The following is a 55,774-nucleotide window of genomic DNA, read 5'->3' on the forward strand; positions in this document are numbered from 1 at the left end:
GCAACCCCTGCGCAGATGACCCGCTTCCAGGAAAACTTCAAGCGCAGCCTGATGCAGTTCTACGGCAACGCCTTGCTCGAATACAACAATCAGGGCATCACCGTTTCACCGGCCAAGGATGAAAACGGTACCCGTACCAGCGTCGACATGCAGGTCAAGGGTAACAACGGTGCTATCTACCCGGTGTCCTACACGCTCGAACAGTTGAACGGCGAGTGGAAGGTGCGCAACGTGATCATCAACGGCATCAACATCGGCAAATTGTTCCGCGACCAGTTTGCCGATGCCATGCAGCGCAATGGCAATGACCTGGACAAGACCATCGATGGCTGGGCCGGCGAAGTCGCCAAGGCCAAGGAAGTGACCGACGAAGCCAAGGAGAAGCAGGGACAATGAATGAGTCGGCGAGTGAGTCGGCCGTTCGTCTGGGCGAAGCCGACGAGTTGTTGCTCAGCGGTGTGCTGGACTATCGCACTGGTCCGGCCTTGCGCACCCAGGGCCAGGCGCTGATCAAGTCCGTTGGTGCCGCCGAGGTGGTCATTGACTGCTCGGCGGTGCAGAAATCCAGCAGTGTAGGCTTGTCGCTACTGCTGTGTTTCATGCGGGATGCCGAGGCGGCCGGCAAAACGTGGAGCATCCGTGGGATGCCCGAAGACATGCGCGAAATAGCCCAGGTCAGCGAGCTGACCGAGCTGTTGGCGCACCACTGAGCCACATCGCTGGAAAAGTCCCCCCGTCAGAGTCCTGCTTCGCGGGGTTCGCAGGCGCGGGGCTTTTTTGTATGATGTGCGACCCGCGCGCACAGGGCGCCGATTGAGGTTGAGCATGCAGGCTGTAGAAGTGAAGAGCTTCCTTGAAGGAAAGCTGCCTGGTACGCAGGTGGAAGTTGAAGGCGAAGGCTGCAACTTCCAGTTGAACGTGATCAGTGATGAACTGGCGGCGTTGAGCCCAGTGAAGCGTCAGCAGAGCATCTATGCCCATTTGAACCCATGGATTGCCGATGGCAGCATCCACGCGGTCACGATGAAATTTTTCAGCAGCGCGGCCTGGGCCGAGCGCACCTGAGCCCAAGGGCCTCGAGATTCTTATGGATAAACTGATTATTACCGGCGGCGTTCGTCTTGATGGCGAAATCCGTATTTCCGGGGCAAAGAACTCCGCCCTCCCGATCCTGGCCGCGACCCTGCTGTGCGATGGCCCGGTGACCGTGGCCAACCTGCCGCACCTGCATGACATCACCACGATGATCGAGCTGTTCGGTCGCATGGGCATCGAACCGGTGATCGACGAGAAACTCGCCGTCGAGATCGACCCGCGCACCATCAAGACCCTGGTCGCTCCGTACGAGCTGGTGAAAACCATGCGCGCGTCGATCCTGGTACTGGGCCCGATGGTTGCCCGTTTCGGTGAAGCCGAGGTTGCGTTGCCTGGCGGTTGCGCCATTGGCTCGCGTCCGGTGGACCTGCACATCCGTGGCCTGGAAGCCATGGGCGCGGTCATCGACGTCGAAGGCGGCTACATCAAGGCCAAGGCGCCTGAAGGCGGCCTGCGCGGCGCCCATTTCTTCTTCGACACCGTCAGCGTGACCGGTACCGAGAACATCATGATGGCCGCTGCACTGGCCAAGGGCCGCAGCGTGTTGCAAAACGCTGCTCGCGAGCCTGAAGTGGTGGACCTGGCGAACTTCCTGATCGCCATGGGCGCCAAGATCAGTGGTGCCGGTACCGACACCATCACCATCGATGGCGTCGAGCGCTTGCACTCGGCCACTTACAAAGTGATGCCGGACCGGATCGAAACCGGTACCTATCTGGTCGCTGCTGCCGTCACCGGCGGTCGCGTCAAGGTCAAGGACACCGATCCGACGATCCTTGAAGCCGTCCTGGAGAAACTCAAGGAAGCCGGCGCCGAAGTCACCTGCGGCGAAGACTGGATCGAAGTGAACATGCACGGCAAGCGGCCCAAGGCCGTCAATGTGCGGACCGCGCCATACCCGGCGTTCCCGACCGACATGCAGGCACAGTTCATCTCCCTCAACGCCATTGCCGAAGGCACCGGCGCGGTGATCGAGACGATCTTCGAAAACCGTTTCATGCACGTCTATGAACTGCACCGCATGGGCGCCAGGATCCAGGTCGAAGGCAACACCGCCATCGTCACCGGCACCGAGAAGCTCAAGGGCGCGCCAGTGATGGCCACCGACCTGCGGGCCTCGGCCAGCCTGGTGATTTCGGCCCTGGTTGCCGAAGGCGATACCCTGATCGACCGCATCTACCACATTGACCGTGGCTACGAGTGCATCGAAGAAAAACTGCAGATGCTCGGTGCCAAGATCCGCCGCGTACCGGGCTAGTTCCGGCTGCATGGGCACAAGGATGTGCCTGGATTTCGTTTCAAATCGAGGGTGGTGCACCCTCGATGTGTGTCCGGCGCCGCTTGCGACCGGGCATGTGTACCTTGATAAGGACTGACGTTCCCATGTTGACCATCGCACTGTCCAAGGGCCGCATCCTTGACGACACCCTGCCGCTTCTGGCTGAAGCGGGCATCGTGCCGACCGAGAATCCGGACAAGAGCCGCAAGCTGATCATCCCCACGACCCAGGCCGATGTGCGCCTGCTGATTGTGCGTGCCACCGATGTGCCGACTTACGTTGAACATGGCGCCGCCGACCTCGGCGTTGCCGGTAAGGACGTGCTGATGGAATACGGTGGCCAGGGTCTGTATGAGCCCCTGGACCTGCAGATCGCCCGGTGCAAGCTGATGACCGCCGGCAAGGTCGGCGCGCCGGAGCCCAAGGGGCGCCTGCGGGTGGCAACCAAGTTCGTCAACATTGCCAAGCGCTACTATGCCGAGCAGGGTCGCCAGGTCGATATCATCAAGTTGTACGGTTCGATGGAGCTGGCGCCGCTGATCGGCCTGGCGGACAAGATCATCGACGTCGTCGACACCGGCAATACCCTGCGGGCCAATGGCCTGGAACCCCAGGATTTCATCGCGGACATCACCTCCCGGCTGATCGTCAACAAGGCATCGATGAAAATGCAGCATGCTCGTATCCAGGCACTGATCGATACCCTGCGCAAGGCAGTGGAATCGCGACACCGCGGCTGATTTACCTGCGCGACCTCGAGTCGCGCCCGTCTATCCGTGTCATAGCCAATTTTCTCAGGTGCCCACGCGAATGGACTGGTAGCTTAGGGCGCCTGAGCATTTGCCATTAATGAGGCCCTCGCTATGACCGCTCCCACCTCGATTCGCCGACTCAACGCTGCCGATCCGGATTTCGCACATCATCTGGATCATCTGCTGAGCTGGGAAAGTGTGTCTGACGACTCGGTCAATCAGCGGGTGCTGGACATCATCAAAGCCGTGCGCGAGCGGGGCGATGCCGCCGTGGTGGAATTCACCCAGAAATTCGATGGCCTGCAGGCGGCGTCCATGGCCGACCTGATCCTGCCGCGCGAGCGCCTGGAGCTGGCCCTGACGCGGATCACCGTGCCCCAGCGCGAGGCCCTGGAAAAAGCCGCCTCCCGGGTGCGCAGCTATCACGAAAGACAGAAGCAGGACTCCTGGAGCTACACCGAAGCGGACGGTACCGTGCTGGGCCAGAAGGTTACGCCACTGGACCGCGCCGGCCTGTACGTGCCGGGCGGCAAGGCGTCCTATCCCTCCTCGGTGCTGATGAATGCCATTCCGGCCAAGGTTGCCGGCGTGACCGAAGTGGTCATGGTCGTGCCGACCCCACGGGGTGAAATCAACGAACTGGTGCTGGCCGCTGCCTGCATTGCTGGCGTGGACCGGGTGTTCACCATCGGTGGCGCCCAGGCCGTAGCTGCATTGGCCTACGGCACCGAAAGCGTACCGAGGGTCGACAAGGTGGTAGGGCCGGGCAACATCTATGTCGCCACCGCCAAGCGTCACGTGTTCGGCCAGGTCGGTATCGACATGATCGCCGGCCCTTCGGAAATCCTCGTGGTGTGCGACGGCCAGACCGACCCGGATTGGATTGCCATGGACTTGTTCTCCCAGGCCGAGCACGACGAAGACGCCCAGGCGATTCTGGTCAGCCCGGATGCCGAATTCCTCGACAAGGTCGCGGCCAGTATCGACAGGCTGCTGCCAACCATGGATCGCGCCGAAATCATCAACACCTCGATCAATGGTCGTGGCGCGCTGATCAAGGTCGATGACATGGAACAGGCGATCGAGGTCGCCAACCGCATCGCGCCGGAGCACCTGGAATTGTCGGTCGCCGATCCGCAGGCCTGGTTGCCGCAGATCCGTCATGCCGGTGCGATCTTCATGGGCCGCCACACCAGCGAGGCCCTGGGCGATTACTGTGCAGGGCCCAACCATGTGTTGCCGACTTCCGGCACCGCGCGTTTCTCGTCGCCGCTGGGGGTGTATGACTTCCAGAAGCGTTCGTCGATCATCTTCTGCTCCGAGCAGGGTGCATCCGAACTGGGCAAGACCGCTTCGGTACTGGCCCGTGGCGAGTCGTTGAGCGCCCACGCCCGCAGCGCCGAGTATCGAATTCTTGATGAGTGCTCCATTGACGGGCAGGGAAACTGAAATGAGTAAATTCTGGAGCCCGTTCGTCAAGAACCTGGTGCCCTACGTGCCCGGCGAACAACCGAAGCTGACCCGCCTGGTCAAGCTCAATACCAACGAGAACCCCTACGGCCCATCGCCCAAGGCCCTTGCGGCGATGCAGACCGAGCTCAATGACAACCTGCGTCTGTATCCGGACCCCAACAGCGATCTGCTGAAGAACGCCGTGGCCCGCTACTATGGTGTGCAGGCCAACCAGGTGTTTCTCGGTAACGGCTCGGATGAAGTGCTGGCGCACATTTTTCACGGCCTGCTGCAGCACGACCAGCCGATCCTGTTTCCGGACATCAGCTACAGCTTCTATCCAGTGTATTGCGGCTTGTATGGCATCCAGTTCGATGCGGTGCCCCTGGATGAGCAGTTCCGGATCGATCCGGCGGACTATGCCAAGCCGAACGGCGGGATCATTTTCCCCAACCCGAACGCCCCGACCGGCTGCCTGCTGGCGCTGGAAGCGGTGGAGCAAATGCTCAAGGCCAGCCCGGATTCGGTGGTGGTAGTCGATGAAGCCTATATCGACTTCGGTGGCGAGACGGCCATCAGCCTGGTGGACCGTTATCCGAATCTGCTGGTCACCCAGACCTTGTCCAAGTCCCGCTCGCTGGCGGGGTTGCGAGTGGGCTTGGCGGTAGGCCATCCGGATCTGATCGAAGCGCTGGAGCGGATCAAGAACAGCTTCAACTCCTACCCTCTGGATCGCTTGGCGAACGTGGGTGGCGCGGCGGCATTCGACGATCGCGAGTATTTCCAGAAGACCTGCCGGTTGGTCATCGAGCATCGCGAGTGGGTGGTGGCGCAACTGGAGGCCAAGGGGTTTGAAGTCTTGCCTTCGGCGGCCAACTTCATCTTCGCCCGTCACCCCCGGCATGATGCGGCGGGACTGGCGGCGAAGCTGCGAGAACAGGGTGTGATCGTGCGGCACTTCAAACAGGAGCGGATTGCCCAGTTCCTGCGGATCAGCATTGGCACACCGGAGCAGAACCAGGCGCTGATCGACGCCCTGGGCGAACTCTAAAGCTCTGCGCTGAACTGTAGGAAACCCTCTGTGGGAGCAAGGCTTGCCCGCGAAGGCGGTGGGTCAGTGACTCAAATGTCGACTGATTCGGCGCTATCGCGGGCAAGCCTTGCTCCCACAGTGGTTTCCGGCGTTCACGAAATTGGCGTTTCATCGCGGGGCCCCTGTGGGGCTTGCCCGCGAAGGCGGTCTGACATTCAAAATGACTATCGACTGACACTACGCTATCGCGAGCAAGCTCGCTCCCACAGGTGTGTTCTGTGCATTCAGATGCTTTATTCGTGATGCGGCTCGCCAAGGAACGTCAGCGAAGTAAACACACCACGCGTCGCCACGTCCTTGTCATCCTTGAGCGGGATTTCCATCTGCGCGGCGATGACGTTCAAACCTTCATTGCGCACCAGCACCTGGGCCCGACCGTCGGCGTCGGTTTCAGTGGCGACGGTGTTCGGCGCGCTGCGGTAATCGCCCACCAGTTTTACCCCGGCCGCAGGCTTGCCATCCAGCAGGACCCGCACCGGCAATGATTGGCCGGGACCTATGGTCAGCGGATCGACGTCCGGCAGGATCACGAACCTGATCGGCTCCAGCTTCGGCAGCTTCGCTCCGGGCTCGTAGATTGCCAGGCTGTATTTGAAGGTGTGGGTCGACTCGATCGCGCCGGGCACCTTGCTGCGGCCTTCGTTGATCCACTTCTTGTCAGCGGTCTGGGACCACATGCCATTGTCCAGCGCCACCGCGAGCACGGCCGGCGGCTTGAGCGGTTGCAGGCGGGCGTGGTCGGGTAGGCGTTGCACCGTGACCGGGATCATCTTGCCGCCCAGGTCATAGGCCCAGGCCCCGCTGATTTTCTGGGCCTTGAAGGCATTGTCCTCGGCGCCGTGGCCGTAGATCACTTCAATGTTGCCGCGCCGTTGTTCGGTCCACAAACCATGGGCCGAGGCTTGTGTCGCCAGGAACAGGCCGAGAAGGGCGAGTGTCTTGGGGTGTTTCATGCCGATTTTCCTTTTTACAGATCGAGGGTGAGACTGACGGTGAAGTTGCGCGGCTCGCCGGGATTGACCCAGTAGTTGCTGTAGGAGCGCTCGTAGTATTTTTCGTCGAAGACGTTGTTCAGGTTCAGGCCCACGGTGACGTTATCGCTGGCCTTGTAATGAGCCAGCAGATCCACGGTGTGGTAGGCCGGCAGCTCGAAGTCCTTGCCGGCTTCGCCCGAACGATCCCCCACGTAAGTGAACGCCGCGCCGACATCCGAGCCGCGCAGGTGCCCGTCCTGGAATTCATAGACGCCCAGCAGACTGCCGCTACGCTTGGCAACGCCCAGGATCCGGCTGCCGGTGGGGATCTCTTTGTCACCTTCGGTCACTTCTGCATCGATGTAGGCAAAGGCCCCGATCACGCGGATGGCGTCGGTCAACTGACCGCTGACCTGCAGATCGATCCCCTGGCTACGGGCCTTGCCCATGGCGCGGTTGGTGTTGGTATCGGGGGCCAGCGCCAGGACGTTTTCCTTCTCTATATGGAACGCCGCCAGGGTGGTGCTCAGGCGATGGTCGAAGAGCTCGCTCTTGATCCCGGCTTCATAGCCAACGCCTTCCTCTGGATTGAAGGTCTTGCCGTCGGCGTCCAGGCCGTTGTTGGGCTTGAACGAGGTGGACGCGTTAGCGAACAACCCGACTTCAGGCGTCAGTTGGTACAGCAAGCCGGCCCGTTGTGTCAGGGCGTCGTGGCGTTGGTGGCTGATGAGCTGGGTAGTGTGATCATCGATACGCTGCTCGAAATGCTCGTAGCGCACACCGAACATGCCCCGCAGCTTTTCGGTGAAGACGATCTGGTCCTGGAGATTCAATGCACGGCTTTGGACATGCTCGAAGAAATCCGTGCCGGTGCGCAGCCCGTCGGGTTTGGGCTGGCCGTAGATGGGCTGATAGATGTTGATGGGATAGGCGCCGCCGTTGAGGGTGGTTACGCGCTCGTTCTTGCGGTAATCCTCGTACTCGCTGCCGATCAGCAGTTCGTGCTGCCACGGTCCCAGGTCCAGCAGGCCACGCAGTTCCAACTGGGTGATGCTGTCATGCCAATCGTTGTCGCGTTCGCGGTAACGGCGGTTGACGGTGTGACCATCGGCATTCAACGGACGCGCTTCAGAGGCGAAGCCCCAGAGTTCGCCTTGCTTGTAATGACTGGCCAGACGCAGTTGCCAGATGTCATTGAGCTGATGTTCGAGGGCGGCCTGGAGCATGTGGTTGTGGTTGTCGATGTCACCGTCATTGGGTTCGCCCAGGAAGGTCGAGCGGGACACGCCGCTCCAGCGGTTATTTGGCGCGACGATGCCCCGGTCGAGCGTCGAGCTGTGGCGTACGATTTCACTCTCGACCAACAGGCGTGTGTCGGGACTCGGTTGCCAACTGATGGAGGGCGCCACGAATACCCGCCGGCTGTCGACGTGATCGCGAAAGCTGTGCTTGTCCTCCACCGCCAGGTTCACCCTCGACAACAGGGTGCCTTCGGCGTCCAGTGGCGTATTGAGGTCCAGGGCGGTGCGGTAGCGGTCCCAACTGCCGGCGCTGGTTTGCAGGGTGGTGAAGGCTTCGGGCTGGGGTTTCTTGGTGACGATGTTGACCGTACCCCCTGGATCGCCGCGTCCATAGAGGCTGGCCGCCGGCCCCTTCAACACCTCGATGCGTTCGATGTTGGCGGCGTCCGGTGTGCTCGGATAGCCGCGGTTGGCGCTGAAGCCGTCCTTGTAGAACTCTGATGTCGTGAAGCCGCGCACACTGTATTCGTAGAGCGTCAGGCCGCCGAAGTTGTTCTGTTTCGATACGCCGCCGGCAAACTCCAGCGCCCGTTCGACGCTGGTGCTGCCCAGGTCCTTGAGGACGTCAGCCGGGATTACGCTGATCGATTGAGGAATATCCCGCAGGGCTGTGTCGGTTTTGGTCGCGCTGGCGGAGCGGGTGGCGCGATAACCTTTCACCGGTCCAGTGGGGGATTCGTAGTCGGATGTGACGCTGATGGCGTCCAGTTCCAGAGGCTGGGTTTCCTCGGCAAAGGCCGGGTCGCCCAGCAGACCCAAGGCCAGGCTGGCGAGGGAAATCTGTTTTAGAGATGACATGTTATGTTGTTCCAATTTGCGCAATTGAAACAATATAACACTACCGATGAGAATTTATGCTATCTGTGGCTTCTCGTTAAATTTTCAGACAGTCAGGCTTTTGTGGCGAGGGGATTTATCCCCGCTGGGCTGCGGAGCAGCCCCAACCCAGAGCACTCAATCTGTCTGACACGCCGAGTCAGCAGCTTTTAGGGCTGCTCCGCAGCCCAGCGGGGATAAATCCCCTCGCCACAAAGGGGAACTGTGTCGGTTACTGCTCTTCCTTGACCGCTACAGGCGCGGGCGGTGGGCGCAGGCCGATCTCCGCGGTGAGTTTGAGTTCCTTGCCGTTGCGCATCACCTGGATGGTGACTTTGTCGGTGGGCTTGATCCGCGCTACCTGGTTCATCGAGCGCCGGCCATCGCCGGCCGGTTCGCCGTCGATGCTCAGGATCACATCACCCAATTGCAGGCCGGCCTTCTGGGCCGGACCATCGCGGAAAATTCCCGCCACCACGATGCCAGGCCGTCCGGACAAACCGAAGGACTCTGCCAGCTCCTGGGTCAGCGGCTGCACTTCGATGCCCAGCCAGCCACGAATCACTTGGCCATGCTCGATGATGGACTTCATCACTTCCATCGCCAGTTTCACCGGGATGGCGAAACCGATGCCCTGGCTGCCGCCGGACTTGGAGAATATCGCCGTGTTGATCCCGGTGAGGTTGCCGTTCGCATCCACCAGCGCGCCGCCGGAGTTGCCGGGGTTGATCGCGGCATCGGTCTGGATGAAGTCTTCGTAGTTGTTCAAACCCAACTGGTTACGCCCGGTGGCACTGATGATGCCCATGGTCACGGTCTGGCCGACGCCGAAGGGGTTGCCGATGGCGAGGGCGACGTCACCGATGCGGATGCTGTCGGAGCGACCGATGGTAATCGCCGGCAGATTCTTGAGGTCGATCTTCAGTACCGCGAGGTCGGTTTCCGGGTCGCTGCCGATCACTCGGGCAAGGGTTTCGCGGCCATCCTTGAGGGCTACCACGATCTGGTCGGCACCGCTGGTGACGTGGTTGTTGGTCAGCAGATAGCCTTCCGGGCTCATGATCACGCCCGAACCCAGGCTCGATTCCATGCGCTTCTGCTTGGGCGAGTTATCGCCGAAGAAGCGCCGGAACTGCGGGTCCTCGAACAGCGGGTGGCTGGGTTTGTTGATGACTTTGGTGGTGTACAGGTTGACCACGGCCGGTGCGGCGATGGTCACCGCGTCGGCATAGGACACGGGCCCTTGTAGCAGCGCCTTGCTCTGCGGCGCCTGCTGCAGATTGACATCAAGGCTCGGCAGGCCAACCCATTCCGGGTAACGCTGGATAATCAGTAGTGCGACGAGCACGCCGGCCAACAGCGGCCAGCCGGAAAAACGCAGCGCCTTGAGCATCTATCATGTCCTACAAAAGTTGCAGGCGGAATGAGACCGCCCATAATGTCGCGCATTATACGAGGCCGCGCGCGCCTCGGAACCGGATATTTAGGAGTCTTTTCATGGCCGTAGCCCTGAGCACCCTGGTTGAAGAAGCAGACCGTTACCTGGCGAGCAGCCGGATTGCCGATTACTGCCCAAACGGCCTGCAGGTCGAAGGCGCGCCCCAGGTGATGCGCATCGTCAGTGGCGTGACCGCCAGCCAGGCGTTGCTCGACGCCGCCGTGGAAGCCGATGCCGACCTGGTGCTGGTGCATCACGGTTACTTCTGGAAGGGCGAGAACCCTTGCATCACTGGCATGAAGCAGCGTCGCCTGAAAACCCTGCTCAAGCACGATATCAGCCTGCTGGCCTACCATCTGCCGCTGGACCTGCACCCCGAGGTCGGCAACAACGTGCAGTTGGCCCGTCAACTGGACATCACCGTCGAAGGGCCATTGGACCCGGATAACCCCAAAGTCGTCGGCCTGGTCGGCTCCTTGTCCGAACCGATGACGCCTCGGGATTTTGCCCGCAAGGTCCAGGAGGTCATGGGACGCGAGCCGTTGCTGATCGAGGGGGAGCAGATGATCCGCCGGGTCGGCTGGTGCACCGGCGGCGGCCAGGGCTACATCGATCAGGCGGTGATGGCCGGGGTCGATCTGTACCTCAGTGGCGAAGCATCGGAACAGACTTTCCACAGCGCCCGGGAAAACGGCATCAGCTTCATTGCCGCCGGCCATCATGCGACCGAACGCTATGGCGTGCAGGCGCTGGGTGATTACCTGGCGCGACGCTTTGCCCTGGAACACATCTTCATCGATTGTCCGAATCCGATTTGAGTGGTGCTGAACCTTGTGGGAGCGGGCTTGCTCGCTCCCACAAAGGTCTCGCAAGACCCGAACGCCCAGGCATATCCATATGCTGTTTCGATCTAGTTGGCGCCCTGATTAGAAGAGGACGCTGTGCTAGGATTCTTCGCTCGAACACGGCCCGCTGGCCGTTCATAAGAATGTTTTCGTGAGTAGCCATGGTCGACAAACTGACGCATCTGAAACAGCTGGAGGCGGAAAGCATCCACATCATCCGCGAGGTGGCCGCCGAGTTCGACAACCCGGTGATGCTGTACTCCATCGGTAAAGACTCCGCCGTGATGCTGCACCTTGCACGCAAGGCGTTCTTCCCCGGCAAGCTGCCGTTTCCGGTGATGCACGTCGACACCCGCTGGAAATTCCAGGAAATGTACAAGTTCCGCGATCGCATGGTCGAGGAAATGGGCCTGGACCTGATCACTCACGTGAACCCGGACGGCGTGGCGCAAGGCATCAACCCGTTCACCCACGGCAGCGCCAAGCACACCGACATCATGAAGACCGAGGGCCTGAAGCAGGCCCTGGACAAGCATGGTTTCGACGCAGCGTTCGGCGGCGCCCGTCGCGATGAAGAGAAGTCCCGTGCCAAGGAGCGCGTCTATTCGTTCCGCGACAGCAAGCACCGCTGGGACCCGAAGAACCAGCGCCCGGAGCTGTGGAACGTCTACAACGGCAAGGTCAACAAGGGCGAGTCGATCCGCGTCTTCCCGTTGTCGAACTGGACCGAGCTGGACATCTGGCAGTACATCTACCTCGAAGGCATCCCGATTGTGCCGCTGTACTTCGCCGCCGAGCGCGAAGTGATCGAGAAGAACGGCACGCTGATCATGATCGACGACGAGCGCATCCTCGAACACCTGTCCGAGGAAGAGAAGGCCCGCATCGTCAAGAAGAAAGTGCGTTTCCGTACCCTTGGCTGCTACCCGTTGACGGGCGCGGTGGAGTCCGAGGCCGAGAGCCTGACGGACATCATTCAGGAAATGCTCCTGACGCGAACTTCCGAGCGCCAGGGCCGGGTCATCGACCACGATGGCGCAGGCTCGATGGAAGATAAAAAACGTCAAGGTTATTTCTAAGGGGCTGTCATGTCGCATCAATCTGATTTGATCAGCGAGGACATCCTCGCCTACCTGGGCCAGCACGAGCGCAAGGAGCTGTTGCGCTTTCTGACCTGCGGTAACGTCGACGACGGCAAGAGCACCCTGATCGGGCGCCTGCTGCACGACTCCAAGATGATCTACGAAGATCACCTGGAAGCCATCACCCGTGATTCGAAAAAAGTCGGCACCACCGGTGACGACATCGACCTGGCATTGCTGGTCGACGGCCTGCAGGCCGAGCGCGAGCAGGGCATCACCATTGATGTCGCGTATCGCTATTTCTCCACCGCCAAGCGCAAGTTCATCATCGCCGACACCCCCGGCCATGAGCAGTACACCCGTAACATGGCCACCGGTGCCTCCACCTGTGACCTGGCGATCATCCTGGTGGATGCCCGCTACGGCGTGCAGACCCAGACCCGTCGCCATAGCTTCATTGCTTCGTTGTTGGGCATCAAGCACATCGTCGTGGCCATCAACAAGATGGACCTCAAGGATTTCGACCAGGGTGTGTTCGAGTCGATCAAGGCCGACTACCTGAAGTTCGCCGAAGGCTTGAAGATGAAGCCTTCGAGCATGCACTTCGTGCCAATGTCTGCCCTCAAGGGCGACAACGTGGTGAACAAGTCCGAGCGTTCGCCGTGGTACACCGGCCAGTCGCTGATGGAAATCCTCGAAACCGTGGAAGTGGCGGGCGACCGCAACTTCACCGACCTGCGTTTCCCGGTGCAGTACGTCAACCGTCCGAACCTGAACTTCCGCGGTTTCGCCGGCACACTGGCCAGCGGCATCGTGCACAAGGGCGACGAAGTGGTGGTATTGCCATCGGGCAAGAGCAGCCGCGTCAAATCCATCGTCACCTTCGAAGGTGAGCTGGAGCAAGCCGGCCCGGGCCAGGCCGTGACCCTGACCATGGAAGACGAGATTGACATCTCCCGGGGCGACCTGTTGGTGCATGCCGACAACGTGCCTCCGGTCACCGACAGCTTCGAAGCGATGCTGGTGTGGATGGCCGAGGAGCCGATGCTGCCGGGCAAGAAATACGACATCAAGCGTGCGACCAGCTACGTGCCGGGCTCCATTGCCAGCATCGTCAACCGGGTCGATGTGAACACCCTCGAAGAGGGGCCGGCCAGCGCGTTGCAGCTCAACGAAATCGGCAAGGTGAAGATTGCCCTGGATGCGCCGATCGCCCTCGACGGTTACGAGAGCAACCGCACCACCGGCGCGTTCATCGTCATCGATCGCCTGACCAATGGCACCGTCGGCGCCGGCATGATCGTCGCCCAGCCGCTGGCTCACGGCAGCAGCACCCACCACGGCAAGCTCGCCCATGTGTCGGTGGAAGAGCGCACCCAGCGCTTCGGCCAGCAGCCGGCGACGGTGCTGTTCAGCGGTCTCTCGGGCGCCGGCAAGAGCACACTGGCTTACGCCGTGGAGCGCAAGCTGTTCGACATGGGCCGTGCGGTCTTCGTCCTCGACGGCCAGAACCTGCGCCATGACCTGAACAAGGGCTTGCCGCATGACCGTGCCGGGCGCACCGAGAATTGGCGCCGTGCGGCTCACGTTGCCCGTCAGTTCAACGAAGCCGGCCTGCTGACCCTGGCGGCATTCGTTGCACCGAGCGCCGAAGGGCGTGAGCAGGCCAAGGACCTGATCGGCAGGGAGCGTCTGTTGACGGTCTACGTCCAGGCCTCGCCGACGGTGTGTGCCCAGCGTGATCCGCAAGGGCTGTACGCCGCCGCCGGCGACAACATCCCGGGCGAGTCCTTCCCGTATGACGTGCCGCTGGACGCCGATCTGGTGGTCGACACCCAGTCGCTGACACTGGAAGAGAGTGTCAAGCAGGTGCTGGATCTGCTGCGCAGTCGCGGCGCGATCTAAGCACAAGCGGCAAACGAAAAGCCCGCCGATGAGTGATCATCGGCGGGCTTTTTTGTTGTCTGGAAGGACGCTATCGCGAGCAAGCTCGGCTCCCACAGGGATTGATGCGAACTGTTCACCAACAATCCCTGTGGGAGCCGAGCTTGCTCGCGATGAGGCCATTACAGACACCTCAAGTACCGGGATACTCGCAATGCATCTGCCCCAACAGCGCATCCTTGTCCTGCCACAACTGGTTGATCCAGCCCTGGAACTCCAGGCGATAGGCGCCGTCCTGGTCGTAGTTCTTCCCGATAAACTGCGGCGGGATAGGCAGTTCCTGGAAATGCACCACCACTTCGCCAACGTTACCGCAGAGCAGATCCCAATACCCCGGACGACCGCCGGGGTAGTGGATGGTGACGTTGATGATCGATTCCAACTGTTCACCCATTGCATCGAGCACAAACGCGATGCCGCCGGCCTTTGGCTTGAGCAGATAGCGAAACGGCGATTGCTGCTGGGCATGCTTGCCTTCGGTGAAGCGTGTGCCTTCGGCGAAGTTGAAAATGCCCACCGGGTTGTTGCGAAACTTCGCGCAGGTCTTGCGGGTGGTTTCCAGGTCCTTGCCTTTCTTTTCCGGGTGTTTCTCCAGATAGGCCTTGGAGTAGCGCTTCATGAACGGGAACCCCAGCGCCCACCAGGCCAGGCCGATCACCGGCACCCAGATCAACTCCTGCTTGAGAAAGAACTTCAGCGGGCGGACGCGGCGATTGAGCACGTACTGCAACACCATGATATCGACCCAGCTCTGGTGGTTGCTGGTGATCAGGTAGGAGTGTTGGTAATCCAGGCCCTTAAGGCCGCTGAGGTGCCAGCGGGTGCGGCGCAGCAGGTTCATCCAGGCTTTGTTGTTACTGATCCACGCTTCATGGATGTGGCTCATCAACCAGTCGGTGAAACGTTGAGCGGCGGGGAAGGGCAGCACGAGCTTGAAGATCGCCACGAGGAACAGCGGCGTGCAGCAGGCAATGGTATTGAGCGCCAACAGCAACGAGGCGATGACGCCTCGCACCGGGGCAGGCAGGAAATCCAGCATCTAAATGTCCAGGGGTCGGTTGGCGGCTTGGATCGCAGTGAGGGCGATGGTGTACACGATGTCATCGACCTGGGCGCCACGGGGGAGGTCGTTCACCGGTTTGCGCAGGCCCTGGAGCATCGGCCCGAGGCTGACGCAATCGGCACTGCGCTGGACGGCCTTGTGGGTGGTGTTGCCGGTGTTCAGGTCCGGGAAGATGAACACCGTCGCCCGCCCGGCCACCTGGCTGTTGGGCGCCAGTTGTCGTGCCACGGTTTCGTTGGCGGCGGCGTCGTACTGCAGCGGGCCGTCGATCAGCAAGCCATGCTGCGCCTCGTGGGCCAGCAAGGTAGCTTCGCGGACTTTTTCCACTTCCTCTCCGCTGGCCGATTCGCCGCTGGAATAGCTGAGCATGGCCACTCGTGGGGTGATGCCGAACGCGGCGGCAGAGTCGGCGCTTTGCAGGGCGATCTCCGCCAGCTCCGCAGCGCTGGGATGCGGATTCATCACGCAATCGCCATAGACCAGCACCTCTTCGGGAAACAGCATGAAGAACACCGACGACACCAGGGAGCAGCCCGGCGCCGTCTTGATCAGCTGCAGGGCCGGGCGGATGGTATTGGCGGTGGAGTGGACGACGCCGGACACCAGCCCGTCGACTTCGTCCAGCGCCAGCATCATCGTGCCGATCACCACAGTGTCTTCCAGTTGCTGCTCGGCCATCGGTGCATTCAGACTTTTGCTCTTGCGCAGCCGCACCATCGGCTCGACGTAACGCTCGCGGATCGAGTCCGGGTCGAGAATCTCCAGCCCCGGCGGCAGTTCGATGCCCTGGGCGCGGGCCACCGCCTCGACGTCGGCCGGTTTGGCCAGCAACACGCAGCGGGCGATGCCGCGGGCCTGGCAAATGGCGGCGGCCTGGACCGTCAGCGGTTCGCTGCCTTCCGGCAGGACGATGCGCTTGTTGGCGGCCTGGGCGCGCTGGATCAATTGATAGCGGAACACCGCCGGCGACAGGCGCATTTCCCGCGGCGTGCCGCAGCGCTGGTGCAGCCACTGGGCGTCCAGGTGGCTGGCGACGAAATCGGTGATGATCTCAGCGCGTTCGCGGTCGTCGATCGGGATTTCCTTGTTCAGGCTGTTGAGCAGGTTGGCGGTGTCATAGGAGCCCGTGCTCACTGACAACACCGGCAGGCCCGCCTGCAGCGCGCCGCGGCACAGTTCCATGATGCGTGGGTCGGGCAGGGTGTCGCTGGTCAACAATAGACCGGCCAGCGGTACACCGTTGATGGCGGCCAGGCTCACTGCCAGGATGATGTCGTCGCGATCGCCGGGTGTCACCACCAGCACGCCAGGCTTGAGCAGCTCCACGGTGTTGCGCATGGTGCGAGCGCAAATGATGATGTTGCTCATGCGTCGGCTTTCGTAATCGCCGGCATTGAGCACCTGGGCGCCCATCAAATCGGCTACGTCGCGGGTGCGCGGGGCGTTGAGTTCGGGCCGGAAGGGAATGCAGCCCAGCAGGCGGAAGTCGCCGCTGCGCAGCAAGGGCGAATGCTCCTTGAGCCGGGCGGAAAACGCTTCCATGCTTTCGTCGGTACGGACCTTGTTGAGGATCACGCCGAGGACCTTCGGATCTTTCGGCCCACCGAACAATTGCGCCTGCAACTCAACCCGCCCGGACAGCTCGGTCAGCACTTCGTTTTCCGGCGCCGACACCAGGATCACCTCGGCGTCCAGGCTCTTGGCCAGGTGCAGGTTGACCCGGGCGGCATAACTGGCGTTGCGGGTCGGGACCATGCCCTCGACCACCAGTACGTCCTTGCCGATGGCCGCCTGCTGGTAGAGGGTAATGATTTCTTCCAGCAGCTCATCGAGCTGGCCGTCGCCAAGCATGCGCTCGACGTGAGCCAGGCCCAGAGGCTGTGGCGGCTTGAGGCCGTGGGTGCGGGCCACCAGCTCGGTCGAACGTTCCGGGCCGGTGTCGCCGGGGTGGGGCTGGGCGATGGGTTTGAAAAAACCGACCTTCAGCCCGGCCCGCTCAAGGGTGCGCACCAGCCCGAGGCTGATGGAAGTCAGGCCCACACCAAAATCGGTGGGCGCGATAAAAAAAGTTTGCATGCGGATTCTCTAAGGGAGCATGGCAAAGGCGAGGCCTATGTATAGCCGTCTACCATCCATTCAGTCACCAAGATTATCGCTAACCGGCGCCTGAGCACACCAGCCGCAATCAAAGGGCTGGCCTATTTTTTCAATACGTTGCGTTGGATCCAGCACCCACGCCCGGGATTGCCACGGTGGCTGGTGGCGCAGGTGCTGGGTATGCCCACAGGACAGCTCCGCAACCCAGTGACCCTCCTCGTCCTGGTGCAAACCAATGACCGTCGGTCTGGGTGCGCAAGTCCGTTTGTCAGGGTTCCGTTCGCTTTCGGGCAAATCCTTGTTTAGACTTGTCCGTTCTTCATTCTTATGCAAAAGGTCTCGCCCCATGCTGATCGCCGCCAATAAGGCTGTCTCCATCGACTATACCCTGACCAACGACGCTGGTGAGGTCATCGACAGCTCTGCCGGCGGCGCTCCGCTGGTCTACCTGCATGGCGCAGGCAACATCATCCAGGGCCTGGAGAAAGCCCTGGAAGGTAAAACCACCGGTGACGAACTGAACGTGACCGTTGAACCGGAAGACGCCTACGGCGAATACTCCGCCGAACTGGTCAGCACCCTGAGTCGCAGCATGTTCGAAGGCGTGGACGAGCTGGAAGTGGGCATGCAGTTCCATGCGTCGGCGCCGGATGGCCAGATGCAGATCGTCACCATCCGCGACCTGGACGGCGACGACGTCACTGTTGACGGCAACCACCCACTGGCCGGTCAACGCCTGAACTTCAAGGTCAAGGTTGTCGACATCCGCGATGCCAGCCAGGAAGAAGTTGCCCATGGTCACGTCCATGGCGAAGGTGGTCATCACCACTGATTTCTGCGCTACGCTCAAGTGAACCGGAAAGGCGCCATGCGGCGCCTTTTTAGTCGGTTGCTCTCGGCATTACCCATGGCTATTTCGAAAGATCCGCAAACCTGGAGTTCGTCATGAGTGCTTTTCACGACCTTAAACTGAAAGCCCTGGATGGTCAGGAGCTTCCTCTGGCGCCTTTCAAGGGGCAAGTCGTGCTGGTGGTCAACGTCGCCTCCAAATGTGGCCTGACGCCTCAGTACGCTGCGCTGGAAAATCTCTATCAGCAGTACAAGTCCAGGGGCTTCAGCATCCTGGGCCTGCCTTGCAATCAGTTCGCGGGGCAAGAGCCTGGCACCGAGCAGGAAATCCAGGCGTTCTGCAGCAATAATTATGGCGTGACGTTTCCGCTGTCCAGCAAGTTGGAAGTAAACGGTCACGACCGGCATCAACTTTACCGCCTGCTGGCGGGCGAGGGCGCCGAATTCCCCGGAGACATTACCTGGAACTTCGAGAAGTTTCTGCTCGGCAAGGACGGCCGCGTGTTGGCCCGCTTCTCGCCGCGCACAGCGCCGGATGACCCGGCGGTAATCCAGGCAATTGAAAAAGCGCTGGGCTGAACCTTCACCGTTGTGGCGAGGGAGCTTGCTTGCGTACTGTGGGAGCAAGGCTTGCCCGCGATGAAGGTGATGGGACCTTTCAGAAATCGGGGTGCCTGGTTCGCGAGCAAGCGTTGCTCCCACATTCAGGTGCCTTTGCGCACCCTTTTTAACCTTTATCACTCCAATCAATAGTGCTACCCAGCACTCCCCTCGCTGCATATTATCGTCGTCATATCGACCTGCGACCTTGTCCCGTGGAGTGCCCCATGCCTGTAAAAGCCCTGTTCAAACCTTTTCAACTCGGTGCGTTCGAGCTGCCGACCCGGGTCGTGATGGCGCCGATGACCCGTTCCTTTTCACCGGGCGGCGTGCCGAACGCCAAGGTCATCGAATATTACCGTCGCCGCGCAGCGGCCGGGGTTGGCCTGATCATCACCGAAGGCACGACGGTCGGGCACAAGGCTTCCAACGGGTATCCGAACGTGCCGCACTTCTATGGCGATGCAGCGCTCGCCGGTTGGAAGCAAGTGGTCGATGCAGTGCATGCCGAAGGCGGCAAGATCGTTCCACAGTTGTGGCATGTGGGCAGTGTACGCCGCACCGGGACCGAGCCGGATGCCAGCGTGCCGGGTTATGGCCCGACCGAGAAGCTCAAGGACGGCCAGGTGGTGGTCCACGGTATGACCCAGGCAGACATCGACGATGTCATCGCCGCTTTCGCCCAGGCAGCGAAAGACGCCCAGAGTATCGGCATGGATGGCGTGGAGATCCATGGCGCCCATGGTTACCTGGTGGACCAGTTCTTCTGGGAAGGCAGCAACCAACGCACCGACGGTTACGGTGGCAGCCTGGCCAACCGTTCGCGATTTGCCATTGAGTTGATTCGTGCCGTGCGTGCAGCCGTGGGCGACGGGTTCCCGATCATCTTCCGGTTCTCCCAATGGAAACAACAGGATTACACCGCGCGTCTGGTGCAGACCCCGGAAGCCTTGGGCGAATTCCTCAAGCCACTGTCCGATGCTGGCGTGGATATCTTCCACTGCTCGACCCGTCGCTTCTGGGAGCCGGAGTTCGACGGTTCTGAACTGAACCTGGCCGGCTGGACTCGCAAGCTGACCGGTAAACCGACCATCACCGTCGGCAGCGTCGGTCTGGATGGCGAGTTCCTGCAGTTCATGGTCAATACCGACAAGGTCGCGCAGCCGGCGAGCCTGGAGAAACTCCTGGAACGCCTGAACAATGATGAATTCGACCTGGTGGCGGTCGGGCGTGCGCTGCTGGTGGATCCGGACTGGGCGCAGAAAGTGCGTGAAGGTCGGGAGCAGGAGATCCTGCCATTCAGCCGCGAAGCGCTGATGACGCTGGTCTGAGTCGCCTGCACCGACGCCATCGCGGGCAAGCCTTGCTCCCACATTGGATCTTCAGCGGACAGCTCATTTGTGAACTGCTGATAACCCGGTGGGAGCAAGGCTTGCCCGCGATGCTTTCAGCGATGCGGCACTGCCTGCGGCAGTGTCGATAGGGCCTGGCAAGCCCCCCGTAATTGCGCCTCGAACTGCTCGATCACTGACGCCCAACCCTGGCGACTGGCATGCTGGCGGGCATTGAGCCTCACGCAACGTAACGCTTCGGGCTCCTCCAGCAGCCAACGGGCCGCATCGCAGAATGCGTCCTCATCCCCCGGCATTGCCAGCACGCCGTTGTAGCCATGGCGGATGTGTTGTGCTGCGGCGGCCTGGTCGTAGGCCACCACACCCAGCCCGGACGCGAGGGCCTCCAGCACGACGTTGCCGAAGGTTTCGGTCAGGCTTGGAAAGACGAACACATCCCCACTGGCATAGTGGCTGGCCAGCGTCTCGCCTCGCTGGCTACCGCAAAAAATCGCGTCGGGCAGTTCCTGCTCCAGGGCGGACCGTTGCGGGCCGTCGCCGATCACCACCAGCTTCATCCGTCGCTGCGGGAACGCATTGCATATCCTGTCGAAACAACGCTTGAGCAAGCCGAGGTTCTTCTCCGGTGCCAGGCGCCCAACGTGGATCACGGCAATATCGTCATCGCCCAGGCCCCAGCTTTCGCGCAGGGTGGTCGAGCGCTTGACCGGATGGAATAACTGGCTGTCCACGCCGCGGGACAACAGCATGACGCGCTCGAAATGCCGCCGTTCCAATTCCAGTTGCTGGCTTGGGCTGGGCACCAGTGTCAGGTTGGAGCGGTTGTGAAACCAGCGCAGGTAATGGGTGAGTGCGCGACTGAGCAACCCAAGGCCGTACTGCCGTGTGTATTGCTGGAAATTGGTGTGAAAGCCACTGACTACCGAGATACCCAGGCGCCGCGCCGCCCGCAACGCCGATAAACCCAGCGGCCCTTCGGTAGCGATGTACAGCACATCGGGCCGCTGACGCATCCAGCGCCGCAGCAGCTTGTGCATTGAGACCTGCCCCCACTGCAACCCCGGATATCCCGGCAGAGGCCAGCCCCGGCACAGCAACAGCTCGTCGCTGGCCTGGCGTTGATCCGGTGCCTGTCGCGGACGCACCAGCTCAACCCTGTGGCCTCGGGCACGCAGGCCTTCGTGCAAGCGGCCCAGGGTGTTGGCCACGCCATTGATTTCCGGCGGGAAGGTTTCAGTGACAAGGGTGATATGCAGGTGTGTGCTCATGACCCCAGTGTCGACCGGGGCCATTTCGCCAGTGTGACGCCTGAATGATGGATTTGTGACCGGTTCAGCCCTGGCGGGCCAGCGCCGTCTCGGCCCCTTGCTCGCGCACCCAGAACAGGGTCGCCCCGGCCACCGCCGCCGGCATCATCAGGATGTTGACCACCGGGATCAGCAGCACCAGGTAGACGCTGCCGCCAAAGCCGAGGCTCTGCCAGCGTTTCTGACGCAACCAGGCGAGCATTTCGTTCCAGCCCAGCTTGTGGTTGTCCGCCGGGTAGTCGATGTACTGGATCGCCATCATCCATATGCCGAACAGCAGCCACAGCGGTGCGGCCACCAGATTGATCACGGGAATGAACGACAGCACGAACAACCCCAGGGCGCGGGGCAGGAAGTAGCCGAGCTTGCGTGCCTCCCGGGCCAAGGTGCGCGGGATCATGGCGACCAACTCACCCCAACTGAAGGCCGGGAAGTCATCGGTGCCACGGACCACCACCTCGACCTTCTCCGCCAGAAAACCGTTGAACGGCGCAGCGATGACATTGGCGAGCATCGTGAAGGTAAAGAACACCATCAGCACCACCAGCACCACGAACAATGGCCAGAGGATGTAGCTGAGGAAACTCAGCCAGTCCGGCAGCGATGGCATCAACGTGTCGACCCACAGGCTGAACTGATGGCCGGCCAGGTAGATCAGACCGATGAACAATACGAGGTTGATCGCCAGCGGCAATAATACAAATAGACGCAGGCCCGGACTCAGGACCAGCTTGAGGCCTTCTTGCAGGTATTGCGGGCCGGACAGTACGGGGGCGGGCATGGGCAGCTCCGAGAGAAGTTGAACGCGCCGACCTTACCGGCTTTGCCCGGCGCGGGAAAGCGTCTACACGGCGTGTAACAGGTTTGTTGAACAGGCCGCTCTATTGAAAGCTCCACCCGATATAGAACTCACCTATGAGCTGGATTGTTAAACCGTATTTCCTTAATCTTCGCTCCCTCGATACGCTGCACCCATTCTTTTTCAGGGCCGTCGGACCAAAGCCTTCCCCAAGTGCATCAACGGCCCTTTTTTTATTCCCGCCGCTCACCCGGCGCTCCGGCTCGCAAGGGCTGGTCAATTGGAGCAGGTCATGTCTGAAGTTCGTCATTCGCGAGTCATTATTCTCGGTTCCGGCCCTGCCGGTTACAGCGCCGCAGTTTATGCGGCCCGTGCCAACCTCAAGCCACTGCTGATCACCGGCATGCAGGCCGGCGGTCAACTGACCACCACCACCGAAGTCGACAACTGGCCGGGCGATGTCCACGGCCTGACCGGCCCGGCGTTGATGGAGCGCATGAAAGAACACGCCGAGCGCTTCGAGACCGAAATCGTCTTCGACCATATCAATGCCGTGGATTTCGCCGCCAAGCCGTACACCCTGACCGGTGACAGCGCGACCTACACCTGCGACGCCCTGATCATCGCCACCGGTGCCAGCGCCCGTTACCTGGGCCTGCCATCGGAAGAGGCGTTCATGGGCAAGGGCGTTTCCGCCTGCGCCACCTGCGACGGTTTCTTCTACCGTAACAAGCCGGTGGCCGTGGTCGGTGGCGGCAACACCGCTGTCGAGGAGGCCCTGTACCTGGCCAACATCGCCAGCACTGTCACCCTGATCCACCGTCGCGAAACCTTCCGCGCCGAGAAGATCCTGATCGACAAGCTCAATGCTCGAGTGGCCGAAGGCAAGATCATCCTCAAGCTCAATGCCACCCTGGACGAGGTGCTGGGTGACAACATGGGCGTGACTGGTGCCCGCCTGAAAAACAACGACGGCAGCTTTGACGAGATCAAGGTCGACGGCGTTTTCATCGCCATCGGCCACACGCCGAACACCTCTTTGTTCGAAGGCCAACTGGAACTCAAGGACGGTTACCTGGTGGTCAAGGGCGGCCGCGACGGCAACGCCACCGCCACCAGCGTCGAAGGCATCTTCGCTGCCGGTGACGTGGCCGACCACGTCTACCGCCAGGCCATCACCTCGGCCGGCGCCGGTTGCATGGCCGCCCTGGACACCGAGCGTTACCTGGACGGCTTGCAGAACGCTTCGTTCTGATTCATCAGGCATAAAAAAACCGGCTTCGGCCGGTTTTTTTATGTGGGTGGACTCCCTGAAAACCCTGTGGGAGCGGGCTTGCTCGCGAATGCGGTGGGTCAACCAGCACAATTTTTGACTGACATACCGCATTCGCGAGCAAGCCCGCTTCCACAAGTTTGATGCGCGCAGAAGTCTTTTGTCTTCAGCTCAGCTTCGCCAGGCACGTTTCGAGAATATCCAGACCTTCCTCCAACACTGCCGGCTCGGTCGTCAACGGCGCCAGCAAGCGGATGATGTGGCGCGACTTGCCACTGGGCATCAGCAGCAGACCCGCGTCCCGTGCCAGGGCCAGCAATTGGGTCAACTGCGCCGCTGCCGGGGTACCGTCGGCGCGGGCCAGTTCGATGCCGCGCATTGCGCCGACCCCCGTCAGGCGGCCCAGGAATGGGGTCAGCTCACGGCGGCGCCAAGATTCGTAGCGGCTGACAATCGCTTCTTCTTGTTGCGCGCCCCAGGCTTGGAGGTGCGCATCGGTCATTTCTTCCAGGGTCGCCAGTGCGGCGGCGCAGGCGATGGGGTTGCCGGAATAAGTGCCACCCAAGCCACCCTTGGGCAGGTTGTCCAGCAAAACCTTGCGCCCCACCACCGCCCCCAGCGGGACCCCGCCGGCAATGCTCTTGCCCAGCAGGATCAGGTCGGGCTCGATGCCCAGTCGCGAGAAGGCGAAACGTTGGCCGGTGCGGCCGAAGCCGGACTGAATTTCATCGATGATCAGCACGATACCCTTATCGTCGCAGAACTGCCGCAGGGCCTGGGCGAAAGGGATGTCCAGTGCCAGGAAACCCGCCTCGCCCTGTACCGGTTCGACGATGAAGCAGGCCACGTCGTTGACGTCGATCTCCACGCTGAACAACCGCTCCATGGCCTGCAAGGCTTCCGCGCAGGTCACACCGTTGTCCTTGCTGGGGTAGGGCAGATGATAGACCGGCCCCGGCAACACGCCGATTTTCTGTTTGTAGGGCGCGACCTTGCCGTTGAGGTTCAGGGTGGCCAGGGTGCGGCCATGGAAGCCGCCGTCGAAGGCGATGACGGCGGTGCGCCCCGTCGTGGCCCCGCGCACGATCTTCAAAGCGTTTTCCGCAGCCTCCGCGCCGCTGTTGGTGAGCATGCCACTGATGGGGTAGTCCACCGGGACAAACGCTGCAAGACGCCCCATCAATTCGATATAGGGCGCATGAGGGGCGGCGTTGAAGGCGTAGTGAGTCAACCGGGTGGCCTGCTCGCCAATAGCCTCGACGACGCGGGGATGGCAATGGCCGAGGTTCAACACGCCGATGCCTCCCACGAAGTCGATGTAGCGCTTGCCGTCGGTATCCCATACCTCGGCGTTTCTGCCGTGACTGAGGCTGACGGGGTGCACGATGGAAATCGATTGGCTGATGGTTTCGCTGCTCATGGGTGACGGCTCGAAGGAAGAAAGGATTTCCTTTATCTAAGCCGTGAGCAGTGGGAGCCGGCAAACGAAATAAAGTTGCCGGGTCAATCTTAAAAGTCGGGATGTGGGTAAGTACCACACAATCAGGGTTGGACTGTTCTTGTGGCGAGCGGATTCATCCCCGCTGGACTGCGAAGCAGTCCGAAACCAGCCTTGCTGCATTGACACATCGCGAAGCTGTTGGGGTCGCTAAGCGACCCAGCGGGGATGAATCCCCTCGCCACAAGCGGGGATCAGCGGCGTTGCAGTGGCTGGGCCGCGAACTTCACGCCCGCCAGTCCATGGACCATCAGCGCGCGGATGTTGCCATGGTCGTTGCCGTCGGGAGTGTTCAGCACCGAGCGGTAATGCTCGCCGAACGCCAGCAGCGCTTCTTCATCGCTCAAGCCTTCGAGCAAGGCCAGGCCGAGGGTCTTGCAGGAGCCTTCGTTTTGTCCGGCAGCGTTTTCCACGTCGCCGTTGGTGAACGGCTGGGGCTGATAGTCGTAGCCATCGTTGATGAAGGCCAGGGTATCGGCGAAAGCGTGTTCGCCGCTCTGGAGGCGGGTGCGCAGGGTTTTCAGATCAGGCATCGGGTTTTCCTTTGGCGAACGCCGCTTGCTGCTCGGCGCTGGCTTCTTGCTGGTATTGGGCTTTCCATTCGGCGTACGGCATGCCGTAGACCCTTTCACGGGCGTCATCGAGGCTGACGTCGATCTGACGTTCATCGGCAGCGGCCTTGTACCACTTGGACAGGCAGTTGCGGCAGAAGCCGGCGAGATTCATCAGGTCGATGTTCTGTACGTCCTTGCGGCTGTCCAGGTGGGCAACGAGCCGACGGAAAGCGGCGGCTTCGAGTTCGAGGCGTTGTTGGTCGTTCATGAGGGTCTCTTCGAGACAGCTGCAAGCTGCAAAATGGGTTGCGGTGATCAAGCTTACAGTGAATGGCTTGCAGCTTGTAGCGGCTACGGAGTCGCCCGGCTTGCCGCCAAGGTAATCGACACCGATTCGGCGAAACGCAAGGCGTGGGGTTTGTCGACTTCGACTTCGGCGTAGTGCACCGATTCGTTGGTCATGACCAGGTCCAGCAGCTCTTGGGTCAGGCGTTCCAACAGAGCGAAGCGATTGCCTTCCACGTGGGCGATGATCGCTTTGGTGATGGTGCGGTAGTTCAGCGCGTGATCGATGTCGTTGTCGCGTACCGCTTCCTGTGCCGGGTAGAGGATGGTCAGGTTGATCAGGACATCCTGTTTGTTGAGGATTTCATCCTCGTTGATCCCGATGAAAGTGCGCAGGCGCAGGTCCTTGACCCGGATACGCGCCATGGCTGGCTGAAGTTGTGGCATTTACTTGCTCCGTCGAATCAATTGCAGGAACTCCTGGCGAGTGGTGCTGGATTCGCGAAAAGCCCCGAGCATCACTGAAGTGTTCATGGTCGAGTTCTGTTTTTCGACACCGCGCATCATCATGCACATGTGCTGGGCCTCGATGACCACCGCGACACCGGCGGCCTGGGTAACCTGTTGCACCGCGGCGGCGATTTGCCGGGTGAGGTTTTCCTGGATCTGCAGACGGCGGGCGAACATGTCCACCAGCCGGGCGATCTTCGACAGTCCCAGGACCTTGCCCGTAGGAATATAAGCCACATGGGCCTTGCCGATGAAGGGCAGTAAATGATGTTCGCACAGGGAATAGAGTTCGATGTCGGCGACGATCACCATCTCGTCGCTGTCCGAATCGAACAGGGCGCCATTGACGATCTGTTCGACGCTTTGCTCGTATCCGTGGCAAAGGTACTGCATGGCCTTGGCGGCGCGAGCCGGTGTGTCCAGCAGGCCTTCGCGCTCCGGATCTTCACCCAGGCCGATGAGGATCTCGCGGTAATTCTGGGGCAGGGATAGCGCCATGATGGATCCTCGAAGCTAGGCTATTTGATGTGCCGTCCGCCGTTGACGGTCAGGGTCGTGCCGGTGACATAGGGGTTGTCCAGCAAATACCGCAGGCTCTGGTAGATGACTTCGCTACCGGGTTCGAAGCGCAGCGCCGACTTGGCCAGGGTCCTGGCGCGATAAGCGGCGTCGTCTTCGGCCTTGAACAGTAGCAGGGCCGGCGCAATACCGTTGACCTTGATCGCCGGAGCGAACTTCGCCGCGAACGACAGGGTCAGGCTGTCGAGCCCAGCCTTGGTGGCGCAATAAGCGATGTGTTTGCTGCTACCCTTACGGGTTACATCATCGCTGATATGCACGATATCTGCTGGGGCTGAACGCTGTAGCAACTCGGCACAATGCAAGTTGATCAGATACGGCGCAAGCATGTGCACGTTGCACATGGCGCTGAAGGCCGCCGTCTCATCGCCCGGCACTTCGACCAGCCACGCCGAGGCGTTATGTACAATGGCCCGCAACCGGTCTGTGTGCTGCTTGAGCTGTTCGATAAAAGCCAGGATCCCGCCTTCGCTGGAAAAATCGGCAAACAGCGCGGTCGCCCCCAGATCCCGGAGCACCTGTACGCCTGGACGCTCGGTGCGATAAGTGACGATGACCGGATGACCGTCTTCAAGCAATCGGCGGGCACAGTGCAAGCCGACACGCTGGGCTGCGCCGGTGAGCAGAATAGGGGCGTCGGTACTGGGCATGGACTGGCTCGGTTCACGGCAGAGGCGAAACTATATCAGTGACTGCGCAGTGTACCTATTTGAACCAATGGGCTGGATCATTCGTTCAGGAATTTGTCATGCCGGTTTGCCGGCGGGTATTTTTTTGTTATGAAAAACGACAAATTTGAATATCGGAACGGTTTGTTCTTGTCATCTTATGACTAGGAGGGGGTAAACTGGGATCCAATTTACCAACCGGGCCTGTTGGATAAAGATGAGCGTAATCACCGACGATCAGTTCGTTTTCCAAGCAGCAGCGGGCCTGGAGCGTGAAGACCTGTTTCCCATCCGCGAAGTTTCGCGACTCACGGGGGTGAACCCAGTGACCTTGCGTGCATGGGAGCGTCGCTACGGTCTTATCCAGCCGACACGTACCGAAAGCGGTCATCGCCTGTATTCCTTGGGTGATATCGAAAAGGTACGCAGCATCCTTGCCTGGATCGAACGCGGGGTCGCCGTCAGTAAAATCAGCAAGATCCTGAGCAAGACCGAAGCGTTGCAACCTGTTTCCGCGTTGATTCCATCGGATCTGGTGAGGGTCGACTATGCACAATGGCAGCACCAGGTCGCGGTCGCAGTCTCCAACTTTGACGATGTAGAGCTGGATCGCATCTACGGGCAGATTTTTTCCAGCTACGCGGTGCCGATCGTTTTTCAACGCATCCTGATGCCGCTCTGGCAGCAACTGCTGCAACGGCGGCAGGATTTCGGACAGACCAGCGAATGGCTGTTTTTCGATGGATTCCTGCGATCGCGTGTCGCGCAACGGCTCTTGCTCAAGCGCGAGGATCAGTCGCGACGCGTTCTGGTCAGCGCCATTGCCGGCCAGTGCCGTGAGCTGGAACTGCTGGTGACGGCACTGTATGTGTCGAAGGCGGAAGTGGGGATCAGGTTGATGACCGTCGGCCAGCCATTCGACGAACTGACCCTGGTATGCCAGAAGACTCAACCCTTGGCGCTGGTACTGGTGTCCAACCATGCACCGGTCGCCGAATTGCCCAAGCGCCTGAACAGGTTGGCCATGAGCCTGGATTGCCCGTTGATGTTGGCCGGTGATGCATCCGACCTGATGCAGGAAAGCCTGGCAGGATCGTCGATCGGTTGCCTGGGCAATGACGGAACGGTGATTCACCAGCGCTTGCGTCAGTTGCTGGCAGGTAACCTGGATACCTGAGTGGCCCGTGTAGCCAGGCTCTGTAGGAAAAGCCTTGATACTCGTTCATGCAGCGTTGAGAACAGCCTCGCCTGACCTTCGTCTCAAGACTTTCCGTACAGAGCCTAATTCAAGCACTCGAATTAGCCGTACAGGCCCCTAGAGGTGCATGGCCGGATGGGACAGGCGATGCTGCTGGAGAATGTATTGACGCAGGCGCTCGGTCTCGTCCTGGTCGTTCTGGTTCAAATGATAGGCATACAGGCCTTGATCGGTTTCCCGTTCGAAGGTGCCGCGCAACGAAATCCTTTCGTAACCTGAGGGGCTGAACCAGAGAACGAATTGCTTTGGTGGTTTGGTACGGTTGCGGTTTTCCAGCAGCACACCCTTGCAAGACACCTCGTGGACCCACAAAGGCCCTGGTTGACCCTTGGCATTTTCCAGTGCTACCGGCTCCTGGAGGGTCAGTCGCCATGGGCGTACCTTCGGTCCGTCCTCGTAGATACTCGGAACGCCCAGGCGCAAGTGCATCGCGTGGAATTCATCTTCCACAAGGTGCAACGGGAAGGTCATTTGCTGGTTTTCGAAGTTGGCTTGCAGCGTCACCTGCTCGTTGGCCGCAAGACGCGTCAGCAGGTCACGGATCTGCGACCCGCTATTGACCAGCAGGCTGGATGTCACATCCCGCTCATTCAATTGCGGAATGTGTTGCATGGTCCGGATGAAGTCCAGCTCATCCTGGGTCAGGAGGGCGTCACGCTGCATGGTGTGCTCGAAATGATTTTGCGTTTTCACTGGTGATTGTAGTGACTGACCGTTAATTCGTCGTTTTGTTTATGCCGTTCGTCGCATTGAGATGAGCAATCGTTGCCCGGGCTTCGGCCAATTCCTTTTCCAACTGGGCAACGCGTTGTTGCGCCTTGACCTGGGCCGTCACGTCTTTTTGCACGCCCACGAAATAGGTGTGCCCATCCGCCTCGTTTTTTACCGTGGACAGCGACAACTCATTCCAGAACGGCGTGCCGTCCTTGCGATAGTTGCGAAGCACCTCTCGACAGGTACCGCCTTGCTTCAGGGTCTTGCGAATTCGCTCCAGGGACGGTTGATCACGATCCCCCGATTGCAGAAAGCGGCAATCCTGATAAAGGATCTCGTCTCGGCTATAACCGGTCAGCCGTTCGAAGGCCGGGTTCACGTAGATCAGAATGTTGTCTTCGTCGCCTTCCTTTTCGGCGATGACGATTCCGTCATTGGAAGCATTGATCACCAATTGCATCAGTTGCGCATTGATCATGGAGCAGGTCCTTTTTCATAGCCCATGTAGATACGGCATTATTGGAAGAAGCCGGTGCGATGTCTACGGGCCATCAGTGCTTATTGAGGGTGATCGTAGCGGCGCGGGTCAGGCTGTTACTATCGCGTTTCTCTTTTATTCAGGCTCAGGACCAGATTGATGAAAGTCGCCATCCTTTCCGGCTCGGTGTACGGCACCGCTGAAGAAGTCGCTCGACATGCTGCCAGGCTGCTCGGCGAAGCAGGCTTTGAAATCCTGCACAATCCGCGGGTAACCCTGGCCGATATTCAGGCATTCAGCCCGCATGCCTTACTGGCTGTGACATCCACCACCGGCATGGGCGAACTGCCGGACAATCTGATGCCGCTGTATTCGATAGTCCGCGATCAACTGCCAGCGTCCTTTCGCGGCCTGCCCGGTGCGGTTATCGGCCTGGGGGATGCCAGTTATGGCGATACCTTCTGCGGCGGTGGCGAACAGATGCGAGAGCTGTTCGCCGAGTTGGGCGTGCGCGAGGTGCTGCCGATGCTGCGCCTGGATGCCAGCGAAAGCGTCACTCCGGAAACCGATGCTGAACCTTGGTTGGGCGAGTTGGTTGACGCGTTGCGTGGTTGAGGGCAGCGGCGGGTTCCTATGGGTGACCCGCTCGGTCATTAAGCTGGCTGCCAAGGCAACTACCGTCCCGGTAAGGGCTGACTAGACTGGTTCTCCTGTGCAAGTACTATAACGATAAGCCAGAGGTCAGAGCCGTGAGCGTAGCGCCCATCCAATCGACACTCAGCATCAAGGACCAGGTCAGTGCCGCTGAATGGCAAACCCGTATCGATCTTGCCGCCTGCTACCGGCTGGTCGCGCTGTATGGCTGGGATGACCTGATTTTCACCCATATCTCCGCGAAGGTTCCCGGCACCGAGGATTTTCTGATCAACCCTTTCGGGTTGATGTTTCATGAGATCACCGCCTCGAACCTGGTCAAGGTCGATCTGGCCGGCCACAAGCTGATGGATAGCCCCTACGAAATCAATCCGGCCGGCTACACCATCCACAGTGCGGTGCACGAGGCACGAGACGATGTTGCCTGCGTGCTGCACACCCATACCGCTGCCGGCGTGGCGGTATCGGCCCAGAAACAAGGCGTATTGCCGATCAGCCAACAGTCTTTGTTCGTGTTATCGAGCCTTGCCTATCACGCTTATGAAGGCGTCGCCCTGAATCATGAAGAGAAGGCCCGCCTGCAGGTCGACCTGGGGGATCGCAACTTCCTGATGCTGTATAACCATGGGCTGCTGACGTGCGCTGGCACCATCGCCGATACATTCCTGATGATGTTTACCTTCCAGCGTGCCTGCGACATACAAGTTCTGGCGCAGAACGGCGGGGCCGAGCTGATACCCATTGAGCCGAAGATACTGGCCGGTGCCCGGGCGATGATTGCCGGGGTCACCAAAAGCGCCCAGGGCATGGGCGGTGCGCTGGCCTGGCCAGCGTTGCTGCGCAAGCTCGATCAGCAAGACCAGGGCTACAGAAACTGATGCCTATGGTCCAGATTCCGCTGCGTGTCTGGCGTCAACACGGCCAGACCTTCTTGTTCCGGGGCCACACCATTCGTTATTGGGTGGCGGGACATGGTGAGCCGCTGCTACTGATCCACGGTTTCCCCACGGCCAGTTGGGACTGGCATTACCTGTGGCAGCCGCTGGCACAGCGTTATCGCGTGATCGCCTGCGACATGCTCGGTTTTGGCGACTCCGCCAAGCCGACGGACCACGTCTACAGCCTGCTTGAGCAGGCGGATCTGCAGCAGGCATTGCTGGCGCATCTGGATGAGCGGCAAGCGGTACATATTCTGGCCCACGATTATGGTGACAGTGTGGCCCAGGAGCTGATCGCCCGGCATTGCGAGGCACGCATCGAGGTCGCCAGTTGTGTGTTTCTCAATGGTGGCCTGTTTCCGGAAACCCATCGTCCGGTGCTGGTGCAGAAATTGTTGCTCAGCCCGCTGGGCTGGCTGATAGGTCGCGCTTTTTCACGCGAGGGCCTGGCCAGGAATTTTCGGCAGATCTTTGGCCCCTGGCGCGGTCCCAGCGAAAGCGAACTGGATGATTACTGGAGCCTGGTAAAAAAACACGACGGGCCACGGATCATGCACAGACTCATCCGCTACATTCCCGAACGCCGCGTGCAGCGTGATCGCTGGGTACAGGCGATGCAGCGCGGCGAGGTGCCGCTGCGGGTGATCGACGGCGCTTTCGATCCGATTTCCGGTGCACACATGGTGGCACGTTATGAGGCCCTGATCCCGAATGCAGATACGGTGCTGCTGCCCGACATCGGACATTACCCACAGACCGAAGCCCCGGTGCAGGTGCTCAAGCATTACCTGGCGTTCCGTGAAAACCTCGCGGCGCCAATGCAGCTGCGGGCCTCGGTGAAGTGTCTGTGACTGGCAGCTCCCTATCGCGAGCAGGCTCGCTCCCACCCTGTCCGGGTTGAACCCGAGACCAGCGTCCACCGCCAACCCCCTGTGGGAGCGGGCTTGTTCGCGAAAGCGCTGGGCCGGCTTGCATCGATATTGGAAGTGAAGCCGGTATACGCATCATCCCCCTGTCTTATCGCCTACCATTCACTCTAAACCGTGTTGATTGTGACCGTCAGCCCCGTGCCTGACACTCAGGTTTTAAATCCTCGGCCTGCTGGAGTTCTGCCCATGAGTGAGTCTGTGCGCTTCGAAGATAAAGTGGTAATCGTCACGGGAGCCGGCGGTGGGCTGGGGCGGGCCCATGCGCTGCTGTTCGCCAGGCAAGGCGCCAAGGTGCTGGTCAACGACCTCGGCGGCTCGGCCCAGGGGGAAGGGGCCAATGCTTCGGCGGCGGATCGGGTGGTCGCTGAAATCCGCGAGGCCGGGGGGATTGCCGAGGCGAACCACGATTCCGTTACCGATGGCGACAAGCTTGTGCAAAACGCCCTCGATGCGTTTGGCCGGGTCGATGTCGTGGTGAACAACGCCGGTATCCTGCGGGACAAGACCTTCCACAAAATGGACGACGCCGATTGGGACCTGGTCTATCGCGTTCACGTCGAGGGCGCGTACAAAGTCACCCGTGCCGCCTGGCCGCACCTGCGTGAGCAAAATTATGGCCGGGTAATCTTCACCGCTTCCACGTCCGGCATCTACGGCAACTTCGGCCAATCCAACTACGGTATGGCCAAGCTCGGCCTTTATGGCCTGACTCGCACCCTGGCTATCGAGGGGCGCAAGAACAATATCCTGGTCAACGCCATCGCTCCCACCGGCGGCACGCGCATGACCGAAGGCCTGATGCCGCCGCAAGTGTTCGAACAGCTTAAGCCCGAATTCGTCAGCCCGTTGGTGGTGTACCTGGCCAGCGAAGCCTGCCAGGAAACCTCCGGGTTGTTCGAAGTGGGCGGCGGCTGGATGGGCAAGGTACGCTGGGAGCGCAGCCTCGGCGTCGGGTTCGATCCAAGCAAAGGCTTCTCGCCCGAAGATGTTGCTGCCCATTGGCAACAGATCTGCGATTTCGACAACGCGGTGCATCCCAATGACAACCTGGAAGCGTTGAAGGAAATGATGGCGAACATGCAGCGTTACGCCGTGTAACCTTTATTGTCTGGGCCGGTTGTCGTTGCCGACGATAACCGTGCTCAGGGAAAGTACTTCTTTACCAAGGCCGCCAGGTTCGCCGCTGTCTCGATATCCATCACCCCGTCATGTTTCGCCGGCCGAAAGTGCAACTGGAAGGCCCTCACCAAACGCTGGAAACCCATGCCCGTCGTGGCCGCCGTCGTGTCATACCCATACTTCCTGAACAGCCCCAGCAGATGTTCCCGCGCCGGCACACCCACGCATCGGTAGGCCTGCAGGAAAGACTGTTGCGTGCAGTCATCGAACCACGCGCCGATGCCTTTCAGATACAAAGCATGCCAGGGAAACATCGGGCCCGGGTCACTCTTGCGCCCGGCGGCGATGTCCGAATGCGCCACGACATTGACCGGGCTGATATCGGGATAACGCCCGAGTATGTCGAGGGCCAACTGCTCCACTGCTTCGATTTGCTGCGGTGAGTAAGGCGGGAAGGTGAATGTTCCCTGGTGATCAGCGGCCAGATTGACGATTTCGACTCCAATGGACGTGTCGTTCAAATTGTTGCGATTGCCCCAACTGCTCACCCCTGCGTGCCAGGCACGCTTGTTTTCGTCCACCAGATTGAAAATCTGCGGCTCGTTGAAACCTGCTTGCGCATAACTCGGGTCAGTGAAGTCCGGAACCAGGTAATGGGCGCTGACGGAGGCGCCGGTCAGTGCGCTGATGGAAGATGAGAAATTGGCGGCCGTGTAGTGGAAGATCAGAAAGCGAATGCGGTTGTTGTGGCCTTTGTTTGAACGGTAACGGGTGGAATTTATCGGGTACATAAATGTGCTCATTGATAATTGAAGGGGTCGAAGCTGCGCGCTTCGATTAACTTCAGACTAACAATGATCTTCAAATTGGCTTGTAGTGAGGGTCTTGGTCTTTTGTAGGAATTGGCGTTTGGTTTGTGGGGTTCTATAACCTGGAAGGAAGAAGCCGCTGCACAGGCAGCGGCTAATGGTTAGGTGTATCTTTTTTCAAGGAAGAATTTTGGTGCTTTCCAGTTAGGCCCTTTAATGCAGAGCCCTTTTTGGCCGATTGCCAGTATCCCGGCTTCGAAAAGTTTGGTGTAAGTCCTTTCAAGTTCCCCGTGCTGTACAAGCTCAGGATTATGACGTCGGATCATCATGTCTAGATGTGGGAGGGGCTTTAGTAGCGCAAATACTGTAACGATTTCTTCTAGTGGCTCGTTCTTTACTATTTGTTCAATAATGTTCATTGCCCCATCTCCTTCAGCATTTTTTTGTAATCTCTTTCGTCCTGTAGGTCTGCTTTGGCTAGGGCATCCGTTGTATAAAGTAATGATGCTCGATCTTGAATTTTATAATCTTCAAGCGTCGCTGTGTGGGCATTGTTCCAATAGGATGAGTCATCTGTAGGCACAAAATCATCCCTAAGTCCAAGATTTCGAAATCTTTCGAGTTCTCTGATTTCATGAGTGTAGTACCGTAGGTCTGTATCGGTGATATCAATGTCGCCGCTCAGAATATTTTCAAGCCGTTTTATCATGACGCCATTCGCATCTGACGGGCTCAGTCTTGCTATATGCAGCTTAATGGTATCTATCCCCTCCCGGGTAACCGTCGCCGTTCTCCAGTCCAGATCAATAATAGGCCCACCTGCCTTATCTGGATTGAAGTCCCGTCCACTGTGCTCTCCTTTTGTCGTTGCTCCCTCATAGGGATTGCTGAACACGGTATAGAGCGGCGCGATGCCTGACTCAACCGGAAATACCGTGACGAACCCGCCAAAGCTATAACGATCCAGCTCTGGATGTGTATCGAGTCGCCCTGCCTTAATTTCCAGGATGGCGCCGCTGTAATGAATAACATCAGGGATGCTTGCAGGCAGGGAGGTAGAGACATTGTCCGTCGTTACGACAGGCGTCCAGGTTATGCCAATGGATTCGGCGTCCTGGCTATGGGACTTGTAGATATTTTCCTGTGGGTCAAAGGTAGCCAGCCTGACCGGTACTTTGGCGAGCGTTGAGTCGGCCGGGGTGGCAGCAACGATGAACTCCGTTTTGTTGGCGATGGTCCTGGAACCCAGAGCAACCGGGAGATGGGTTTCACCTCTTGATGTGGCGATGGCATGCAGGTCATCGGTGTTGTCCGGCGCGAGTTCCGACAGAGGAACACTCAGTACATAGAGATCGCCGTTACCTAATTCCGAGGTATAAACCAGGGCTGTAATCCCAGCGGCAGCGGGCCCAGCAAGGGTGATAAGGGTATCGATGACTGCCGCGGCTGCGGCGCGTAACGCATTAGTGATTGCCAAGGCGATCACCTGATCGGCGGCGAAGCTTCCTCCGATAACGCTTAATGCGGGAGCAATTGCAGCGGAGGCTAATACTGGACGTGTGGTGGCAGCCAAGACTGGTTTACGTGCTTCAGGGATTTCTGCCTGACGTTGGGCTGCTTTCGCTGCAATCCGTCTTCTTTTGGCATTACGTTTGGCCTCGGCTTTGGCGGCCTTGCGTGCTTTTATAGCGGCTGTACGCTGTCTGTCAGCCTGGGCTTTTGCCTGAGCTGCTGCCGCTGTTCTTGCGCTGGCTTCGGCGACGACTTTGTTTTGTATGACTAAGCGCGCTTCCAATAGCTTTATCTGTTCAGCCAGAAACTTTGCTTCGTAAGCAGCAGCGTAAGAGATATTCCATTTTCCTACTGCTTTGTAATACTCCCCTTGCGAGATGCGGTCCGGGGCATCGAATCCCTTGTAAAAGGGATCGCGACCTTTGTGGGTCAGTGGGTCATGTCCGTAATAACGATTGGCTATTGTTACTTGTTCTTGGTGGTCTGCCCTTGCTTTTGACAAGTGTAGGGTGAGTGTTCTTGCTTCAATGTTGTTAGCATCAACCCCAAGGGGGAGCATCTTACGAGCAGTCTCTCTGGTTTGTGAAAGTTCGGCATCGGTTATATGTTTGAGATTTTTAATGTTTTCCCTGTAAATCTTCTCGGTATCGGTGTTGCTTTCAATCAGCCATTCATTGGCGTAATCGATTGTGTCGGGACCGAGGTCGGAGTAGGCAGTGCCTGACATTCCTCCAAATCCAGAGCCGTTCGGAATTGATCCGCCAGGTCCTAAATTTAAAGATGGTGAGCGCCTGAGAGGTATTCCTCTATTTACAAGGATGTTCTTTTCTTGTGGCATGTCGAGTTCCTTTCGAATGCGGGTACTGAAATAGTGTTTGTCAGTGTTCAGTGATAAACCTGTCCACCGTCATATATGTCAGTGCTGTTGTGAACGAAAAAATACTATAAGTTTGTTCGCAGAGGGTGTGCAGGTGAGAGATTCCGAAGATGTTGTGGGAATCGAGAAGTTTCACCCTGGAAAAAAATAACCCACATAAAAAAGGCCGCTGCAAAAAGCAGCGGCCTGAAGATGACGTTGCAAAGGAGCCACAAACCAACGTCGGTAAGCACGGGGTGATGGATCGATAATCCATCCGAATGACGGTGCGCCAGGCGTGAGGGATGCCATGGCGGGTGCTTGCAGGCCCGTTACCCTGAAAGCCCGGCCAGCATAGGGATCGGGCGCATCGGGAAACAGAGCGGATCCGGACATGCACTGTTACGGCGCGCGCAACAGTCGAAACAAGACGTCGAATATGCGTTGAACTGATGGGCCGCTATCCAGCCCATCCATGGCGTGTGCAAAGCCCCGTCTCGTGCGGGCACTAATCCTTTCGAGCGACAACGTGAATACCTCCTTGGTGCGCTTATCGACCGTGGCGGGCGGCAGTAGGGTGAAGACTCTGTCACTCACCGGGGAAGACGCATGACAACAATAACAATGCGCGCCATCTTCAAGCCGCAGGCGCTGGCCGTCGCGGTGGCCTTGGGCTGCTGCGCCCAGGCGCAGGCCGTCTCATTCAACATTGGCGAGATCGAAGGCCAGTTCGACTCCTCGCTGTCCGTGGGCGCGAGCTGGGGTATGAGCGATGCCAACAAGGACTTTATCGGCACGGTCAACGGCGGTAGGGGTCAGTCTTCCACGGGTGATGATGGACGGCTGAATTTCAAGAAGGGCGAGACCTTCTCGAAGATCTTCAAGGGCCTGCACGACCTTGAGCTCAAGTACGGTGATACCGGCGTGTTCGTGCGTGGCAAGTACTGGTATGACTTCGAGCTGAAGGACGAAAGCCGTCCGTTCAAGGACATCAGCGACAGTAATCGCAAGGAGGGCGCCAAGTCTTCGGGGGCGGAGATTCTCGATGCCTTCGTCTATCACAACTATTCCATCGCCGATCTGCCGGGCACCGTGCGTGCCGGCAAACAGGTGGTCAGTTGGGGGGAGAGTACCTTCATCGGCAACTCCATCAACAGCATCAACCCGGTGGACGTGTCCGCATTCCGTCGCCCGGGTGCCGAGATCAAGGAAGGACTGATTCCGGTGAACATGCTGTTCGCCTCCCAAGGCCTGACCGACAAGCTCACCATCGAGGGCTTCTACCAGTTGGAGTGGGACCAGACGGTGGTGGACAACTGCGGCACGTTCTTCGGCAATGACGTGGTAGCGGATGGCTGCACCAGTGGCTATACCGTGGGCAGCCCGGCTATCGCGCCGTTCGTACCGCTGACCCAGGCGTTCGGTCAGGGGATCGAGGTGTCCAGCGAAGGCGTGGTCATTCCTCGTGGCGGCGACCGTGATGCCCGTGACTCCGGCCAGTGGGGTACGGCGTTGCGCTGGCTTGGTGATGACACCGAGTACGGCTTGTACTTCATGAACTATCACAGTCGCACCCCTACTGTCGGTACCACGACGGCGGGAGCCTCAACCCTGGCGGCTTTGCCGGGAATGGTTGCGATTGCCAACGGCCTGTCGCCGGGCAGTGGTGCCGGCCTGGCCCAAAGCGTGATGCTCGGCCGCGGTCAGTACTACCTCGAATACCCTGAGGACATACGCCTGTACGGTGCCAGCTTCTCCACCACGCTGCCCACCGGCACCGCATGGACCGGTGAGATCAGCTATCGCCCCAACGCACCGGTGCAGCTCAACACCAACGACCTGACCCTGGCCTTGCTAAATCCAATAGCCGGTGGCGCAGCGTCACCTATCGCCACTTCGCCGGGCGCCGACAACACCGGCTACCGCCGCAAGGAAATCACCCAGATCCAAAGCACCCTGACCCACTTCGTCGATCAGGTATGGGGTGCGGATCGCTTGACCCTGGTGGGCGAGGCGGCGGTGGTGCATGTCGGTGGGCTGGAGTCCAAGGACAAACTGCGTTACGGCCGCGACTCGGTCTATGGCCAATACGGGTTCAACGGTGACACCGATGGCTTCGTCACCTCGACCTCATGGGGCTATCGCGCCCGGGCGATCCTCGACTACTCCAACGTCGTCGCCGGCATCAACTTCAAACCCAACGTGTCCTGGTCCCATGACGTGGCCGGCTACGGTCCCAACGGCCTGTTCAACGAGGGCGCCAAGGCCGTCAGCCTCGGCGTCGATGCCGACTATCGCAACACCTACACCGCCAGCCTGAGCTACACCGACTTTTTCGGCGGCGACTACAACGTCCTCAAGGATCGCGACTTCCTCGCGTTGAGCTTCGGCGTGAACTTCTGATCTGGCTGACAAGGAAAACCCTATGCGCAAGATGATCCTGCAATGCGGTGCCCTGGCCTTGAGCCTGCTGGCCGCAAACGTGATGGCGGCGGTCTCGCCGGACGAGGCGAACAAACTGGGCACCAGCCTGACGCCGCTGGGAGCGGAGAAAGCCGGTAATGCCGATGGCTCGATCCCGGCCTGGACCGGTGGTATCCCGAAAAACGCCGGTGCCGTGGACAGCAAGGGCTTTCTGGCGGATCCGTTCGCCAATGAGAAGCCACTGTTCATCATTACTGCCGCGACGGTGGACAAGTACAAGGACAAGCTTTCCGAAGGTCAGGTCGCGATGTTCAAGCGCTACCCGGAAACCTACAAGATCCCGGTTTATCCGACCCATCGCAGCGTAGGGTTGCCGCCGGAAATCTACGAGTCGGCCAAGCGCAGCGCACTCAATGTCACCGCGATCAACGACGGTAACGGACTGGCCAATTTCACCGGCAACCGTTACTACGCGTTTCCGATTCCCAAGAACGGTGTGGAAGTCATCTGGAACCACATCACCCGTTATCACGGTGGCAACCTGCGGCGCATCATCACCCAGGCCACACCGCAGACCAACGGCAGCTTTACGCCGATCCGTTTCGAAGAGGAAGTGGCTGTGCCGGCCCTGATCAAGGACGCCGATCCGGAAAAAGCCAGCAACGTGCTGACCTATTTCAAGCAGGAAGTCACCGCCCCCGCACGTCTGGCCGGCAATGTGCTGCTGGTGCATGAAACCCTCGACCAAGTGAAGGAACCACGCCTGGCCTGGATCTACAACGCCGGCCAGCGCCGTGTGCGCCGCGCCCCACAGGTGGCCTACGATGGCCCGGGCACCGCCGCCGACGGGTTGCGTACTTCCGACAACTTCGACCTGTTCTCCGGTGCGCCGGACCGCTACGACTGGCAGTTGATCGGCAAGAAGGAAATGTACATTCCGTACAACAGCTACAAACTCGATTCACCGAGCCTCAAGTACGACGACGTGATCAAGGCCGGCCACATCAACCAGGACCTGACCCGATACGAGTTGCACCGGGTCTGGGAAGTGATCGGTACGGTCAAGCCCAACGAGCGACACATCTATGCCAAGCGCCACATGTACTTCGACGAGGACAGCTGGCAGGCGGCGCTGGTGGATCACTACGACGGCCGTGGTCAATTGTGGCGCGTGGCCGAAGGGCATGCGCAGTTCTATTACGACCACCAGAACCCCGGCTACACCCTCGAGACGCTCTACGACATCATTGCCGGCCGCTACATTGCGCTGGGCATGAAGAACGAAGAGAAGCACAGCTATGAGTATGGTTTCGAGGCCAGGGCAGCCGACTACACACCGGCGGCGTTGCGCTCGAGCGGGGTTCGGTAAGCCTCGATGGTCTTCTGACTGTGGCGAGGGGATTTATCTGTGGCGAGGGGATTCATCCCCGCTGGGCTGCGCAGCAGCCCCAACACAGACGACTCAATCAGCCTGATACATCGAGTCGTAGGGTTTGGGGCCGCTGCGCGCCGCAGCGGGGATGAATCCCCTCGTCACAGGAACATCTGTCCGGTTGTCTTCTTATGAGGCGCGATCAGCGCGCTGAATACTTCTCCAAAGGTTGGCGACACAGGGCTAGGGTGATGAGAGAACAATAAAAAAGGACCCTCGCACATGACCGCCATGACCCCGTGTCCGGACCGTCCAGGATTGTTGCCTCGCCTGTCCTCGACGCATGTGCCGCGACGGTCCCTGAGCGAGCCTTTGCTCACCTCGCAAGCACGGATAAAACTGCTCTGCGCGCCGCCGGGCAGTGGCAAGAGTGCGTTGTTCGCCGAATGTTTCCTCCAGGCTCCCGCCGGATGTCGACTGCATTGGTTGCCGCTGGGTGGCGCGGCGCTGGACGTGCAGCAAATGTGCGAGCAACTGGCGCAGACCCTCGGGCTGCCGGTGATTGGGGAGGCAGCGCTGCTGTCCCATCTGGCGCGCTTGCAGACGCCGACATGGCTGTTCCTGGATGATTATTGCCGGGTGCCTAATCCCGAACTGGACCAGTTGCTCGACCGTCTGTTGAACGCCAGCAGCCCGGCGCTGCACCTGTGGCTCAATGGCCGTCGCCGTCCACACTGCAACTGGTTGCGCTTGCTGCTCGATGATGAGTTGCACGAATTCGACGCGAAGGCGCTGATGTTCAGCCCTGAGGATATTCAACCGTTGCTCGGTCATTTGCCCGGCCCTCTGGCGACCCGTACGGCCCGCGAGGTGATACAGCGCAGCGGTGGCTGGTGCGCCGGTGTGCGCATTGCCTTGCTCGAGCGTTGCGAGTGGGCGCGCCGCCACGCATCACCGGGGCGCCCCGGCACCTTGCTTGATTACCTCGAGCACGAGCTGTTCAGTGCATTGCCCCCGGACCAGGCACAGGCCTGGCGCGTGCTGGCCCATCTGCCGCGCTTCAATGCACGGCTGTGCGAACATCTGTTCGGTGACACCGTAGGTGCGGAATGCCTGCCCTTGTTGAGGGACCTGGGGTGTTTCATCGAACCCTGGGAGCAGTCGTCGGACTGGTTGCAGGTATTCCCGGCCCTGGCCCGGTTGGTACGCGAGGAACCGTGGCCGCAGGGACGGTCCTGGCATCGACGGGCTTGCCAGTGGTTTGCCGCCGAGCAGGACTGGCCAATGGCGTTCGAGCAGGCGATGCTGGCTGAAGAGTTCGAGGCCGCCGTCAGTTTCTTGCAGCACCTGAGCTTCGAACACGTCTTGCAACGTCGCACCGTGGTGCTGTTGCTGGACTTGCATGATCGACAGGGCGAAGCGCTGACGCTGGGTACGCCGCAATCGGTGGGTCTGGTGACGGCCGCGCTGTTGTTCGCCGGGCGCTTCGATCAGGCATTGGAATGCATTGAGCAACTGGCCAGGTTTGCCCCCCAGCCCAAGGCCTGCCAGCAGCGTCAGTTGGTTGCGCGGTGGCAGGTTCTCAGTGGCTGGTTGTGGCACCTGGCAGGCGAGGGGGATCAGGCGAGCGAACACTTTCTCCAGGCCCAGAGCAGCCTGGATCCGGAGGCTTGGGCTTCGAGGCTGCTGTGCCAGTCTGGGCTGACACAACAGGCCTTGCTCAAGGGCGAGCTGGCGTCGGCACAATGGATCAATCGCCAGGCGCTATGCCTGGCGCGTGCACAGGGCTCGCTGGTGTTCGAGGGGTTGTTGGAGCTCGATCACGCCCAATTGCTGGAGCAACGCGGCGCGCCCCATCGGGCCGACCATCTGTTGGGGGCGGTCCAGGCGTTGCTCGATAAACCAGGCCAGGACTTTTCTCCGTTGCTGGGTCGCATTGCCCTGCGACGCGGTCGCCTGGCATTGCGCATGGGGTTCGAGGAGCAAGCAGCGGAGCAGTTTCAAACGGGCCTGGAAACGAGCATGCATAGCCAGGACAAACAAGTGCTCTATGGGTTTCTCGGCAAGGCCAGCCTGGCCGCCAATCAGGGCGACTACGGCGAGGCCTTTGTGCAACTGCGTGAAGCCGAGCGGGTCATGCAGCAGCGGCACATTCCCGACACCGTATACCGTGGCGTATTGCTGCAGACCAGTTGTCAGTTCTGGTTGCAACAGGGCCGCCCGGAGCTGGCCCATGAAGCGTTGACCCGGGTCCTGCGGCATTTTCGCGGCCCAAAGGCCAAACACGCGCCACCGGCGACCCTGGAATTGATCCCGCGGCTTGAATACCTGCTGATACTGGCCGAGGTCTACCTGCAGCGGGCGCAAGACCCGCAGGCCCGACTGGAGATCATGATTGCCCAGGCGCAGCGCTGCGGCATGCAGGCGCTGGAAACCGAGCTGCATCTGGCGTTGGCCGAAGTCGTCTGGCTGTGCGGCGATCATGCACAGGCCCGTGTGCTGATGCTGGAAGGCCTCGAGCGGGTCGCCTGTTGGCGCGCGCAGCAGGCCCTGTGCGAGCTGCGCTTGCGTCAGCCGGAACTGCTGCGTTGGGCGCAATCGGCTGAGACCGTCGGACAGCCGGCGACCGGCACCGAAGACACGTTGCTCAGCCAGCGAGAGTTGGAAGTCCTGGGCCTGATTGCCCAAGGTTATTCAAACCAGCAGATTGCCGAACAACTGTTCATATCGTTGCACACGGTTAAAACCCATGCGCGGCGGATACATAGCAAGTTGGGTGTACAGCGACGTACCCAGGCGGTGGCGAAGGCCAAGGTCATGGGGGTCATGGGTTAGTCTGAGCTGATCCTGAGTCGGACTCATACCCCATTCGCCAACTCACGGCCCGGGTCGCCGCCAACAGTCGTTGGGCCGCCGGGCCATTCTCATCGGCATGGAACAGCGAGGTCGGGCCGACGATGGTCATGACGGCCGTGACCTGGCCGACGGCATTGAAGACCGGCGCGGACAAGGCGTCCACCCCCGGCATCAGCAAGCCATGCACATGGTGCAATCCCCGACCGCGGATCTGCTCGCACAGGGTGGCATAGGCACGGTCGTCGGCCAGTGCGTGATTGCCGCTGCTCGCCACTTCCTGTTCTCGCAGCTCGATGGTCTCGCGCTCCGGCAGATAGGCACTGAACACCAGTCCGGTGGACGAACTGAGCAACGGCAACACCGAACCCAGTTGCGTCACCACGGTCACGGCGCGCACGGCGGGTTCGATCCGTACCACGGTCGCGCCGTGATTGCCCCACACCGCCAGGAAACAGGTTTCGTTCAAGTCATCCCGCAGTTCCGCCAGGGGCAGGGCGGCCACTTGCAGCACGTCCATGCCATTCAGCGCCGCCAGGCCCACCCGCAAGGCTTCGCGCCCCAGGCCGTAGTGGTTGGTGGCGGTGTTCTGTTCGGCGAAACCGCTGGCTATCAAGGCCTGCAGATAGCGATGAACCTTGCTCGCCGGCATCTGCACGTGTTCGGCCAGGCGCGACAGCGACGTGGAGGGGGAAAGTTCGGCCAGGGCTTTGAGGATGTCGGTGCCGACTTCGGCCGAGCGGACTTTCTGCTTGCTGTTATTGAGCGGGGTTTCCATGGAGGCGCTGGATCCGGGAGCGAATGGGCGTCTTTATAGCTTGACGGTCGCTGTCGAGCAAATTACGTTATGCGTAATCGAATTACGATAAAAATAACAGATGTTCAGGAGGCTCCATGAACCTCGATTCCACAGCGTCAGGGCTGGCGTACCAATCAGGCTTCGGCAACGAATTTGCCAGTGAAGCGCTGCCTGGTGCGCTGCCTGCCGGCCAGAACTCTCCGCAGAAGGCGCCATACGGTCTCTACGCCGAGTTGTTTTCCGGTACGGCGTTCACCATGACTCGCAGCGAGGCGCGGCGTACCTGGATGTATCGCATCCGGCCATCGGCCAACCATCCGGCATTCATCAAACTGGAGCGCCAGTTGGCTGGCGGGGCGCTGGGCGAGGTCACACCGAATCGCCTGCGCTGGAATCCCTTGGACATCCCCGCCGAACCCACTGACTTCATCGACGGGCTGGTGCGCATGGCGGCCAATGCCGGCCAGGACAAGCCCGCCGGCATCAGTATCTTTCACTACCGTGCCAACCGCTCCATGGAGCGGGTGTTCTTCAATGCGGACGGCGAGTGGCTGATCGTGCCGCAGTCAGGGCGACTGCGAATCGTCACCGAGCTGGGCCGGCTGGAACTGGTTCCGCTGGAAATCGCCGTGCTGCCTCGCGGCCTGAAGTTTCGCATCGAGCTGCTCGATCCGCAGGCCCGCGGCTACCTCGCCGAGAACCATGGCGCGCCGCTGCGCCTGCCTGATCTCGGCCCCATCGGCAGCAACGGCCTGGCCAACCCGCGGGACTTCCTGACACCAGTCGCGCATTACGAGAACCTTCCACAACCGACCACGCTGGTGCAGAAATTCCTCGGTGAGTTGTGGGCTTGCGAACTGGATCATTCGCCGTTCGACGTCGTGGCCTGGCACGGCAACAACGTGCCGTACAAATACGACCTGCGCCGCTTCAACACCATCGGCACGGTCAGCTTCGATCATCCGGACCCTTCGATCTTCACCGTGTTGACCTCGCCTACCAGCGTCCACGGCCTGGCCAATCTCGACTTCGTGATCTTCCCGCCGCGCTGGATGGTCGCGGAAAAAACCTTCCGTCCACCGTGGTTCCACCGCAACCTGATGAACGAATTCATGGGCCTGATCCAGGGCGCCTACGATGCCAAGGCCGAGGGTTTCGTGCCGGGTGGCGCCTCCTTGCACAGCTGCATGAGCGCCCATGGTCCGGATGGCGAAACCTGCACCAAGGCGATCAACGCCGAGCTGACGCCGGTGAAAATAGATAACACCATGGCCTTCATGTTCGAAACCAGCCAGGTGCTGCGCCCGAGCCGTTTCGCCCTGGATTGCCCGCAACTGCAAACCGACTACGATGCCTGTTGGGCTTCGCTGCCCGTCACGTTCGACCCGACCCGGAGATAATCCATGACCCAAGTTTCCCCTGCCCGTAGCTGGGTTGCCTCCGCCAACGGCCATGCCGATTTCCCACTGCAGAACCTGCCGCTGGGGATCTTCAGCGTGGGCGGTGGTGCTCCGCGAAGCGGTGTTGCCATTGGCGATCATGTTTTCGATCTGCAGGCCGCGTTGCAAGCAGGACTGTTCGATGGCGCGGCGCGCGAAGCCGTCGAAGCCATGAGCGGCGGCCAGTTGAACGCATTCTTCGAACTGGGCCGCAATGCCCGGGTGGCCTTGCGTGAACGGCTACAGGCCTTGTTGGGCGAAGACAGTGCGCAACGCGAGCTGATTCTGGCCCAAGGGACGAAGATGCTTCCTCTGGCGACGGATTGCCAGATGCACCTGCCGGCGAAAATCAACGACTACACCGACTTCTACGTCGGCATCGAGCATGCGCAGAATGTCGGCAAACTGTTCCGCCCCGACAACCCGCTGTTGCCCAACTACAAATACGTTCCCATCGGTTACCACGGTCGCGCCTCGACCATCCGCCCGTCCGGCACCGATGTACGTCGCCCCAAGGGCCAGACCCTGCCCGCCGGCCAGAGTGAACCGACCTTCGGCCCCTGCTCGCGGCTGGACTACGAGCTGGAGCTGGGGATCTGGATCGGCAAGGGCAATGCACTGGGCGAGCCCATCGCCATCGGTGACGCCGCCGAGCACATCGGTGGGTTCTGCCTGCTCAACGATTGGTCGGCTCGGGATATCCAGGCCTGGGAATACCAGCCGCTGGGGCCTTTTCTGTCAAAGAGCTTTCTGACCAGTATTTCGCCGTGGGTCGTGACGGCTGAAGCCCTGGAGCCGTTCCGCTGCCCTCAACCGGCGCGGCCGGAAGGCGATCCGCAACCCCTGCCGTATCTGCTGGACAAGCGCGACCAGGACGGCGGCGCCTTTGATATCGAGCTGGAGGTCCTGCTGCTGACCGAAACCATGCGTGAGCAGAATCTGCCGGCCCATCGCCTGACGTTGAGCAACACCCGCTACATGTATTGGACCGTGGCGCAGATGGTCGCGCACCATAGCGTCAATGGCTGCCAGTTGCAGGCCGGCGACCTGTTCGGCTCGGGCACCTTGTCGGGTCCGGAGAGCGGTCAGTTCGGCAGCTTGCTGGAGATCACCGAGGGCGGCAAGAAACCGATCGAGCTGGCGTCTGGTGAAGTGCGCAAATTCCTCGAGGATGGCGACGAAATCATCCTGCGAGCCCGTTGCAGCCGTGAGGGCGTCGCTTCCATCGGTTTCGGCGAATGCCGGGGCAAGATCCTGTCGGCGCGTTGAGGGGCAGGGCATGGAACTCTATACCTATTACCGCTCCACCTCGTCTTATCGGGTGCGCATCGCTCTGGCACTCAAAGGCCTGGATTACCGTGCCGTGCCGGTCAACCTGATCGCACCGCCGGGAGGCGAACATCGCCAGCCGGCCTATCTCGCGATCAATCCGCAGGGGCGGGTACCGGCGCTGCGTACCGACGAGGGGGCGCTGCTGGTGCAATCGCCGGCCATCATCGAATACCTGGAGGAGCGTTATCCACAGGTGCCGCTGCTCAACCCGGACCTGGCGGTTCGTGCCCATGAACGCGGCGTCGCTGCCCTGATCGGTTGTGATATCCACCCGCTGCACAACGTCAGCGTGCTCAACAAGCTGCGGCAGTGGGGGCATGATGAAACGCAGGTGGCGGAGTGGATCGGACACTGGATCAGCCAGGGGCTGACGGCGGTGGAGCAGTTGATCGGCGACGAGGGCTACTGTTTCGGCCTTGCGCCAGGATTGGCGGATGTCTACTTGGTCCCGCAGTTGTACGCGGCTGAGCGTTTCAACGTTTCCTTGCAAGGTTATCCACGGATCCGTCGCGTTGCGGCGCTGGCGGCTGCACATGCCGCGTTCCAGAAAGCGCATCCGGCTCATCAGGTGGACACGCCTGCCAGCTGACATCAAGGGTGGCTGATCTGGCGCCATCGCGAGCAGGCTCGCTCCCACATGGTTCGCGTTACACCGTCCCGTGTGGGAGCGAGCCTGCTCGCGAAGGCGGCCTGACAGTCAGCAAGAATGTCAGCCTGCCCTGCAGATCAATGCACAATCGAATTCGGCGGCAGATGCCCCAGCCGCTCCGTCAGCCGGATCCGCTGGATCGGGTCGTCACTGAGCATCAGCGCGTGTTCCAGGTCGAAGCGTTCGGCGTTGGGACAGTCGAGACGCTGGTACAGGCTGGCGCGGGCCAGGTAATCGGCGGCGCTGGCGTTGCCCAGTTCCAGGACCCGTTCGGCATCGATCAGTGCGTCGATGTACTCGTCGTTCGTCAGATGCAACTGGCGAAGATTGCGTGACAGGCGCTGGAGCATCTGCAGCGGCTCGGCGCTGGCCAAATGCTCAGCCTTGAGCGGCATGTTCGAGCCATATTGACGCTGCAGCAGTTCCCGGCAGTCGTTGGGGTACAGCCGACGGCCACCACATGGGTCGAGCAGGTGATCGGCACCGGGCACTCGAAGCAGGAAGTGACCGGGGAAATTGACCCCGACCATCGGTATCTCCAGGCCTCGGGCCAACTCCAGGGCAATCAGGGCGAGGGCCAATGGTTGGCCGCGCTTTCTGGCCAATACCTTGTCGAGCAATGCGACGCGCGGGCGCAGGGGGGTGAAATCGTCCTGGGCATACCCCAGGTCATTCAGGCAGCGCAACAAGGGCTGGCCCAGCTCCGCGACGGGCAGCAAGGGCAGGTCATGGCTGACCTGCTGCTGCAGATCCCTGAAATCCCTCAGCAAGGCCGGTACGTCGACGTCGTGATCATGCTCGGCAGCGATCCACAGCGCCGCTTCGAACAGCGCCGCAGGCGAACGGTACAGACATTCAAAAAAGGCTTGGCGCGGTTTCATCACACTCTCCGGACATTGCCTCGTTTTAGCTCTGCCACGGGCTTTCGTCCAGTCTCAGAGAGATGCGGTAACGGTTATGCCCGAAAAGATGACAGTTGAGGCAGCTTATTCCGGCGTGCTCCAGCAAATTTCAGCGACACGCCTATACTGGCGAAACAAACAGAAGTGATTCGGGAGCCTGTCGATGTTTGCGCTCATGCAAAGCTCCCGCCTTGAATCGCTGCACTTGAGCGTAGACCCGACAACCGGGTTGAAGGCGGTCATTGCCATTCATAGCAGCCGCCCAGGGCCAGCCTTGGGGGGATGTCGTTATCTGTCCTACCCCGACGATGAAAGTGCCGTGGTCGATGCGGTGCGCCTGGCCCAGGGCATGAGCTACAAGGCTGCGCTGGCCGGTCTGCCGGTAGGCGGTGGGGTGGCGGTGATCATGCGTCCGGCCCATGTCGAAAGCCGGGCCGCGTTGTTCGAAGCCTTTGGTCGCTGCATCGAGCAACTGGATGGCCGGTACATCACCGCCATCGACAGCGGTACCTCGGTGGCCGACATGGATTGCATCGCCCAACAGACCCGTCATGTCACCAGTACCACCGCTTCGGGCGACCCGGCCCCCCACGCTGCGATGGGGGTATTCGCCGGCATTCGTGCCACGGCCATGGCCCGGCTGGGTAGCGACAATCTTGAAAGCTTGCGCGTGGCGATCCAGGGCTTGGGCAATGTCGGGTATGCCCTGGCCGAACAGCTGCACGCGGCCGGTGCAGAACTGCTGGTCAGCGACATCGATCCCGGCAAGGTGCAACTGGCAATGGAGCAACTGGGCGCCCATCCCATTGCCAACGATGCGCTGCTCAGCACCCCTTGTGACATTCTTGCCCCTTGCGGCCTGGGCGGTGTGCTCAACAGCCACAGCGTGGCGCAACTGCGTTGCTCGGCCGTGGCCGGCTCGGCCCATAACCAGTTGAGCAGCCTGCTAGTGGCCGACCAATTGGAAAAGCGCGGGATTCTCTATGCGCCGGACTATGTGATCAACTCCGGTGGGCTGATCTACGTCGCCCTCAAACATCGCGGTGAAGAGCTGTCGACCATCACGGCCCACCTGTCGAAAATCGCTGCTCGGCTCACGGAGGTCTTCGCCCATGCCCAGGCGGAGAAACGTTCGCCGGCCCGGGTGGCGGATGAGCTGGCAGAGCGTTTGCTGTATCGATAAAAGCGGCTCGCAGCACAATCGCGAGCCGTCATGATCAGTTGCCCGCGGCGATGACGGCGGTTTTGCTTTGCCGGGTATAGGCCAGCACGAAATGCGCCACGAGGCCGAAGATCAGGCCCCAGAATGCGGCGGCCAGCCCCAGGAAACTCATGCCCGACGCGGTCACCAGAAAGGTGATCAGCGCTGCTTCCCGCTGTTTCTCATCCGCCATGGCACCGGTCAACCCGGCGCTGATTGCGCCGAACAGGGCGAGACCGGCGAGGGAGGCGATCAGCTCTTTCGGCAGGGCGGAAAACACTGAGGCCAGCGTCGCGCCGAAGGTGCCCATCAGGATATAGAACACCCCGCAGGCGATGCCGGCGATATAGCGTTTGTCACGGTCCTCATGGGCTTCGCGACCGGTGCAGATCGCCGCAGTAATGGCCGCCAGGTTCAAACCGTGGGAGCCGAAGGGCGCCATCAGGGCCGAGCCAATCGCGGTGACCGAAATGATCGAGCGCGCCGGTGTGTTGTAGCCCGAGGTGCGTAAGACCGCCATGCCCGGTACGTACTGGCCGGTCAACGTCACCAGCGCCAATGGCAGGCCAATGTTGATGATTGCATGCCAGCTCCATTCAGGGGCGATAAAGACCGGATGGGCCACCGCGATGGTGATCGAACCACTGTTGAGTTCTCCGAACGCGGCGGCCATCGCGCAGCCGACCACCAGCACTGACAGAATCGCGTAGCGCGGCGAAAAGCGCTTGCAGATCAGGTAAGCCGCAATCATCGACAACACCAGCGCCGGCTGCAGCTTGATCGAAGTGAACAACTCTGCGCCGAAGCGGAACAGGATGCCGGCGAGCATGGCGGCGGCGATGGCTTTGGGCAGGCGGCTCATCAGCTTGTCGAACGCGCCGGACAACCCCACTACGGCAATGATCAGCGACGCCACCACATAGGCGCCGATGGCTTGGGGCAGGGTAACGGTCGGCAGCATCGACACCAGTAACGCCGCGCCCGGTGTCGACCACGCCGTGATCACTGGAATACGCAGGCGCCAGCTCAGGACCAGGCCGGTGATCCCGCTGCCGATGGAAATGGCCCAGATCCACGAGGAGACCACGTCGTTGTCCAAGTGTGCCTCCTTGGCTGCCTGGAACACGATGATGAGGGGGCCGGCATAGGAAATGATCACGGCGATAAAGCCCGCGATGATCGCTGACAGGGATAGATCCTTTCTGATTGTGGCCATAGTGTCTCGACTTGGCGCGGCAGGAGCGCGCAGTGATCAGGGAGGGTTGAGTCGATTGATTCGATTTTGAAGAGTGTATTTGAATGAATTGAATTGATTCAATGGTGGGGCGGCAGGTTTTGTAATGGTTAGCTTTAATACTTAGTTAACTGTATGAATTTATTGGCTATTTATTTTTACTTGGTGGATGAAAGGATAGCGGTCAGCGGTTAATTATCGAATCAATCGACTCAATTTGTCGATTGCGCCGGTGATCAATAGCCTCTCCTCGATGTGATATGCTCTCAAATTCATCATTTCTACGATGGGCAGTGAGCGTTCATGTGGGTTCCCCAGCTAAGTGAGTCCAACCAGCCGATGTACCTGTCGATTGCCGATGCCTTGGCGCGCGACATCAGCAACGGTGTGCTGAGCGAGGGCGATCGCTTACCGACCCTGCGGGAATTGGCCAATGCCTTGGATGTCACGCCGGGCACGATCAGCAGGGCCTATGGCGAAGCCCATCGACGTCGGTTGGTGCAGGGTGAGGTGGGGCGTGGCACTTATGTGCTCAGCCAGCAGCAGTTGGACCTGCCGGCAGCCCACAGCGCCGCGCCGTTGAATTTAGGGCAACCCGAATTGCTCGATCTCTCGATCATCAAGCCCTCCAGCGAAACCCTGGAGTACTGGCTGCGCGGCGCGCTGGTGGGCATGGCGAAAAGCACCGATTTTGCCGGCGCCCTGGATTACGCCCCTGACGGCGGTCACCCGGCTCATCGTGAGGCAGGCGCACAGTGGTTGCGCCCTTCATTGCCGGATGCTCAATGGCAGCAAGTGGTAATCACTGCCGGGGCCCAGCATGGCTTGATGGTGGCGATGAGCGCCCTGACCAACGCCGGCGACCTGGTGCTCTGCGAGGCGCTTTGCTACCCCGGCATCATTTCCCTGGCCCATGGTCTTGAGCGTCGCCTGCGCGGTGTACCGATGGATGACGAAGGCATCATCCCCGAAGCGTTGCGTGAGCTGTGTTTACGCGAGAAACCGGCGATGCTGGTTTGCGTGGCGACCTGCCAGAATCCGACGGCGGCGATCATGTCGCAAAAGCGTCGGGCCCAGATTGCCGCACTGGCCGAGGAGTTCGATTTCATCATCCTGGATGATGACATCTATGGTTTCCTCGCCACCGATCCATCGATCAAACCGCTGTCGGCCTTTGCGCCGGATCGGTCGGTGTACCTGACCAGCCTGTCGAAGTCGGTCATGCCGGCGCTTCGGATCGGTTATCTCTACAGCCCGCCGAAACTGTTGTCCCGGCTGACCTCGATGGTGCGCAGCAGTGTCTGGATGCCGTCACCGTTGACCGCGCAACTGGCGAGCAATGTGATCACCGAAGGCCTGGACAAGAAACTGATCCGCATCCAGCGCAACGAAGCCGCCGGGCGGCAAGCGATTGCCCGGGAAATCCTTGCCAGCTTCGAGCTCAAGAGCCAGCCCTATGCGTACCATGTCTGGTTGACGCTTCCCGAACCATGGACCGGCGACGAATTCACCATGCTTGCCCGGGCCAACGGCGTACTGGTGCTGGGTGGCTCGCAGTTCCAGGCTGAACGCTCCGGGACCAGCCGAAGTGTAAGGGTGGTGCTGATGTCCCCTACCAGCCAGGACGAACTGCGTTTCGCCCTGACAAAGTTGGCCAGCCTGATCGATTCCGACCCGCGCCGTTACTATTGAGGCGCCGCAGGCTGGAGTCCATGTTGCGTTGAACAGGTGCCACGCCGCTGAGGCTCACTCGCTGTCTTCGGAACCCAGAAGATCCCCAAGGGCGGCCGCGTTGCTTTTGAATGCGGCTGCAAACGCCGCTCTGTTTTTTGCCATGAAGATGCTCGCATCCTCAGCCTGCTTCTCGTTCAGGCCTTGCACATTCTTCATCAGAACAGTGGTCAGCACCTCCGCCAGTTCAAGCATCTGGTCATGGGCATCAGCGAGCTTACGGTCCAAAAACGTAGTCTCCAAATCACGTGTACTGCGGTACAGAATCTCAACAGCCATGGCTGGCCTCTCGTTTGTTTGCATGTATGCCGCAAGCATGGAAGCCAGGCCGCGGAATCTATAGAAATCCAAGCATCACGGCTTCGGATCGCGACGGTCGGTTCCGTCTCACGCGTCTTCAAACCGGTATCGCGCAACTACTGTATTTATATACAGGATGGAGGATAAGCGAATCCTTTGCCTTTGGGTAGTGGCTTTTTAATGTAGACCGGTTTCGGCGTTTGTCGTGGGATGGACGTGTCGGTTGCCAGCCTTTTGCCATCTCATTCATTGCCGCTGGCCTTTTTTCTGCATGCAGAACAACCGTCACGTCCAACCTGCATCATCGGTCGAGTCGACCTAAGGAAACCGCATCGTGAAAATCAACTGGGCCGAGAACCTGCGCCAGAATGTCCATCGGATGGCCGAATCCCTGGGCAACCTATTCGTCGAGACGTTCCATTATCTGGCGCTGTTTGCCATTGGGGCGGTGACCGCGTGGGCGGCGGTCATGGAGTTTTTGCAGATGATCGAAGCAGGACATATCAAGATCGACGACATCCTCTTGCTGTTCATCTATCTGGAATTGGGCGCGATGGTCGGGATCTACTTCAAGACCAACCACATGCCAGTACGTTTTCTGATCTACGTGGCCATCACCGCATTGACTCGCTTGCTGATCTCCAACGTTTCCCACCACAGCCCGCCGGACCTGGGGATCATCTACTTGTGCGGAGGGATCCTGCTGCTGGCGTTCTCGATCCTGGTGGTTCGCTACGCGTCGTCGCAGTTCCCGTCGGTGAAGATCGAGCACCCGCACCGTAAGGTCGGCGCGGGTTCCAGCGAGCATGCAGAAATAGAAAAAGGCGAAATCTAAAGGCTGGCGGGAGTCGGTCCTTGTGAGCGCGGTGGTGGCAGCTTGACGTTGTCGCCACCGGTCATGGCTTCGAGGATCGCCACGGCGCTGTGGCCCTGCTCGATGGCGATGCCGAACTGAATGCTTTGCACCAGGCGCTTGAGCCGTTCCGGGTCGTTGCGCTGCTGGGCACTGATCATGCGCTTGGCGACGATCCGCCCGGCCCTGGACAGGGTCAGCATGATGCTGCCGTCGAGGCCCTGGATGCTCAGGTTGATTTGATACTGCGGCGCAAAAGCGTCGGTAATGATCTGAAAAGGGTTGTCCATGATGCGTCACCGCCTGATTGAACGTGCAGTTGTTGACCGGCCGTGATCGGGATTAGTTCGCAGTACCGGACCATCGGCCATTCCATGATCGTGTTCCATCGCTGGGTGCATGCAACCATCGGCAGATTGCCGCTTGCGACCGCTGCAACAAGTCGATAGCAAGGGACATGCCGGAAAAACTGTCGGTCAATGTTCGCGGCGAGATAGCCCAAGAGGCTCTGGAACGGGGCTCCAGTGACTACCCTTTTCAGGGCGGGATGATCGTTGACGGTGCGGGGCGGGGCGCAGATTGTGAAAGATGGCGGGGCGAGGTAACTCCCGACATTAACAGCGCTTTTGTCCGTTGTCCGGCTTTATTTGCAAATCAATATTTATCTTTTTCGGGGGCTTGAATTGTTCCTCCGGCAGCCCGACTCTGTACTCAAGGGGCCGTTACGCCAACGTCGACAGGCCCCTGGCGAGCTAGCCGAAATAAGGGATGAACTATGCAAATCCAAGTCAACAGCGATAACCATATTCAAAGCAGCATCCGACTGGAGGAGTGGGTACGTACTACCATCGAAAGCACGCTCGAACGTTATGAGGAAGACCTGACACGGGTCGAGGTCCATCTGGGGGATGAGAACGGCGCCAAGCCTGGTCCCCATGATCTGCGCTGCCAGATCGAAGCCCGCCCAAAGGGCCATCAGCCGATTTCCGTAACGCACAAGGCCGGTTCGCTGGAGGCAGCGATCGAGGGGGCGGCGACGAAGTTGGAGAATGCCCTGGAGCATCTGTTCGGCAAGCTGCGTGACAAGCGCGCCGCTGTGGTGCAGACCGAATCCGTGGCCCTGGCCGATGCGATGCTGGAAGAAGAATTCCTGGAGAACGAGCGGGCCACGCGTCACGGCTGAAGCCTCGTTCATCTTTAATCCCAACTGAAAACGGGCCTGCAATTGCAGGCCCGTTTTCGTTGACAAGTACTGTCAGCGCAAGAAGGCCTGTCGATACTCCCCTGGCGTCGCGCCCAATGCCTGGCGAAAACGGTGGGTGAAGTGACTGGCGCTGGCGAAGCCGCAAGCCAGTGCCACGTCGCCCAAGGGTTGTGAGGTGTTGCGCAGCAGGTGCCGCGCCTGTGCCAGGCGTCTTGCCAGCACATACTGGTGGGGCGGCAGCCCGAAGCTCTCGCGGAACATCCGGGCAAAGTGGTATTCGGACAGCGCGCACAGCGCCGCCAGTTGCCCGAGGCTGATGGCCTCGGCCAGATGAGTGTCGATGTAGTCCACCAGCAATCGGCGCTGGTGCGCGGCCAACCCGCCTTTGAGGCGCAGGTCCTGGCGCTGGCCGACCTGGCTGAGCAGCAGGTGATTGAGCAGCTCGTGGGCCAGGCTGGTGGTCAGCAAGCGTTCGCCGGGTTCGTCCCAGTTAAGGGCGATCAACTGGCGAAAGCGTTGCGCCTGCTGCTCATCGTCGAGAAAGGTCGCCTCGCGCAGTTGCACTTGCCGGGGTTCGCGATCCAGCAGCGTGACGCAACCGAGGGCGAATTGTTCGGCGCTGAAGTACAGGTGGGCGAGGCGAATGTCACCGTTGATGACCCAGGCCGACTCATGTCCTGCCGGCAGGACGCAGAGCTTGTCGGGCGCC

54 protein-coding genes (2 of these 54 only partly in view) are annotated in these 55,774 nt (G+C 60.3%); 29 read left to right on the plus strand and 25 right to left on the minus strand.

From position 1 onward, the window contains the following. The 7 genes from AD665_RS14255 to hisC all read left to right on the plus strand — a co-directional run. Nucleotides 1-396 carry the 3' portion of an MlaC/ttg2D family ABC transporter substrate-binding protein gene (locus AD665_RS14255; protein ID WP_024777494.1) on the plus strand. The gene continues 258 nt to the left of window position 1, outside the view, so 396 of the gene's 654 nt are visible here — the last part of the coding sequence; its start codon lies off the left edge, out of view; it ends in the stop codon at nt 394-396. Beyond that, complete coding sequence (locus tag AD665_RS14260) at nt 393-710, plus strand: STAS domain-containing protein (protein ID WP_024777495.1); 318 nt, start codon at nt 393-395, stop codon at nt 708-710. The genes AD665_RS14255 and AD665_RS14260 overlap by 4 nt, the downstream gene beginning before the upstream one ends. Nucleotides 711-825: 115 nt before the next feature. Further along, entirely contained in the window at nt 826-1,065 is a 240-nt protein-coding gene (locus AD665_RS14265; RefSeq protein WP_007953556.1) for a BolA family protein, read from the plus strand. A gap of 22 nt (nt 1,066-1,087) precedes the next feature. Then, nucleotides 1,088-2,353 (plus strand): UDP-N-acetylglucosamine 1-carboxyvinyltransferase, encoded by a 1,266-nt coding sequence (gene murA, locus AD665_RS14270; protein ID WP_024777496.1) that lies wholly within the window; start codon nt 1,088-1,090, stop codon nt 2,351-2,353. Nucleotides 2,354-2,478: 125 nt separating this feature from the next. Further along, nucleotides 2,479-3,114, plus strand: a complete 636-nt coding sequence (gene hisG, locus AD665_RS14275) for an ATP phosphoribosyltransferase (RefSeq protein WP_003197870.1) — start codon at nt 2,479-2,481, stop codon at nt 3,112-3,114. Between the two features lie 123 nt (nt 3,115-3,237). Then, entirely contained in the window at nt 3,238-4,575 is a 1,338-nt protein-coding gene (hisD, locus tag AD665_RS14280; protein WP_053192527.1) for a histidinol dehydrogenase, read from the plus strand. Between the two features lies 1 nt (nt 4,576). Continuing rightward, a complete protein-coding gene (gene hisC, locus AD665_RS14285) occupies nt 4,577-5,629 on the plus strand; it encodes a histidinol-phosphate transaminase (RefSeq protein WP_024777498.1) in 1,053 nt (350 codons plus the stop codon). A gap of 275 nt (nt 5,630-5,904) precedes the next feature. On the opposite strand, the gene AD665_RS14290 is transcribed toward hisC, so the two are convergent. The 3 genes from AD665_RS14290 to algW form a co-directional block, all read right to left on the minus strand. Then, nucleotides 5,905-6,624, minus strand: a complete 720-nt coding sequence (locus tag AD665_RS14290) for a DUF4198 domain-containing protein (protein WP_024777499.1) — start codon at nt 6,622-6,624, stop codon at nt 5,905-5,907. Between the two features lie 14 nt (nt 6,625-6,638). Continuing rightward, nucleotides 6,639-8,744: a TonB-dependent siderophore receptor gene (locus tag AD665_RS14295; protein ID WP_053192529.1), complete on the minus strand. Its 2,106-nt coding sequence runs from the start codon at nt 8,742-8,744 to the stop codon at nt 6,639-6,641. Between the two features lie 250 nt (nt 8,745-8,994). Next, the gene (algW, locus tag AD665_RS14300; protein WP_024777501.1) at nt 8,995-10,155 is read right to left on the minus strand and encodes a Do family serine endopeptidase AlgW; all 1,161 of its coding nucleotides are present in this window, start codon (nt 10,153-10,155) and stop codon (nt 8,995-8,997) included. 104 nt (nt 10,156-10,259) lie between these two features. Here algW and AD665_RS14305 point away from each other — a divergent pair, with 104 nt between their 5' ends. From AD665_RS14305 to cysN, 3 genes are all read left to right on the plus strand, one after another. Further along, nucleotides 10,260-11,018 (plus strand): Nif3-like dinuclear metal center hexameric protein, encoded by a 759-nt coding sequence (locus AD665_RS14305; protein WP_024777502.1) that lies wholly within the window; start codon nt 10,260-10,262, stop codon nt 11,016-11,018. Nucleotides 11,019-11,206: 188 nt separating this feature from the next. Further along, on the plus strand, nt 11,207-12,124 hold the full coding sequence (cysD, locus tag AD665_RS14310; protein ID WP_024777503.1) for a sulfate adenylyltransferase subunit CysD: 918 nt from the start codon (nt 11,207-11,209) through the stop codon (nt 12,122-12,124). A gap of 9 nt (nt 12,125-12,133) precedes the next feature. Further along, entirely contained in the window at nt 12,134-14,032 is a 1,899-nt protein-coding gene (gene cysN / locus AD665_RS14315) for a sulfate adenylyltransferase subunit CysN (RefSeq protein WP_024777504.1), read from the plus strand. 172 nt (nt 14,033-14,204) lie between these two features. On the opposite strand, the gene AD665_RS14320 is transcribed toward cysN, so the two are convergent. From AD665_RS14320 to AD665_RS26905, 3 genes are read right to left on the minus strand one after another with little or no spacing between them, the layout of a single operon-like run. Beyond that, nucleotides 14,205-15,110 (minus strand): acyltransferase, encoded by a 906-nt coding sequence (locus AD665_RS14320; protein WP_024777505.1) that lies wholly within the window; start codon nt 15,108-15,110, stop codon nt 14,205-14,207. Beyond that, nucleotides 15,111-17,210 carry a phosphate acetyltransferase gene (gene pta, locus AD665_RS14325; RefSeq protein WP_024777506.1) on the minus strand — a complete coding sequence of 700 codons (2,100 nt, stop codon included), beginning with the start codon at nt 17,208-17,210 and terminating at the stop codon, nt 15,111-15,113. Between the two features lie 60 nt (nt 17,211-17,270). Continuing rightward, nucleotides 17,271-17,609 (minus strand): DUF3565 domain-containing protein, encoded by a 339-nt coding sequence (locus AD665_RS26905; RefSeq protein WP_080686207.1) that lies wholly within the window; start codon nt 17,607-17,609, stop codon nt 17,271-17,273. Between AD665_RS26905 and AD665_RS14330 the strand changes: the two genes are divergently transcribed. The 3 genes from AD665_RS14330 (at nt 17,578) to AD665_RS14340 (ending at nt 20,011) form a co-directional block, all read left to right on the plus strand. Continuing rightward, entirely contained in the window at nt 17,578-18,063 is a 486-nt protein-coding gene (locus AD665_RS14330; RefSeq protein ID WP_024777507.1) for an FKBP-type peptidyl-prolyl cis-trans isomerase, read from the plus strand. The genes AD665_RS26905 and AD665_RS14330 overlap by 32 nt on opposite strands. Before the next feature lie 113 nt (nt 18,064-18,176). Further along, nucleotides 18,177-18,659, plus strand: a complete 483-nt coding sequence (locus AD665_RS14335; protein ID WP_024777508.1) for a glutathione peroxidase — start codon at nt 18,177-18,179, stop codon at nt 18,657-18,659. Between the two features lie 248 nt (nt 18,660-18,907). Further along, a complete protein-coding gene (locus AD665_RS14340; RefSeq protein WP_024777509.1) occupies nt 18,908-20,011 on the plus strand; it encodes an NADH:flavin oxidoreductase in 1,104 nt (367 codons plus the stop codon). Nucleotides 20,012-20,127: 116 nt separating this feature from the next. On the opposite strand, the gene AD665_RS14345 is transcribed toward AD665_RS14340, so the two are convergent. Together AD665_RS14345 and cysZ are read right to left on the minus strand one after the other, a co-directional pair. Beyond that, nucleotides 20,128-21,324, minus strand: a complete 1,197-nt coding sequence (locus AD665_RS14345) for a glycosyltransferase family 4 protein (protein ID WP_024777510.1) — start codon at nt 21,322-21,324, stop codon at nt 20,128-20,130. A 40-nt stretch (nt 21,325-21,364) separates the two neighbouring features. Beyond that, nucleotides 21,365-22,120: a sulfate transporter CysZ gene (gene cysZ, locus AD665_RS14350; RefSeq protein ID WP_024777511.1), complete on the minus strand. Its 756-nt coding sequence runs from the start codon at nt 22,118-22,120 to the stop codon at nt 21,365-21,367. A 310-nt stretch (nt 22,121-22,430) separates the two neighbouring features. On the opposite strand from cysZ, the gene trxB reads away from it, so the two are divergent. Further along, nucleotides 22,431-23,393, plus strand: a complete 963-nt coding sequence (trxB, locus tag AD665_RS14355; protein WP_003205459.1) for a thioredoxin-disulfide reductase — start codon at nt 22,431-22,433, stop codon at nt 23,391-23,393. Nucleotides 23,394-23,577: 184 nt separating this feature from the next. Here trxB and AD665_RS14360 read toward each other — a convergent pair whose 3' ends face one another. The 6 genes from AD665_RS14360 to folM form a co-directional block, all read right to left on the minus strand. Then, nucleotides 23,578-24,831: a 2-aminoadipate transaminase gene (locus AD665_RS14360; RefSeq protein ID WP_053192530.1), complete on the minus strand. Its 1,254-nt coding sequence runs from the start codon at nt 24,829-24,831 to the stop codon at nt 23,578-23,580. A 272-nt stretch (nt 24,832-25,103) separates the two neighbouring features. After that, complete coding sequence (locus AD665_RS14365; protein WP_024777513.1) at nt 25,104-25,442, minus strand: HopJ type III effector protein; 339 nt, start codon at nt 25,440-25,442, stop codon at nt 25,104-25,106. Next, on the minus strand, nt 25,435-25,731 hold the full coding sequence (locus AD665_RS14370) for a DUF1244 domain-containing protein (RefSeq protein ID WP_024777514.1): 297 nt from the start codon (nt 25,729-25,731) through the stop codon (nt 25,435-25,437). Before AD665_RS14370 ends, AD665_RS14365 begins: the two co-directional genes overlap by 8 nt. Before the next feature lie 83 nt (nt 25,732-25,814). Beyond that, the gene (folX, locus tag AD665_RS14375) at nt 25,815-26,195 is read right to left on the minus strand and encodes a dihydroneopterin triphosphate 2'-epimerase (RefSeq protein ID WP_053192532.1); all 381 of its coding nucleotides are present in this window, start codon (nt 26,193-26,195) and stop codon (nt 25,815-25,817) included. Further along, entirely contained in the window at nt 26,196-26,756 is a 561-nt protein-coding gene (gene folE, locus AD665_RS14380; RefSeq protein ID WP_024777516.1) for a GTP cyclohydrolase I FolE, read from the minus strand. 20 nt (nt 26,757-26,776) lie between these two features. Next, nucleotides 26,777-27,487: a dihydromonapterin reductase gene (gene folM / locus AD665_RS14385; RefSeq protein ID WP_053192535.1), complete on the minus strand. Its 711-nt coding sequence runs from the start codon at nt 27,485-27,487 to the stop codon at nt 26,777-26,779. A gap of 235 nt (nt 27,488-27,722) precedes the next feature. Here folM and AD665_RS14390 point away from each other — a divergent pair, with 235 nt between their 5' ends. Further along, nucleotides 27,723-28,682, plus strand: a complete 960-nt coding sequence (locus AD665_RS14390) for a MerR family transcriptional regulator (protein ID WP_024777518.1) — start codon at nt 27,723-27,725, stop codon at nt 28,680-28,682. Nucleotides 28,683-28,820: 138 nt separating this feature from the next. Here the strand turns inward: AD665_RS14390 and AD665_RS14395 are convergent, their stop codons facing one another. Then, nucleotides 28,821-29,426: a hypothetical protein gene (locus AD665_RS14395; protein WP_024777519.1), complete on the minus strand. Its 606-nt coding sequence runs from the start codon at nt 29,424-29,426 to the stop codon at nt 28,821-28,823. A gap of 52 nt (nt 29,427-29,478) precedes the next feature. Continuing rightward, nucleotides 29,479-29,955 (minus strand): PAS domain-containing protein, encoded by a 477-nt coding sequence (locus tag AD665_RS14400; protein WP_024777520.1) that lies wholly within the window; start codon nt 29,953-29,955, stop codon nt 29,479-29,481. A 159-nt stretch (nt 29,956-30,114) separates the two neighbouring features. Between AD665_RS14400 and AD665_RS14405 the strand changes: the two genes are divergently transcribed. The 4 genes from AD665_RS14405 (at nt 30,115) to AD665_RS14420 (ending at nt 33,574) form a co-directional block, all read left to right on the plus strand. Next, entirely contained in the window at nt 30,115-30,570 is a 456-nt protein-coding gene (locus tag AD665_RS14405; protein WP_024777521.1) for a flavodoxin, read from the plus strand. Between the two features lie 134 nt (nt 30,571-30,704). Continuing rightward, nucleotides 30,705-31,487 carry a class II aldolase/adducin family protein gene (locus AD665_RS14410; RefSeq protein WP_053192537.1) on the plus strand — a complete coding sequence of 261 codons (783 nt, stop codon included), beginning with the start codon at nt 30,705-30,707 and terminating at the stop codon, nt 31,485-31,487. After that, on the plus strand, nt 31,487-32,398 hold the full coding sequence (locus tag AD665_RS14415) for an alpha/beta fold hydrolase (protein WP_024777523.1): 912 nt from the start codon (nt 31,487-31,489) through the stop codon (nt 32,396-32,398). Before AD665_RS14410 ends, AD665_RS14415 begins: the two co-directional genes overlap by 1 nt. A 264-nt stretch (nt 32,399-32,662) precedes the next feature. Continuing rightward, complete coding sequence (locus AD665_RS14420; RefSeq protein WP_053192539.1) at nt 32,663-33,574, plus strand: SDR family oxidoreductase; 912 nt, start codon at nt 32,663-32,665, stop codon at nt 33,572-33,574. A 44-nt stretch (nt 33,575-33,618) separates the two neighbouring features. Here AD665_RS14420 and AD665_RS14425 read toward each other — a convergent pair whose 3' ends face one another. The 3 genes from AD665_RS14425 to AD665_RS14435 all read right to left on the minus strand — a co-directional run bounded on the left by AD665_RS14425 (nt 33,619) and on the right by AD665_RS14435 (nt 36,754). After that, nucleotides 33,619-34,386, minus strand: coding sequence for an N-acetylmuramoyl-L-alanine amidase (locus AD665_RS14425; RefSeq protein WP_024777525.1), 768 nt, complete (start codon nt 34,384-34,386; stop codon nt 33,619-33,621). Between the two features lie 179 nt (nt 34,387-34,565). Next, a complete protein-coding gene (locus AD665_RS14430) occupies nt 34,566-34,823 on the minus strand; it encodes a hypothetical protein (RefSeq protein ID WP_024777526.1) in 258 nt (85 codons plus the stop codon). Beyond that, the gene (locus AD665_RS14435; protein ID WP_080996589.1) at nt 34,820-36,754 is read right to left on the minus strand and encodes an S-type pyocin domain-containing protein; all 1,935 of its coding nucleotides are present in this window, start codon (nt 36,752-36,754) and stop codon (nt 34,820-34,822) included. The genes AD665_RS14430 and AD665_RS14435 overlap by 4 nt, the downstream gene beginning before the upstream one ends. 627 nt (nt 36,755-37,381) lie before the next feature. Here AD665_RS14435 and AD665_RS14440 point away from each other — a divergent pair. The 3 genes from AD665_RS14440 (at nt 37,382) to AD665_RS14450 (ending at nt 43,403) form a co-directional block, all read left to right on the plus strand. Then, nucleotides 37,382-39,175 (plus strand): DUF1302 domain-containing protein, encoded by a 1,794-nt coding sequence (locus AD665_RS14440; protein ID WP_024777528.1) that lies wholly within the window; start codon nt 37,382-37,384, stop codon nt 39,173-39,175. A 22-nt stretch (nt 39,176-39,197) separates the two neighbouring features. Then, nucleotides 39,198-40,565 (plus strand): DUF1329 domain-containing protein, encoded by a 1,368-nt coding sequence (locus AD665_RS14445; RefSeq protein WP_024777529.1) that lies wholly within the window; start codon nt 39,198-39,200, stop codon nt 40,563-40,565. Nucleotides 40,566-40,850: 285 nt separating this feature from the next. Next, complete coding sequence (locus tag AD665_RS14450) at nt 40,851-43,403, plus strand: helix-turn-helix transcriptional regulator (RefSeq protein WP_024777530.1); 2,553 nt, start codon at nt 40,851-40,853, stop codon at nt 43,401-43,403. Here the strand turns inward: AD665_RS14450 and AD665_RS14455 are convergent. Continuing rightward, a complete protein-coding gene (locus AD665_RS14455) occupies nt 43,393-44,199 on the minus strand; it encodes an IclR family transcriptional regulator (protein WP_024777531.1) in 807 nt (268 codons plus the stop codon). The genes AD665_RS14450 and AD665_RS14455 overlap by 11 nt on opposite strands. 116 nt (nt 44,200-44,315) lie before the next feature. On the opposite strand from AD665_RS14455, the gene hmgA reads away from it, so the two are divergent. Genes hmgA through maiA form a run of 3 tightly spaced genes read left to right on the plus strand, consistent with a single transcriptional unit; the run spans nt 44,316 to nt 47,580 of the window. After that, nucleotides 44,316-45,620, plus strand: coding sequence for a homogentisate 1,2-dioxygenase (gene hmgA / locus AD665_RS14460; protein WP_024777532.1), 1,305 nt, complete (start codon nt 44,316-44,318; stop codon nt 45,618-45,620). 3 nt (nt 45,621-45,623) lie between these two features. Continuing rightward, a complete protein-coding gene (fahA, locus tag AD665_RS14465; RefSeq protein WP_024777533.1) occupies nt 45,624-46,928 on the plus strand; it encodes a fumarylacetoacetase in 1,305 nt (434 codons plus the stop codon). A gap of 10 nt (nt 46,929-46,938) precedes the next feature. Continuing rightward, complete coding sequence (maiA, locus tag AD665_RS14470) at nt 46,939-47,580, plus strand: maleylacetoacetate isomerase (RefSeq protein ID WP_024777534.1); 642 nt, start codon at nt 46,939-46,941, stop codon at nt 47,578-47,580. Nucleotides 47,581-47,717: 137 nt separating this feature from the next. On the opposite strand, the gene AD665_RS14475 is transcribed toward maiA, so the two are convergent. Beyond that, nucleotides 47,718-48,521 (minus strand): SirB1 family protein, encoded by an 804-nt coding sequence (locus tag AD665_RS14475; RefSeq protein ID WP_024777535.1) that lies wholly within the window; start codon nt 48,519-48,521, stop codon nt 47,718-47,720. Between the two features lie 184 nt (nt 48,522-48,705). Here AD665_RS14475 and AD665_RS14480 point away from each other — a divergent pair, with 184 nt between their 5' ends. Continuing rightward, the gene (locus tag AD665_RS14480) at nt 48,706-49,725 is read left to right on the plus strand and encodes a Glu/Leu/Phe/Val dehydrogenase family protein (protein ID WP_024777536.1); all 1,020 of its coding nucleotides are present in this window, start codon (nt 48,706-48,708) and stop codon (nt 49,723-49,725) included. A 34-nt stretch (nt 49,726-49,759) separates the two neighbouring features. On the opposite strand, the gene AD665_RS14485 is transcribed toward AD665_RS14480, so the two are convergent. Next, the gene (locus tag AD665_RS14485; RefSeq protein ID WP_024777537.1) at nt 49,760-50,959 is read right to left on the minus strand and encodes a benzoate/H(+) symporter BenE family transporter; all 1,200 of its coding nucleotides are present in this window, start codon (nt 50,957-50,959) and stop codon (nt 49,760-49,762) included. Nucleotides 50,960-51,280: 321 nt separating this feature from the next. Here AD665_RS14485 and AD665_RS14490 point away from each other — a divergent pair, with 321 nt between their 5' ends. Next, entirely contained in the window at nt 51,281-52,669 is a 1,389-nt protein-coding gene (locus AD665_RS14490) for an aminotransferase-like domain-containing protein (RefSeq protein WP_053192543.1), read from the plus strand. 54 nt (nt 52,670-52,723) lie between these two features. Here the strand turns inward: AD665_RS14490 and AD665_RS14495 are convergent, their stop codons facing one another. Continuing rightward, nucleotides 52,724-52,987, minus strand: coding sequence for a YebG family protein (locus AD665_RS14495; RefSeq protein ID WP_024777539.1), 264 nt, complete (start codon nt 52,985-52,987; stop codon nt 52,724-52,726). A 355-nt stretch (nt 52,988-53,342) separates the two neighbouring features. Here AD665_RS14495 and AD665_RS14500 point away from each other — a divergent pair, with 355 nt between their 5' ends. Then, nucleotides 53,343-53,843 carry a phosphate-starvation-inducible protein PsiE gene (locus AD665_RS14500; RefSeq protein ID WP_024777540.1) on the plus strand — a complete coding sequence of 167 codons (501 nt, stop codon included), beginning with the start codon at nt 53,343-53,345 and terminating at the stop codon, nt 53,841-53,843. On the opposite strand, the gene AD665_RS14505 is transcribed toward AD665_RS14500, so the two are convergent. Then, nucleotides 53,840-54,151 carry a DUF3509 domain-containing protein gene (locus tag AD665_RS14505; RefSeq protein ID WP_024777541.1) on the minus strand — a complete coding sequence of 104 codons (312 nt, stop codon included), beginning with the start codon at nt 54,149-54,151 and terminating at the stop codon, nt 53,840-53,842. The genes AD665_RS14500 and AD665_RS14505 overlap by 4 nt on opposite strands. A gap of 485 nt (nt 54,152-54,636) precedes the next feature. Here AD665_RS14505 and AD665_RS14510 point away from each other — a divergent pair, with 485 nt between their 5' ends. After that, nucleotides 54,637-55,044, plus strand: a complete 408-nt coding sequence (locus tag AD665_RS14510) for an HPF/RaiA family ribosome-associated protein (RefSeq protein WP_024777542.1) — start codon at nt 54,637-54,639, stop codon at nt 55,042-55,044. A gap of 72 nt (nt 55,045-55,116) precedes the next feature. Here AD665_RS14510 and AD665_RS14515 read toward each other — a convergent pair whose 3' ends face one another. After that, on the minus strand, nt 55,117-55,774 hold the 3' portion of the coding sequence (locus tag AD665_RS14515; protein WP_053192544.1) for a helix-turn-helix domain-containing protein. It continues 218 nt past the right edge of the window; the window shows 658 of its 876 coding nt (coding positions 219-876); the start codon falls outside the window, past its right edge; its stop codon occupies nt 55,117-55,119.

This window comes from Pseudomonas corrugata (assembly GCF_001269905.1).
Classification (GTDB): Bacteria; Pseudomonadota; Gammaproteobacteria; order Pseudomonadales; family Pseudomonadaceae; genus Aquipseudomonas; species Aquipseudomonas corrugata.

Bases quoted from the DNA above. Each gene is read 5' to 3' on its own strand.
- AD665_RS14305 (WP_024777502.1), top strand. From the start codon at position 10,260: ATGGCCGTAGCCCTGAGCACCCTGGTTGAAGAAGCAGACCGTTACCTG.
- AD665_RS14260 (WP_024777495.1), top strand. From the start codon at position 393: ATGAATGAGTCGGCGAGTGAGTCGGCCGTTCGTCTGGGCGAAGCCGAC.
- trxB (WP_003205459.1), top strand. From the start codon at position 22,431: ATGTCTGAAGTTCGTCATTCGCGAGTCATTATTCTCGGTTCCGGCCCT.
- AD665_RS14335 (WP_024777508.1), top strand. From the start codon at position 18,177: ATGAGTGCTTTTCACGACCTTAAACTGAAAGCCCTGGATGGTCAGGAG.
- AD665_RS14485 (WP_024777537.1), bottom strand. From the start codon at position 50,959: ATGGCCACAATCAGAAAGGATCTATCCCTGTCAGCGATCATCGCGGGC.
- cysN (WP_024777504.1), top strand. From the start codon at position 12,134: ATGTCGCATCAATCTGATTTGATCAGCGAGGACATCCTCGCCTACCTG.
- AD665_RS14505 (WP_024777541.1), bottom strand. From the start codon at position 54,151: ATGGACAACCCTTTTCAGATCATTACCGACGCTTTTGCGCCGCAGTAT.
- AD665_RS14390 (WP_024777518.1), top strand. From the start codon at position 27,723: ATGAGCGTAATCACCGACGATCAGTTCGTTTTCCAAGCAGCAGCGGGC.
- hmgA (WP_024777532.1), top strand. From the start codon at position 44,316: ATGAACCTCGATTCCACAGCGTCAGGGCTGGCGTACCAATCAGGCTTC.
- AD665_RS14365 (WP_024777513.1), bottom strand. From the start codon at position 25,442: ATGCCTGATCTGAAAACCCTGCGCACCCGCCTCCAGAGCGGCGAACAC.
- AD665_RS14455 (WP_024777531.1), bottom strand. From the start codon at position 44,199: ATGGAAACCCCGCTCAATAACAGCAAGCAGAAAGTCCGCTCGGCCGAA.
- AD665_RS14450 (WP_024777530.1), top strand. From the start codon at position 40,851: ATGACCGCCATGACCCCGTGTCCGGACCGTCCAGGATTGTTGCCTCGC.
- AD665_RS14265 (WP_007953556.1), top strand. From the start codon at position 826: ATGCAGGCTGTAGAAGTGAAGAGCTTCCTTGAAGGAAAGCTGCCTGGT.
- folM (WP_053192535.1), bottom strand. From the start codon at position 27,487: ATGCCCAGTACCGACGCCCCTATTCTGCTCACCGGCGCAGCCCAGCGT.
- AD665_RS14475 (WP_024777535.1), bottom strand. From the start codon at position 48,521: ATGAAACCGCGCCAAGCCTTTTTTGAATGTCTGTACCGTTCGCCTGCG.
- folX (WP_053192532.1), bottom strand. From the start codon at position 26,195: ATGCCACAACTTCAGCCAGCCATGGCGCGTATCCGGGTCAAGGACCTG.
- murA (WP_024777496.1), top strand. From the start codon at position 1,088: ATGGATAAACTGATTATTACCGGCGGCGTTCGTCTTGATGGCGAAATC.
- AD665_RS14420 (WP_053192539.1), top strand. From the start codon at position 32,663: ATGAGTGAGTCTGTGCGCTTCGAAGATAAAGTGGTAATCGTCACGGGA.
- AD665_RS14430 (WP_024777526.1), bottom strand. From the start codon at position 34,823: ATGAACATTATTGAACAAATAGTAAAGAACGAGCCACTAGAAGAAATC.
- AD665_RS14480 (WP_024777536.1), top strand. From the start codon at position 48,706: ATGTTTGCGCTCATGCAAAGCTCCCGCCTTGAATCGCTGCACTTGAGC.
- fahA (WP_024777533.1), top strand. From the start codon at position 45,624: ATGACCCAAGTTTCCCCTGCCCGTAGCTGGGTTGCCTCCGCCAACGGC.
- AD665_RS14495 (WP_024777539.1), bottom strand. From the start codon at position 52,987: ATGGCTGTTGAGATTCTGTACCGCAGTACACGTGATTTGGAGACTACG.
- AD665_RS14415 (WP_024777523.1), top strand. From the start codon at position 31,487: ATGCCTATGGTCCAGATTCCGCTGCGTGTCTGGCGTCAACACGGCCAG.
- algW (WP_024777501.1), bottom strand. From the start codon at position 10,155: ATGCTCAAGGCGCTGCGTTTTTCCGGCTGGCCGCTGTTGGCCGGCGTG.
- maiA (WP_024777534.1), top strand. From the start codon at position 46,939: ATGGAACTCTATACCTATTACCGCTCCACCTCGTCTTATCGGGTGCGC.
- hisC (WP_024777498.1), top strand. From the start codon at position 4,577: ATGAGTAAATTCTGGAGCCCGTTCGTCAAGAACCTGGTGCCCTACGTG.
- AD665_RS14360 (WP_053192530.1), bottom strand. From the start codon at position 24,831: ATGAGCAGCGAAACCATCAGCCAATCGATTTCCATCGTGCACCCCGTC.
- hisG (WP_003197870.1), top strand. From the start codon at position 2,479: ATGTTGACCATCGCACTGTCCAAGGGCCGCATCCTTGACGACACCCTG.
- AD665_RS14405 (WP_024777521.1), top strand. From the start codon at position 30,115: ATGAAAGTCGCCATCCTTTCCGGCTCGGTGTACGGCACCGCTGAAGAA.
- AD665_RS26905 (WP_080686207.1), bottom strand. From the start codon at position 17,609: ATGGAGACAGCCTTATTGGCGGCGATCAGCATGGGGCGAGACCTTTTG.
- AD665_RS14400 (WP_024777520.1), bottom strand. From the start codon at position 29,955: ATGATCAATGCGCAACTGATGCAATTGGTGATCAATGCTTCCAATGAC.
- AD665_RS14290 (WP_024777499.1), bottom strand. From the start codon at position 6,624: ATGAAACACCCCAAGACACTCGCCCTTCTCGGCCTGTTCCTGGCGACA.
- AD665_RS14425 (WP_024777525.1), bottom strand. From the start codon at position 34,386: ATGTACCCGATAAATTCCACCCGTTACCGTTCAAACAAAGGCCACAAC.
- AD665_RS14320 (WP_024777505.1), bottom strand. From the start codon at position 15,110: ATGCTGGATTTCCTGCCTGCCCCGGTGCGAGGCGTCATCGCCTCGTTG.
- cysD (WP_024777503.1), top strand. From the start codon at position 11,207: ATGGTCGACAAACTGACGCATCTGAAACAGCTGGAGGCGGAAAGCATC.
- cysZ (WP_024777511.1), bottom strand. From the start codon at position 22,120: ATGCCCGCCCCCGTACTGTCCGGCCCGCAATACCTGCAAGAAGGCCTC.
- folE (WP_024777516.1), bottom strand. From the start codon at position 26,756: ATGGCGCTATCCCTGCCCCAGAATTACCGCGAGATCCTCATCGGCCTG.
- AD665_RS14490 (WP_053192543.1), top strand. From the start codon at position 51,281: ATGTGGGTTCCCCAGCTAAGTGAGTCCAACCAGCCGATGTACCTGTCG.
- hisD (WP_053192527.1), top strand. From the start codon at position 3,238: ATGACCGCTCCCACCTCGATTCGCCGACTCAACGCTGCCGATCCGGAT.
- AD665_RS14330 (WP_024777507.1), top strand. From the start codon at position 17,578: ATGCTGATCGCCGCCAATAAGGCTGTCTCCATCGACTATACCCTGACC.
- AD665_RS14440 (WP_024777528.1), top strand. From the start codon at position 37,382: ATGACAACAATAACAATGCGCGCCATCTTCAAGCCGCAGGCGCTGGCC.
- AD665_RS14435 (WP_080996589.1), bottom strand. From the start codon at position 36,754: ATGCCACAAGAAAAGAACATCCTTGTAAATAGAGGAATACCTCTCAGG.
- AD665_RS14445 (WP_024777529.1), top strand. From the start codon at position 39,198: ATGCGCAAGATGATCCTGCAATGCGGTGCCCTGGCCTTGAGCCTGCTG.
- AD665_RS14340 (WP_024777509.1), top strand. From the start codon at position 18,908: ATGCCTGTAAAAGCCCTGTTCAAACCTTTTCAACTCGGTGCGTTCGAG.
- AD665_RS14370 (WP_024777514.1), bottom strand. From the start codon at position 25,731: ATGAACGACCAACAACGCCTCGAACTCGAAGCCGCCGCTTTCCGTCGG.
- pta (WP_024777506.1), bottom strand. From the start codon at position 17,210: ATGCAAACTTTTTTTATCGCGCCCACCGATTTTGGTGTGGGCCTGACT.
- AD665_RS14510 (WP_024777542.1), top strand. From the start codon at position 54,637: ATGCAAATCCAAGTCAACAGCGATAACCATATTCAAAGCAGCATCCGA.
- AD665_RS14295 (WP_053192529.1), bottom strand. From the start codon at position 8,744: ATGTCATCTCTAAAACAGATTTCCCTCGCCAGCCTGGCCTTGGGTCTG.
- AD665_RS14345 (WP_024777510.1), bottom strand. From the start codon at position 21,324: ATGGCCCCGGTCGACACTGGGGTCATGAGCACACACCTGCATATCACC.
- AD665_RS14395 (WP_024777519.1), bottom strand. From the start codon at position 29,426: ATGCAGCGTGACGCCCTCCTGACCCAGGATGAGCTGGACTTCATCCGG.